This is a genomic window from Chryseobacterium shigense, assembly GCF_900156575.1.
Classification (GTDB): Bacteria; Bacteroidota; Bacteroidia; order Flavobacteriales; family Weeksellaceae; genus Chryseobacterium; species Chryseobacterium shigense.
In genome coordinates this window covers 633,613-691,283 of sequence record NZ_FTNY01000003.1, presented here as the reverse complement: position 1 = coordinate 691,283, position 57,671 = coordinate 633,613, and the positions used below count along the sequence as shown (strand labels likewise).

Below are 57,671 nucleotides of genomic sequence, written 5' to 3'. Positions count from 1 at the left end.
AGTGATGCCTATTGGAAAGAGCTTGGAACATCCGATGACACCCTTGTTTTTTATATGTCAAAAGGAAACCTGAATGGTCTGGTAGAAAAATTTTTAGCATTAGGTACCTCTGATGACAAAAAGATCGCTGTTATCGAGCAGGCGACCACACCATATCAAAAAGTATATACCTCTTCTTTTGAAGATTTTCATGAAAAATTGGGAAAGAAAGACTTTGTATCTCCTTCATTAGTGGTTATTGGAAAAGTGGTGAACCTGCATGATGAGTTTTCATGGCTGGAAACACCTATTCAGGAAGGGATTTATTTTAAATCTGTAATTAACGGAAGCTTAGTGTCCAACCCTCAAAATATATTAGAATATGCTGTCTGAAACTAAATTAAATGCCCTTAAAGAAATATCAGGTGGTTTTTCAAGAGACGAAGCGGTCTGGGCCAGCGGTTTTTTGGCGGGTCTTGCGGGATTTTCATCTTCAGCCGGATCTTTTTCTCCGGAAGTCAACGCACAAACGACTTCTCCAAAGAAAATTACGCTAGCCTATGGAACAGAAACCGGAAACAGCAAGAAACTCGCGGTAGAACTTGCCGGAATCATTAAGAAAAAAGGAGTGCAGGTGAAATTGGCAGACCTTTCCCAATACAAACCGAAAGATCTCGCTAAAGAAGATCTGTTCTTTCTCATTATCAGTACTCAGGGAGAAGGCGATCCGCCCATTCTTGCGAAGAAATTTTATGATCACATTCATGAAAATGACCTGAACATCAGCTATTTGAAATACGGAGTTCTTGCTCTCGGAGACAGCAGCTATCCATTGTTTTGTAAAACAGGAGAAGACCTCGACTTCCGTTTTGAAGTATTGGGGGCACAAAGAATCCTTCCGCTCAAAAAATGTGATATCGATTATGAACAGGAAGCTCATACCTGGGCAGAACATATTCTGGATGTCGTTAATAAAACCAAAGAAAGCAGCCAGAAAAGTACGGTGCCTCCAAAAATAGCGACAGGACGAAAAAAATATCAGGGAAAGATTTCAACAATCATCAACCTCAACGATAGAGATTCCGACAAAGAAACCTACCATATAGAAATAGAAACGGAAGAAACTCTTGTCTACAACCCTGGCGATGCATTGGGGGTGATCGCTTTCAATCCTAAAAAGGAAGTAGATGAAATTATTGAATTGACCGGAATTGATCCTGAAAAGCAGATTAAAACAACAAAAATTACATCCAGCGTAAAAGACTTGCTTCATAAACATCTTAACATCAGTTATCTGCTTAAAACGACAGTCGCTCAATATGCAGAAATGACAGGACATCCTATTCCTGAAGTAAGATTAAGCCTTCTGGAACTGCTGAGAATCTATCCGGTAAAAGATGCGGCTGAATTTGAGCAGATGATCCCCGTTCTGACAGGTCAGTCCCCACGTTTATATTCTGTTTCTTCATCACTTGAAGCTCACGGCGATACTGAAATTCATATTACTGTAGCCAAATCTGAGTTTTTCATTCATGATAAAAAACAAAATGGACTGTGCAGTGGTTTCCTGGCTGAATTTAAAGAAGGAGAAATTATTGAGTTTTATATTCAGGAAGCCAAACATTTCAGACTTCCCCAACCCGATAAAGATATCATTATGATTGGTCCCGGAACGGGTATTGCGCCTTTCAGATCTTTTCTTTACGAAAGAGATGCAGTAGGAGCAGAAGGCAGAAACTGGCTTTTCTTCGGTGACCGGACGTTTGTTTCGGACTTCCTTTATCAGGCCGAATTACAGGATTTTCTTAAAACCGGAACTCTGACCCATCTGGATCTTGCTTTTTCCAGAGATACCGCCGAAAAAATATATGTACAGCATAAACTGGAACAAAAGGCCCAGGAAGTCTATCACTGGCTGGAAAGCGGAGCATCACTGTACGTTTGCGGAGCCAGAGAACCCATGAGTAAAGATGTGGAGAAAACCATTCTGAACATTATTCAGGATAAAGGAAAACAAAGCCCTGAAGAAGCTCAAAACTACCTGGAAGAGCTGGAACTCAGCGGAAGATATGTAAAAGATGTGTATTAAATCATAAAAGGATACGATATGACAGATAAGAATAACCTTTCGCCGGTAGAAAGGATAAAAACCGGCAGCAACGGGCTCAGAGGAACTTTAAAAGAAAGCCTTTTAGATGATTTTACGGGAGCCATCAGAGAAGATGACCAAACCCTCATCAAGTTTCACGGAATGTACCAGCAGGATGACAGGGACAGACGCGAGGAAAGAGTGGCCAAAAAACTGGAATGGCTGTATTCCTACATGATCCGGTTGAGACTTCCGGGAGGATTTTTAACCTCCGCGCAATGGGCAGGGCTCCATGAAATTGCAGAAAATCATTCGACAGGAGTGATCAAAATTACCACGCGGCAGACCATTCAGCTGCATGGAATTTTGAAATCCCATGTAAAGCCTACCATCCAGAACTTCAATCTTCATCATCTGGATTCTATTGCGGCCTGCGGGGACGTGAACAGAAATGTCACCTGTACCTCAAATCCTTCCGAATCACCATTACATCAGGAGATCTATGAATTAGCCGGAAAAATCAGTGAAATGTGTCTTCCGAAAACAAAATCTTATTATGATCTGTGGATTGATGATGAACTGGTCATTGACAGAAAAACAGAGGAGGATCCTTTGTATCAGGATCGGTATCTCCCAAGAAAACTGAAAATAGGAATTGCGATTCCTCCCAATAATGATGTAGATGTTTTTATTAATGATATTGCTCTGATTGCCATCATTGAAAATAATCAAATTGTTGGTTACAATATCGCGGCAGGAGGAGGGCTTGGCGCCACTCATGGAAACGATGCAACGTATGCAAGGCTGGCTTCTCTTTTAGGTTTTGTAGACACAGAAGAAAAAGCGTTGAAAGCTGTATACGAGATTATCACCGTACAACGTGACTTCGGAAACAGAAGCGACAGAAAATTATCAAGATTAAAATATACCATAGACAAGCTCGGCATCGAAGGGTACAGGACTGAAGTCGAAAAAAGATGTGGTTTTGCCTTTGAACCTGCGCGGGAGTTTAAGTTTGAACAGCGAAAAGACCGCTACGGTTGGTTACAGAATCATGAAGGGAAGTGGTTTTATACTGTTTTTGTAGAGCATGGAAGAATCCTTGATATCGAAGGTTATCCTTTAAAATCAGGGCTTTTAAAAATTGCTGAAACTGGAAAAGTGAATTTCCGCTTTACCTGTAATCAAAATCTTATTCTTTCTGATATTCATGAACAGGATAAAGGTGAAATAGAGAAGATTCTTAAAGAGCATGGAATTTCCGGATATACAGATGAGGTCAGCGCACTGCGTAAAAACTCTGTCGCCTGTGTGGCATTAAATACCTGCTCACTGGCTTTGGCAGAAGGACAGAGATACCTGCCGGTTTTGGTCACCAAAATAGAACCTGTACTGGAAAAATACGGACTTCAGAACGAAGATATTACCATCAGAATGACCGGCTGCCCGAACGGCTGCGGAAGATCACCCAATGCCGAGATCGGACTGGTAGGCACAGCTTACGGAAAGTACAACCTGCATATCGGAGGTGACAGACTGGGAATGCGCCTCAATACAAAATTTAAAGAAAACATTGGCGAAGAAGAAATCCTTGAAACGCTGGATGAGCTTTTCGGAATCTATTCCGAAGGCAGATATTCCGAAGAAACCTTTGGTGATTTCTCCTATCGATATCTACAAACCATAAAATGAAAAATATGATCGACTCTCTTTACCGAAACAAAAAAAACACTCAATGTTTAGGAATGCGAATGTGGATGTGCTGTTCATTAATTGACGACGCATAAACCATTTTTCAATCCTAAAATTTTATACAAGTGAAAACAATACAACATCAATATTTTAAGCATAGAATACATTTTATAGTATTTACCCTTTTCTTTACCGGATTTATACAGGCTCAACAGCTTATTGAAGTAAGCGGAATCATCAAACATACAGATACTCATAAAGGCATTGACGGAGTACAGATTCAGGTAGAAAATACTCAGGATAGAGCCACAACCGATCAGGACGGGAATTTTAACCTGAGAACAAGGGTGAAAATACCTTTCAGAATTGTGATTGCCAAAGAAGGCTTTGCCCGCCAGACGGCCGAAATATTATCGCTGTCCAGTAAAGTTGCCATTGAATTAAATCCCCAGAACACCATCATTAATGAAGTGGTTATTTCGGCCTCCCGTGTTCCCGAAAAAATCATGAGATCGCCGATTGCTATTGAAAAAATTGATATTAAAACCATTCGGGAGAGTCCCGCTGCCTCATTCTACGAAACATTAGAGAATGTGAAGGGGTTACAGCTTTTAACTTCAAGTCTTACTTTAAAAGTTCCCAACTCAAGAGGATTCAATTCTCCGAATAACTTCCGATTCATGCAGCTGGTAGACGGTGTCGATGTACAATCTGCAACGCTTGGAGTTCCGCTTGGAAATGCCATAGGTCCCACAGAGCTGGATATTCAGTCCATGGAAATTACTCCTGGAGCGGCCTCTGCCCTGTATGGAATGAATGCCGTCAATGGATTGGCGAGCCTACAGACAAAAGATCCGTTTACCTCGGAAGGCGTCAGTCTATATTTCAGAGGTGGAGTGAATCATGTAGACCATATCAACCATAAAACAGCTGCTCTTGGAGAAAGTGCAGTAAGGATTGCAAAAGTACTGAACAAAAACCTGGCAGTAAAGATTAATGCTTCTTATTTCAGTGGAGTAGACTGGATCTCGGACAACCGTACAGATCAGAATCCCAATTCATTGATTACGGCCAATTCCAACTTTGCTTTAACCAATAATCCGGCTGAAGATCTCTGGAATAAATATGGTGATGAAAGAAACAACCGGACCTCTGTAAAAGTGAATTACAACGGAAAGCCAACCACTTTTAATGTTTCAAGGACCGGATATTATGAGAAAGACCTGATCAGCCCTGAAGTGAAAAATGTAAAATTTGATGTCGGGCTATATTATCGTTTTGGAGATCAGTGGAAAACCTCTTATGTATACCGCTACGGATTACTTGATGGTACTTTTCAGAGAGGAAATAAGATCCGTCTTCAGAATGCAACCGTTCAGAATCATAAAGTAGAATTAACAGGTAAGGAATTGACGTTCAGAGCCTATATGTCTATAGAGAATACCGGAGACTCTTATAATCTTAAGCCTTTGGCTGACAATCTGGATCTTACCCATCTTTCCAATACGAACTGGAGAAATATCTTTCAGAACACTTTGCAGGATAGGCTTAATTCAGGGGTGAATCTGAATGACGCTTTTATTTTGGCGCGACAGGAAGCCGATAAAAACAGAGTACTTCCGGGGACACCCGCCTTTGAACAGCTGAAAAATACGATTATCGGGATAAACAACTGGGATTCTGCCAACTCCGGAATTGCGGGAGCACCTGCTACTGGGGGAGCAAAGCTTGAACAGAAGTCCCGTTTTTATCAGACAGAGATGACTTATGATTTCACAAGATTTGTAAAGGTTTTCAATCTTCTTGTAGGGGCAGACTACCGTCTTTACAGCATCACCCCGGACGGAAATAATTTTGTTGATTTTGACAGACCGGTCAGCGAGAGAAATATACCTTTATCAGATGGAACTTTCGGGAACCATGTCATTTATCAGAAATATGGTGCCTTTGCCCAACTTACCAAGCTTTTTTTCCAGGATAAATTAAAGGTGAATCTGGCTCTTCGCGCAGACAGAAACCCTGAATTTGAAACTAAATTAAATCCAAGAGTAAGCGTTGTCTATTCTCCTGTGAACCAACATAATTTCAGGGTCTCTTTCCAAAATGGATACCGTTTCCCTTCTTTGTTTGAAGCGCTGTCATTCGTTAATAATGGAAATGTAAGAAGAGTGGGTGGGCTGTCAAAAGCCAATGAGGGCCTTGGATATCTCGAAAATTCATATACGCTGGCTTCTATTGACCAGTTTACCTCTGCTGTTAATAAAGATGTAGATGGAGGACTCAGTCAGAATCAGGCCGCGCTAAAAAACAGAAATCTTTTGACGGCTGCCAATCTACCCAAACTACAGCCTGAAAAGGTGACCTCTTTTGAAGTTGGGTATAAATCAGCTTTATTTAATAGCAGGCTGGTCATCGACTGGGATTTTTATTACAATGTCTATCAAGGTTTTCTTGGACAGGTTGAAGTGGCAGTTCCTAAAAATGAAAATATCGGAAGTGATAATGCTGTTTTAGCAATGCTGGACAGAAGCAAACAGGACCGGTACAGAGTGTATACCAATAGTAACAGTAAATATAAAAGCCTCGGAACATCTCTGGGAATCCGGTATAATCTGGTGAAAAATTACAATGTGAATGTTAATATTTCGTATAATGACCTTGTTTCAACCCATACTTCAGACCTTTTTATTACGGCTTTCAATACCCCAAAATGGGCAGTTAATCTAAGTATAGGAAACCAGGAAATTATTAAAAATATTGGATTTACCGTTACGGCCAGATGGCAGGACAGTTTCTTATGGGAAAGTCCGTTAGCATCCGGAAATATCCCTTCCTATTATACCATTGATGCACAGGCAACATGGAGAATTCCTGAAATAAAGGCAAGTGTGAAAATTGGAGCAACGAATCTGCTTAACCGTCGCTATTTTCAGTATGCAGCAGGACCTGAAGTGGGAGGACTGTATTATGTGGCATTCACCTATGATCTAAAACTTTAAATACAATGAGTAACTCTCTCTATCCCATATTTTTAAAGCTTGAAGAGTTGTCATTGCTCATCATTGGCGGCGGCAATATTGCTTTGAAAAAACTGGAATCCGTTTTGGCGAATTCTCCAGAAGCACGGATTAAACTGGTGGCCAAGGAAATCAGTGATCAGGTTAAAGAACTGAAACAAAACTATCCCAATCTTACCCTGCATGAAAGGTCGTATACGGATAATGATTTTAACAGTGCCGATATTGCGATTGTGGCAGTGAATGATATTTCTTTAGCAGAGCGGATCCGAAACAGGGCCCACCAGCATAACATCCTGGTGAATATTGCTGACAAACCGGGCTTGTGTGATTTCTATTTAGGCTCCATTGTTCGCAAAGGCAATCTTAAAATTGCAGTTTCAACCAATGGAAAATCTCCTACGGTAGCCAAAAGATTACGTGAAATTTTAACGGAAACGATTCCTGACGAGGATATGGACGGACTTCTCGATAACATGCAGAACATCCGCAATCAGTTAAAAGGTGATTTTACCTATAAAGTAAAAGAACTAAACAGGTTGACGACCCATTATCTGGATGAAAAAAACATTCCGCATGATGAGGTGAAACTGGAGATGGAAAAACTAATGAATATTACTAAAACAGTACGCCGGAGAGCTAATATTTATCTGGGAATCATAGGTGTTCTGATCCTTGTTGGGCTTTTGGCACTCATCATTTATCAGTTCAATCTGTCCGGAGATATTCAGCATTTTCTAAGCAAAGACGGGCATATTTTTTACTGGATGCTGCTGGCCGGCTTTCTGGCAGAGATTGTTGCCGGATCTATGGGAATGGGATATGGAGTGATCTGTACGACGATTCTGTTGCTTCTGAACGTTCCGCCTCCGGTGGTGAGTGCCAGTATTCATTCTGCAGAATCGTTTACGTCTGCTGCGGGGAGTATCAGTCATTATAAACTAGGGAATGTCAACAAAAAAATAGTCTGGGTTTTATTTCCTGTGGCGGCAGTGGGTGCTTTTATCGGAGCCTTTGCGCTGTCTCATTTCGGTGAGAAGTATGCCCATATTGTAAAGCCTGTCATTGCTTGTTACACTTTGTACTTAGGAATTAATATTCTGAGAAATGCTTTTAAAAGAAAAGACAAAAAATCAGGCAAAATCAGACCGAAAAAAAGAACTAATTTAAGAGTATTGGGATTGGTTGGTGGATTTATTGATTCTTTTGCCGGCGGAGGTTGGGGCCCTTTGGTTACCGGAACATTGATTAAGGAAGGGAGGACGCCCCGCTATGTGGTGGGAAGCTCCACGATGGCTAAGTTTTTACTGACGATTGTGAGTGCATTAACCTTCATTTTCACCATTGGAATCCATCATTGGAATATTGTCCTGGGACTTCTTCTGGGAGGTGTTTTTACGGCTCCTTTTTCGGCGATGTTTACTTCGAGGCTTCCTGCAAAGAAAATGTTTGCTGTAGTGGGAGTGGTGGTGATTATAATGAGCTTGATTACTATTGTAAAATCATTAACCTAACCATTTTTGAGGAATTCAAATTTGTTTTAAATAGGGCATTTCACGTTTTGCCGGGTTTATCAGGAGTCTCATATCAGTTATTGAAATTTTAAATCGGATATAAATATTTGAAAATCAAAATAATGTTAGATTTGTAGGTACCGTAGATAAACTTGTTTAGTTTTATTATATTTGAGAAAATCAAAAAGTAAAAATGTTTCTTACTGAATGTCCTAGAGATGCCATGCAGGGTTGGGGAGAATTTATCCCTACCAGCAAAAAAATAGATTACATCAACTCCCTCATGGAGGTTGGCTTTGATGTACTGGACTGTCTGAGTTTTGTTTCCCCGAAAGCAATTCCTCAGATGGCAGATTCTGATGAAGTGGCTGAAAACATCGATACCTCTTTATCCAACACCAAAGTTTCTGCGATCATCGGAAATTACAGAGGGGCTGAAAAAGCATTAAAACATAAGAGTGTAGATATTCTAGGCTTTCCGTTTTCTATTTCGGAAACATTCCAGCACAGGAATACCAACAAAAACCAGGAAGAAGCTTTTGATGAGATCATTAGAATGCTTGAACTGGCTACAAGTGAAGGAAAACAGCTGAATATTTATTTTTCTATGGCATTCGGAAACCCTTATGGAGAAATGTGGAAGTGGGAAGATGTAGATTTCTGGGCCAAAAGATTTTCAGAGATTGGAATTAAAGATGTTCTGCTTTCTGATACCACAGGCGTTGCCACTCCTGAAACCATTGCTCTCTTATTCGAAAAAATTCCGTCAAAATATCCTGAGATTAATTTCGGAGGACATTTTCACAACCGTTATGAAGATTCGTACTCAAAATTGAAAGCGGCTTACGATAAAGGGTGCAGAAGATTTGACAGTGCGATCAAAGGAATCGGTGGCTGTCCAATGGCTAAAGATGATCTGGTTGGAAATATGCCTACAGAACAGGTCATCAATTTTATGAGCGTAGAAAAAGTAGATCATAAATTAAATTTACTGAACTTCGAAAGTTCTTATAACAGAGCAAAAGATATCTTTCATTTTTAATAATGAACAGATAGCAAATTCCCTCAGATTTCACAGAATATATGGTAAAATAAAGAAGTTAGATACTATAATAATCTTTATCATCCGTGAAATCTGCGGGAACATAATGAAATAGGAGCGGGTTTAAACCCGCTCTCTTATATTAAAAACCCGCTCGGCTTAAACCAAAACTTAAAAAGTAACCCCAAAATCACCAACAATGTCACCTATCATCTCACCATCCGAATTAAAAAACCTTCCGTCAGAAAACCTCATCATCCTTGATGCAAGAGCAGGGAAGGACATCTATCCAACCTATCTTACGAAACATATTAAAGGAGCCCGTTTTATCGATCTTGATAAAGATTTGGCCGATATCGGTGAAGATGCCGCTTTTGGAGGAAGGCATCCGCTTCCGGCTGTTGAAAAATTTGCTGAAACACTTTCAGGTCTTGGAATCTCAGAAGGTGCGCATGTTTTGGTATATGATGATAAAAACGGAGCCAATGCTGCGGCAAGAGCATGGTGGATGTTGAAATCTTTTGGCTTTGAAAACGTTCAGGTTCTGGATGGGGGAATTCAATCTGCTGAGAAAGAAGGCGTAGAATTTTCATCCGGTGAAGAAATCTTTGAAAAATCTTCTGTCATTAAAAAAGAAGGTTGGCTTCTTCCTGTTAAAGAATTGGAAGATGTTGAAAATGAGATATCAAACGATTCTTCAACAGTTATTGATGTAAGAGATGCCTACCGATATAAAGGTGAATCTGAACCTATTGATCTGGTAGCCGGACATATTCCCGGAGCGATTAATATTCCTTTTTCTGAAAACCTGGATGAGAATGGAAACTTCCTGAAACCTGAAGTTTTAAAAGAAAAATACACAGAACTTTTAAAAGACCAACCTCAGCACCTCATCATTCATTGCGGATCTGGTGTTACAGCATGTCATACGATTCTGGCATTGGAGTATGCAGGCTTCCCGACTCCTGATCTCTATGTAGGTTCATGGAGTGAATGGAGCAGGAGAGAAGGAAAAGAGATCACGAAAGAGAGTTAAAAGGGAGGCTGGAAGTTACTGTTGGCCGTACTGTTTTCTCGAAATTAAACTCAGTAATTTTCTTTTTCAAACTTATCGTATTGAAAATAGAATATGAAAATAGAAAAACCCGGAAAATTTCCGGGTTTTGTATTGTTTTGATGTAGAAAAAGGAAGTTTTAGGTGGAAAGAGGGAGATTTTGTACGCTCCAAAAAGCTTCCATCTTCCCGCTTCTATCTTCCTTACTTTAATTTAAAGCATTCCCAATTCAAACTTTGCTTCTTCACTCATCATATCCTTGTTCCAGCTCGGTTCGAAAGTAAGTTCCAAGTCTACACTTTTTACTCCTTCTACTTCTGCTACTTTGTCTTTTACTTCCTGTGGGAGGGTTTCTGCCACCGGACAGTTTGGGGTAGTCAGGGTCATTATAATTTTTACATCGCCATCTTCGGAGATCTGTACATCATAGATGAGGCCTAATTCGTAAATATCTACCGGAATTTCTGGGTCGTATACGGATTTTAAGACCTTGATGATTTCCTCACCAATGTCAGCAATTTGATCGTCTGTAAATTTCATTTTTTAATCTAGATTGATATTCCTTTTCAACAAATCTTCCTGACGCATCCGCCGGAAAACATTTGCCAAAGTTAAGACATCTTTTTCACAATAGTCCACAATTCGCTGCAAGTCTTTTTCTATGTAGTAGATTGATGAAACCATTGAACCGTCGATATCATCTTTAGGCGTAGGAATTCCGAAGACATGAGCAAGCAATTCCAGGGAAACAAAACTTTTATAGTCTCCGAATTTCCAAAGCTCCATCGTATCAATATGCGGAATTTCCCATGGCTTTTTTCCGAACATCTGGAACGGAACCGGAGGCTGCATCCCATTGATCAGGAATCGTCTGGCAATCCACGGAAAGTCAAATTCTTTTCCATTGTGGGCACAGAGAATAATATTGTTTAGTCTCGGGCTGTTGAAAATTTCCCCGAATTCCTGAAGCATCTTTTTTTCATCGTGACCGTAAAAGCTTTTAATTTTTAAGGTATCATTCTTTTCTACCATTCCGATCGTGATGCAGATAATTTTTCCAAATTCGGCCATAATGCCTGCACGGTCATAAAACTCTGCTGCACTGACATCTTCTTTTCTCTGGAATCTTGTTTTCTTTTCCCAGAGTTTCTGTTCGGTTTCTGGTAAGTCTTCCCATGATCCGGATCCCGGAACGGTCTCAATATCAAGGAATAAAACTTTTTCTAATGGAATGTGTTGTATCATATGGGTTTGTGTTTTATCCTACCTGCATTCCGTTTTTCACGGGAAGGGATGGTGTCAAAAGAGTAACTTCTTTTTTGTCTTCCCCATAAACTCCAAGGATCAGACATTCGCTGAAGAAATTAGCGATCTGTTTTCTTGGGAAATTGACCACAGCCATGACCTGCTTTCCTACCAGTTCTTCCTTTTGATATAGGGAAGTGATCTGAGCAGAGGAATTTTTAATTCCGAGTTCCCCGAAATCAATTTGAAGTTGGTAAGAAGGGTTTCGTGCTTTCTCAAAATCATTCACGGAAACAATGGTTCCGCATCGGATATCTATTTTTTCAAAGTCTGTCCAGGATATTTCCGGCTTTATGGTCATGATAATGAATTGATTAAATGTTCTACTTCTGTTTTTTCTACGGCATATTTCTGTTGCAGTTCAGATCCTTCACCCATCCTTCTGTAATATTCCAGCGCCTGGCCTCCAAAGAATTTTTTATAATGATCCGATAGCTCAGGAATCTGTGGAAATACCTTGTGAAAAAGCATTTCAGAATAGGCCTGAAATTCTCTTTCATTTTTGTCTTCGATCACCTGTCCGGGTGCTTTCTGACGCACGTGAAGCATTTCGTGGGCGACCATATTCAGGGCGAGGGTCAGATCAAAATCAAATAAATTCTTTGGAATCATGACCGTCTGCGGACCTCCCAATATACCTTCTGCCGTTAAAAGCATAGAAGTAGGAGACAACTCTTCCCTGAATCCAAAACCTGCAAAGTTTTCATGTTCCAGATCAAAAGAATGGATTAAAAATTGCGCGGCATCCAGAATTTGGTCGTGTTTTTTGTAAGCCTCAAGGTGTAAGTTGATCTGCTCGAAATTCATTCAGAATATGTTTTAAACAAATGTATTAAAATATTTGGAGTGCGGCTTTCTCGAAAATAGAATTTTAGATAGGGTTTGCTTTTTCTATCGATTGTGAAAAGGCATCGTTTTTTGAGATTTATTTAGTTAGGAATTTGTTATAAATGATACAACTTTAAAGGATAATCATATTTTCAAAACCTATAAAACTAAATCTTTAAATACTTTTTTTAGGGCAATAGGTTTTGCTAATAAGAGCTTCTAGGTATTGATAATCTTTACAGGCAATTGTATCATTTGCGAGTAATAAATTATGTTTATTTATAAAATTTACTTCTTCTGAAGTTAACTTTTTAATTCCAGAACTATTAATGCCTTCGGGATGCTTTTCAGAATAAATGTGAAGATATATTTTACTACTTAAAGGTAAACTGATATATGAAATTTCTTCTATGTCAGGATTAGTATATTTATTTATTTTATTTCTATGTGTAGCCGCACCAAAATCTGGTAATATAAAATAGTCACTATCATCTTCTGGTATCTCGATTATAAAATAAAGTAATCCCATCTTTGAAATGATTTCATTGCCTATTTGAAGGTAGTCATCTCCGCCAAGATATTTAGAATCTCCTTTATTATTGAAAAAATTATAAAAGCTACTCTTTAAAGTTTCTGTTGCGTTATCCATCGATGGTTTAAGAGCATTAAAAAATAATTTTTCTAAACTATTTTTATAAACTGGAGTTCTAAAATTAGCTATTGCTCCATATCTTGCTAAATATACAATTGCCTTCTGTATTTCTACATCTATATTTTTTTCAATAGTTAATCTTACTATATTATTGTAGTAGTGGTCAAAGTCATTTTCATAAAATTGGTTTAATTGATGCTCAACTGTGGTATAATCATTTTTGCCATTTTCATATTTTGTATTTAAATCTTTTTCACTGAAAATTCTTTTAGAAGAGTTTTTTGTTTGAAATAATTTTGTTGACTTATTATACAAGAAAATTTCATTTTTCTCATTAAAGAATTTCTTAATATGAACTTGTGAAATGTAATGGTGGTTGCGTGGAATACTCATTAAAAAGAATGCGATTTTAGTTTATTTAAAAATATGATACTCATCTAATTAAATCGTTTTTTGAGATTAATTATTAAAATTTCTCTTACTTATACAATCCCATTTGAAATATCTTACCATGTTCTCTTTCATTTTGTGTAACATTACCATTATTTCCTACACTAAGCTATAATTGACTGTAGTCATTCCACTTAGATTGATATTAGTTAGGTGGCAATAGAATTCACTTCCATTTAAGGTATATTTATAATGCTTAGACATTAAGTCCAAGACTAATGTACGAGGAGACGAACAATTAACAGTATTTTCGAAAAAATTTTCTACTTCTTCAATTGTTTTAAGTGATAGAATTTTGGCTCCATTGGCATCTAAAAAGTTTACTTCAATCATATTATTTGTTAAGTTTAATATTGTTATTAATTATCGTTTTGTAAAACGTTCGATTTAAAACGCCCCATTTTTTATATCTTAAGCAATGTATGGTTCTAATTGAAGGTGCATTTCTCCATACTGAACCAAATATTGTCTTTTAATTACTTTAAACAGTGTTGTCTTGAACAATTCTTCCAATTCATCGCACATTTGATGATCGGAAAAGTCTAAATGATCGCCTACCAAAAGTTCTCTTTCGGAAAAAATTTCAATCGGGTAGGCAAATTCATTTTGATACATGTGTATGTATAAAAAATATTTTAATCCTTTTTCATACAATGGTACTTCTTTAGAAATTTTATTTCCTTTATTTTCTACAGTATAAGAACCGCTTTTTAGTTCTACTTTAGAAATATAATCATTCCATTTATGTAAAAAAAGAACTGAATTTTCTTCGTTTCTTAAAAGACTTAAGAAAGTATTTCCGACTTCCATTCTCATAGAAATATCATTTCCTAATTTTAAATATTTAATAAGGTTTATTATAACAGGCTTTAAAATAATTAATTCTGTTTCTTTACTAAATTCTTGAAGTGATTGAAATAGCTTCCTGTATTCATCGAAAACATCTTCTTCAGTACCAATTAATTCCACATAATTTGGTAAAACACTTAGAAAAAAATCTTTATAATTTTCTTGTATATTCTCTTCCATAATTATAATAATTCAATTGATAATATTAATTCTTCCAGTTCTTTGATTTCTTTTGTGTGCGACTGAATTTTATTATCTAAATCGGTTTGATTTGTTCCGTTCTGAGCTAATTCATCATCAGACTTCAACTTGATTTGTTTAGCCAGTTCCTTATCGACTTCTAAAAGTTGACGAAATTTGTTTAATTTTTCAAGTATTAATTCTTTATTCATAATATAATTTTTAAATCCATCCTTCCCCGTAGCTCCCTGTCTCATGCAACCATGTTTTAGGACAGGCATTGCATTTATAATAATATTCATCAACATTCCCAAATTGAGATTTGACCTCTTTAAAATTAGTCTGTACTAAATTTTTATGTGGAGGAGTATATCTACCTTTTCCTATAAGTTCTTTGCAATAAGCACAAAGTTCGTCGATTTTAACTTCTTTTTTTTTTTCTTTATTTTCCATAAGAAATATTTGATTTAATTATTTTTTAAGTTGATCGTTCCGTTTTCTGATTAACTTTTAATTATTTTATAAAATGTTGTTTTGCTTCCAATTTTGAAAGCCCTCATAATCTCTTCTACTGGAAGTTCTTTACTATTGTAAGAAGCTTTTACCAAAGGTGCAATTTTTTTGGATTTTTCGCTTAACCCTTTTGGCCTACCTCCATTTTTTCCCCTTGCCCTAGCTGACTTTAATCCTGCTTGAGTTCGTTCAATTAAAACGTTCCTCTCATGTTCAGCAAGAACACAAAAAATCTGGAAGATAAGTTTACCACTTGCAGAACTGGTGTCAATATTTTCTGATATTGATTTAAAATGGATTCCTTTTTCATTCAGCTTTATAACAAATTGTATTAATCCTACTGTTGTCCTTCCAATTCTATCCAATCTCCAAACTACTAAAGTATCTTCCTTTCGTATAAAGTTTATTAGATGATTGAGCTGTGGTTTTTCAGATTTTATACCGCTTACTTTATCAAAATAAATTTTTTCACATCCAATATTTTTCAAAGCATCAGTTTGTAAATCTAAATTTTGCTCATCTCTACTAACTCTCGCATATCCTATTAACATAGTACACATTACTCATTTAAAACAAATGTAGTGTAATTTGATTTTATGTACAACGAAAATGTACCTATGATTGAATAAAAAAGTCTTGATTATTAGAAGCCAATACGTGTACAGAAGACCGACCATTAAAAGAGCCCAACTAAAAGCCAGGCTCTTTCTATAAAGAAAAAAAAATTGGTTATGGATGCTCGTTTCGGGCTCTTATCACAAGATTAACGAGATCTGATCCGCCACTTGCAAAATTTTCACTTGGGTTATGGGCACTTTGGGTCGCTACAGCGTAAGGAGCGCCATCCCAGTATCCCCAGAACGGGCCACCGCTTTGTCCGGGCCAGATATCTGCTTTGTGGGTCATACTTTCATTATCATCGGCACTCCAGAAATCTCCATCGAGAGCAATGCCTGTCTGATAGGTTGGTCTTTGAGTTCCGGTTAAATCTCCCGGATAACCTGCGTGAGTCCAATAAGCACCACCATCCCATGAATCGGAATAGGATTTTGCCCCCAGCCATCCGGTACTGTTTCCGATAGGTCTGTCTAAGACAATCACAACATAATCATATTGAATTTCTGTAGAATCAATCGTAGGGCCTGCGACTTTATATTTGTAATAAGTCAAAGTTCCCCATGCACTTCCGTAAGGAGCACTTCCATTATAATACATTGGCGTGAATTTTAGCCAGCCCGTGCTGTTGTTAGGTTGCCAGTCTACGATATGGGCACAGGTAAGCAGATGTCTCGGACCGATCATCACTCCGCTTCCTGAACCTAACGCACTTTCTACTCTTCCCACACATCGCCATGGATACGCAGTAGAATTAAATACTTTTCTCTGATCTGGACCGAAGATCGTTTTTACCCCTTCTGCGGTTAGAAATGATTCTCTTTCAATGAATTTCGGTTTACGGTCTTTTCTAGCTTCCAATTTAGGTTGGTATTCAAAATCTGCATGGGTAGGATAGAAGTGATCCGTTTCAAGAACTTTTCCTTCTGCTTTTTCGTTTGCAGGCATTCCGATTGATTTCATTCCTTTTGGGAAAGACCTTCCATCAATGGTTTCCATGGCGGGTGCCTGGTGGGTTAGTTTTTCGACATTTGTCGGTTTTTCAGTTGATTTTGCTTTAACAGTTTTCAGTCTTGACACCTCTTCTGCCGTCATTGGTTTGTTGTTTTCAGTTGTAGACATGATTATTGAGTTTTTTAATCAGTTTTTCCTACTCTTTGGATGGCTTTTCGGATTCCGCCAGTACTTGTTTAAGAAAATATTTTTTGAGAAAATTCTGTTGTGATACTTTCTGTCTGATTGATTTGAGCCGCTCCCATGGCAGTAAGTGCCATTGCCGTCTGTTTGTCCAGTGTTTTTCTGACGATATTACCGTTGGTAGCACGTAATATCTTACAGAAATGATAAGTGAAATATCCTCTTATCTGCCCACTTATGTTCCCTTCCATCGATACTTGATTGTCTTTACAGGCCGCCCATAGGGTGTGATTCATTCCGGCTACCGGGACCAAAGCTTTTGTCATGGTCATCGCTTTTTTGGAATTTTTAGAGGTTTGCATTTCGCTGGCATATGTCATATAAAATTCATCTTCCAGCATTGGTGGAATGAAACGTGGTGCCTCATAGGAGAGCTCCAGGTCCAGTCCCAGATCCATTTTTCTCGTTCCTGTTCCCGAATGACAACAGTCGAAAATAACCTCCAGATTAACCCCCGCTTTCAGTTGTCTGAGTACCGCTTTAAAATCATCATCGCGGATCACTCCGGCACTTGCGTAATCGTGCGGGCAAATTGCTTCGTCCAGGCCATCTATTTCCAGATCAGTGCCAATGTTGGCTACTCTTGTTCCGTGTCCGGAATAATAAAACACCAATGAATCTCCTTTTACACTGCTGTTGACCAATGATTTAAGGTAAGTTAATATGTTCACCCTTGTTGCATTCTGATTGGTGAGAATTTTAATTTTTGCAGGATCAAAACCGCAGATAACCAGGGTGTTGGCCATATCTCTTGCATCATTGATGCAACCATTTAGATCCGGTCCACCTGATCCGATAGGAGCATAGTCATTGATTCCTACTACGAGTGCTTTTTTCATTTCGATTAGTTTTTAAATTGTCCCTACTCTGTTTCGGCTTTTCGGGTTTCGCCTTCATGGATTGGTTTTACAGGACAAAATTCCATTATTTAACAGGACAAAAACAGAGGGAAAGGACTGATTGTGTGGTAGGTAAAACCCCTTTTTTGAGGTTGATGGTATTTTTAACCCGGATTGTACAGATTTGCACGGATGATTGGGGGATTTGGAAGATAAATTCTTTTTTAACGCAAAGGTTTATTGAGGAAGCATATAATTTTGAGGAAGGCAAAGAGTTCGACTACGTCGCTGATGGAGTGAATGGATAAAACGTTTGCTTATTCGAATCAATTTCATTGATTCCTTCTTTGCTCTCCTAATCCTCCAGAGCATTAAAATCGACTTTGCGTTAAAATAATAAGCAATTTTTTTACAATAGGTATTAATTAAAGGCAATTGGAAAAATAAGGATCTTATTTTTAAAACTGAACTATTTTATGAACGATTAGAATGCAGGGAAAATGAAAAAATCCGATACATTGTAAAAATCTACCGGATGATTGATGAACTGTGAAATGTTTTGATATATAATGATTTAAGTAAAAAATTAAATCAGCAGAGATCATGTTTTAAGGCAAAAAGAACCAGACCCACCCTGTTTTTGATTTCCAGTTTGGTGAAAACAGAATCCCTGTAGCCATCAATGGTTTTGGGGCTGAGGAACATTTTATCGGCTATTTCTTTGTACGTAAGCTCGCTGCAGGCCCATTTTATAAATTCCTTTTCCCTGTCTTTCAATTCGGAAAGGAGGGAAGCTGTTTTGAGATCTTCTGTTTTTACTTTCAATAATTTCTGAGCGACAAAATCAGTATAAAAACTTCCCTTATCATATACCGTATCGATCGCCTGAAAAAGAATGGATGGCTGCATATCTTTCAGGAGATAACCTTTGGCACCTGCCTTCAGCATTTTGATGAGTATTTTTTCATCATCTTCCATGGTGAGGGCAATTACTTTGATGTTGGGATGATATTCGCTGAGCCATTCGGTGGTTTCTATACCGTTTTTATAAGGCATATTGATATCCATGAGTACAACAGCCGGAAGTTCCGAAGCTTTTTCTATGGCCGCTATAAAATCTTCTCCGTTCGGATGATTCATAATCACCCTGTATTGAGGATTTTCCATGATCATATTTTCCAGTGCTTTGGACATTAAAGTATGATCATCTACGATAGCTATGGGAATGGTTTTCATGTGATGTGTTTGTAATAGGTTATTGAAGTCTGTGTTCCTTTATCAAGTTCTGACTCTATGGAGAATTCTGCGTGAATCAGTTTTGCTCTGAGTTCCATATTTTTCAATCCTGAACCGTCCTGTATCTGGTGGGTATCAAATCCTTTTCCGTTATCTGAAATATTGATGCGTAAGGTTTCATGATCATCATCCAGCCGGATGGCTACATTTTTGGCTCTGGAATGCTTTAAGATATTATTAATGCTTTCCTGAATGATCCTGAAGAGAATCAGACCATGTTTGGGAGAAATATCAATATCCTGTTTCTGGGTGATGAATTCTATTTTTAATAATTTAAGTTTTTGTATTCTTTTTACCTCTCTTTCTATGGATTCTGTCAACCCAAAATGAATGATCTGTTCGGTAATCAGTGTTTTAGACAAATTTCTGATATCCTGAATGCATTCACCCAGCAATTCACTCAGCTCATTAAGTTCCTCTTTTTCTGAATGCTTCAGCTTGGAAATAAGCTGATTTTGGCGTAGACGAACCACTGAAAGTTTTTGTCCTACATCATCATGCAGTTCCTGACCGATATAATTCAGCGTTTGTTCCTTTATTTCAACCTGTGAGGTAGCCAGCTCTTTTTCAAAGCGCATGTCTTTTTCTTTTTGTGCGATCAGAAGAGTAGTTTTCTTTTTGATAAAAACCACATAGATGAAGATCATTGTCAAAACGACAATAAGTAAGGTAATCGTAAAGGTAATGACCAAATTATTTTCTTCCATATTTCAATAGGGTACTTATCTGAGCTTTTCCTGTTTATTCAAAACCAACCCCAGCAGGAGTATTCCGTTACTGATAAAGTTCAGCATAAACAGGATGAAAAAATAAATATGTTCTGAAACCGTAGTCCTGAAATAAAAGATCGGAATACTGCCTATAAAAAGAATCAGCAGGGCGACTGAGATCCAGAAAGGGAAATAGTTATTGAGATCCAGTATTTTATCTGAGTTAAAAGTCTGGTATAAAAATAAAATAATGGAAAACATCAGCAATAGAATATCCGTATACAGAATATTAAATGAAAAATGATGTAAAAGATCATCCTTTATATAAAACATTACAATAAGATTGATCAGAAAAATAACCAGCAGGAACCCTTGTATTTTTTTAAGAACAGGCAAATACAATAATTGAAAGTAATAGATTAAATACAGGAAAAAGACGATCACTAAAAGCCCGATCACATAAAATATTTCGGTAGACTGATGGGTTGCCTTGAAATAAAAATGGCAGAAAATATCTATTATTGAAAGCAATCCGTATCCTCCGATAAAAAATAAATTTTCTCTCCTGATTTTCCTGGATTTCATCATCATCAAGACCATCACGATAACAGGGATGGTCATGGATATCTGTTTCCCGGTTTCTATGTTCCAGTTCATGACATTTATTTTTTACGGCATATCTGCTGTGGATACTTTAGGGGGCGGGGCCAGATTCGTCATATTCATAACCTGCATTTCCGTTACATTGGTGTTTTCATCTGTAGTTAACTTCATTGTTTTGGATCTGGCGGTTGTGCTGTCTCTTTTTAGATTTTGAGCAGTGGGTACCAGAAATATCGTCTGATAGCCTGCGTATTCAGGTTTTGCCATTTTATTTTTAGGATGATTCATGGGATATTTTCCCATATAAATTCTGATCCCGGGGTTTTTAAGTTTTTGCTTTTTAGCGGTTTCTTTCACGTATTTGATATATCCCTCCAGATCTTCTACCGAAAACCAGTACCAGCGTGAATCCGGCTCTCCGTTTCTGGATCTGGTAAGGATGACATTGTTGGTTCTGGAATATTCATCATAAAGTATCCGCCCTTCACGGTAGCTGATGAGCTTCTTTTTATAACTGTCACTCACGGGTTCTTTGGGTGGTTCGGAACACCGTGTGCAGCTTAGCAGGCAAAAACTAGAAATAATAATGGCAAAGAGCCAGTTTGGATTTTTGAATAGTAAAGAAGTTTTCATTTTTATGGTTTTTAATTTTACAGAACAAAATTAGGGAACTGCTTAACTCTACAAAAGGGGGAAAACACTGTTTTTGTCCCTTAATAAATTTACAACATTTTGTTTTGACTTTCAGAGAGATAAAGCAATTTTTGATAATGCTTATCCAGTGCGGTTTTTAGAAGAATATCCTGATAATTATAGCTGATAAAGACTTTCTGCTGATCCTGTTTACAGCATCAGAGGACTCAATTAATTCACATTCTGTTCAAATATTTTTAATAGTCTATTGATTTAGTAGGCTTATATGATTTATCTCATACGCCCGTGTGATTTGATTCGTAAATAATTAAATACTTTTGACCCAGTTAAAAAAAGTTAAAATGTATTCTCATGAATAAGCATTCATTCAATTCTTTCCTATGCACCACTATAGCTTCTGTATCTGCTCAACAAGAAGGTTGTGCAGAAGCTTGCCTTTCACAACACCATCTTATCGTTCCTGATATGTGTTCTGGCTTTTGGATGTGCAGAATGATGCAGGCATAAACTTCTGAAAACACAGAGATAACTATAGGAATTCAATCACAATAATTCCAAAATCATTCTAAGGCAGATCTGTTTTCTGCCGGTCTCAAAATTCTTCTTTATGACAATCTTTCTGAAAAGGGAGAGGGGGATTCTTGTATCATAACCGGAGAGAATAAGGGTAATCTGCCATTCAAAAAAACAAAAATTAGTATAATGAGGAAACAGCAATGTAAAATGGGTGTATTGGCCATGATTCTATTGGCAGAATTGGGTTTTGCACAAAGCAGAGACAGTCTTTCCAGGGAACAGGCCATACAGGAAGTGGTAGTGGTCGCTTTTGGAAAGCAGAAAAAAGAGGAAATAACAGGTTCCGTACAATCCCTGAAAACGAAGGATTTAGCCAATCTTCAAAACGGAAATATACTTCAGGGAATTGGAGGGAAAGTGGCCGGAGTACAGGTGATCTCTTCCGGTCAGCCGGGATCCCAGCCTACCATCAGAATGAGGGGAATAGGATCCATTAATGCATCCAGTGATCCGCTTATTGTACTGGATGGTATACCTTACAACGGAAACCTGAACAGTATTCCGGGAACCGATATAGAAAGCATTTCCTTTCTTGAAGATGCTTCGTCTAATGCATTATATGGTTCAAGAGGTGCTAATGGCGTGATCATCGTTAATACCAAAAGAGGGAAATCGAAAGGTCTGCATATAGAGGCGGATATAAAAACAGGAGTGAACTTCAGATCTATTGAGGATTATTCGGTATATACTTCACCACAGGACTATTACACCGCATTTTATAACAGGGCGAGAATTGGGGAAGTGGCGAGATTGACACAGCCCGGAGCGGTTCCTTCCGGCGCGAGCCCTCACGATGTTGGTATCACGGCGCTGTCTAAGTTGGGATATAATGTCTATAACGTTCCTTTTAGTACATTGATCGCTAAAGATGGGGTCTTTAATCCTGATGCCAGACTATTGTATCAGGATAACTGGAAAAAGTTGATTTTTAAACCGGGATTACGAAGAGAAGCAAGTTTAGGAATTACGGCCAATAATGATCTGGTAAAATCGTACACATCATTAAATTACTTGGATGATCAGGGCTACCTCATCGGTTCCGGATTTAAAAGATTTGGAATAAGATCCAATCTGGACTACGCCATTACCCGAAAACTGAAACTCACCACTAATCTTTCCTATACTTACAGCAAACAGAATTTCGGTGAATCAGCTGGATTTTCCAATCCTTTTCAGTTCGCCAGAAACATAGCGCCTTTCTATCCTGTTTTTCTGAGAGATGACAATTACCAGATTCTATATGATAACAGCGGACAGGTATTATACGATTATGGTGACGGGCAGGGGCCCAACGGAGCCACGAGGTCTTATGCGGTTTTTGAAAATCCGGTAGGAAATCTGCAATACGACAAATCCCAGACAACCAATAATATAACAAACGCCAATTTGGGTCTGAATTATGAGATCATTAAAGGTTTAGACTTTACCTATAATTTCGGAGCGTATCTGGAAAATACAAAAAATCTTCAGTTTGGAAATACATTAGGAGGAACTTCTTCATCTGTAGGAGGAACAATCAATATGGGTTCTGTTTTCAAGTATACTTTAAACCATCAGCAATTGCTTACCTATCAGAAAAAACTGGGTCAACACAATTTCAACATTCTGATCGGGCATGAACTAAATAAAATAAAAAGCGATGGATTTTCAGGATCCAAACAGCAGCTTTTATTACCCAATTCACAGTCTTTCGACAACGCGGTAAGAATAACCGATCTCTCTGGAAACGGCTATGAATATGCAGTAGAAGGCTATTTCACACGATTACTTTATAACTATGACGGTAAATACTTCTTTAACGCAAACATCAGAAGAGATGGCTCTTCCGTATTCTCTCCCGAGAGCAGGTGGGGTAATTTTTATGGCTTAGGCGTGGCGTGGAATGTGGCTAAAGAGGATTTCCTTAAAGACAATACCGTCATCAATTCATTAAGATTAAAAGCGTCTTACGGACAGCAGGGAAATGATAATATTTTGCTGGATGGCTCCGCAAGAGACTATTACGCTTATCAGGATATCTATGGAATCAACAATTTTGGGGATGACAAACCGGTTCTGTCTCTGAAAAAACAGGGAAATAAAGATCTGAAATGGGAAACGTCAAAAAATCTGAATGCCGGTTTTGAAATCTCACTTTTCAAAAATAAAATCAATCTGAATGCGGATTATTTTGAAAGAAAAGTCTCAGATATGATCTATGCGCTTCCTTTGCCTCCTTCTAATGCAGGTTCTTATGTCAAATACGGTAATATCGGAGATATGATCAACAAAGGGGTTCAGGCGAATCTGAATGTGGAAATTCTTCGTTCAGGGCAATTCCATTGGAATGTATACGGAAACGCCACCCATTATAAAAACAAAATTACCAAACTGCCTGCGGAGCAAAGAAACACAGGTCTTGTCAGTGGTCTGTTTATTCTGAACGAAGGGGATGACAGATATACCTATTATCTGAAGAAATTTGCAGGAGTAAACCCCGCAAACGGCGATGCACAATGGTACAGAACAGCGGTCAATCCAACGACACAACAGGAAGAAACCACGATCACAGCCAATTACAAAGAAGCTACCGATTACAACACCGGAAAATCAGCTATTCCGAAAGTGTATGGTGGATTTGGAACAGATTTTACCTACAAAGGCTTCAGTCTGGCGGTTAATTTTGCCTACCAGTTTGGAGGATACGGCTATGATGATATTTACAGAAGTCTGTTCCATTCAGATACGTATGCGTCTAACTATTCCACAGATTTAAGTAAAACCTGGACACCGGAGAATCCAAATGCGGCTTTACCAAGAGTAGATCTGACTGCAACCAATCAGAACGGACACTCTACACTTTACCTGATCAAATCAGATTATATCAGCCTTCAGGATGTTACCGTGTCTTATCAGTTACCCGATGGTTTTGCCCAACAGGCAGGTTTATCAGGTCTGAAAATATATGTGACGGGAAACAACCTCTATTTGTGGTCCAAGAGAAAAGGATATGATCCCCGAACTTCTTTGACCGGAGTTTCGGATCCATACAGATACTCAACCCTGTCCAGCGTTTCTTTAGGATTTAAATTTAATTTTTAACAAAAGACAAATGAAAACAATAAAATACTTTATAGCAGCTCTTTCTATCAGTTTGATTGCGAGTAGTTGTGCCAATGATTTAAATACCCTTCCGGAAGGAGATATCTCCGGAGAACAGTTGAATAATGACCAGTCAAAACCTGAAAAAATCCTGGGTGGGATCTATCTTGATCTCAGAAGTAACGGTGCGGGCGGTTCCACAGCACATTCTGATTTTGGGATAATGGCCATCAAAGGAGGAGCTGATCTGATGTCCAATGATGTGATACAGTCCACCAATCAGCATTTGGGGATGTTTTATAATTATGAAGCGACCAATGCCAGTAATTCTGCTGCAGAATTTGTCTGGACTACTTTTTATGCAAGAATATTTGTCATTAATAAACTCCTTGATGATTTAAAAAACGATACAAAAACCAATAACACAGCCATCAAAGGACAGTTGCTGGCATTGAGAGCCTATTCTTATTTTTATCTGGTCCGTTTCTATGCAAAAAGTTACAAGGACAGCCCATCAGCGCCTGGGCTTCCGCTGGTTCTGACCAGCAGTAATCAAAGTCAGGGTCTCGCGAGGTCATCGGTATCCGATGTTTATCAGCAGATTACACGGGATATTGAAGAATCTATCGTCCTTCTTGATAGCTATGCACGTCCTTCCAGAGCCCAGATCGATCAAAGAACAGCGAAAGCTATTGCCGCTGAGGTATATCTGGAAACCGGAGATTACAGCAAAGCAGGCAAGTATGCTAATGAAAGTAAGCAGGGAATAGCGCTGATGACTGAAAATGATTATACGACAACCGGATTTTCAAATATCAATAATCCTGAAGTTCTGTGGGGTTTTCATAACACGGTGTCTACCATGAGTATCGGTAACTACTATGCTTCTTTCTTTTCTATGTTCGATAATACAAACGAAGGCTATGCAGGTGCCGCAAGGATCTATAAGCTGATCGATAAACGTCTTTATGAGGCAATTCCGGATACGGATTACCGTAAAAAAGTATTTAATGGAAGCCAGACTGCGGCGTATACTTTTAATGGAAAGAAGAAAAACTATCCTGCCTACGTGAACTGGAAATTTAAAGATCCTACTCTGTTTGAGGGAGACTATATCTACATCAGAGCATCTTCACTTTACTATATAGAAGCTGAAGCGCTGGCAAGACAGGGAAGAGAAACTGAAGCCAGACAGGTTTTGTATGAAATCACTTCAAAAAGAAACAGTGCTTATACACTGTCTTCCAACTCAGGAAATAACCTGATGAATGAAATTATGCTCCAAAAAAGAATCGAACTGTGGGGAGAGGGCTACGCCTGGTTTGATATGAAAAGACTGGGAACACCTCTGGAAAGAATCTATTCAGGAACAAATCATACGTTCGGAAGACTGAACCTTTCACCGGATAAATTTATATTCCAGATTCCAAATAAAGAGATCAATAACAATCCTCAGATTATACAGAATTAACAGAGCCATTTTTAAAATTCATTTTAGAATACATTGAGGATTGATCAAATCAAACCGGAGTTTTTTTATAGCTCCGGTTTTTTTGTAGCTAAACCCCTTTTAGACAGTTCGAAACGTATTATGAATAAATCCTTATGTATTTATTGTTGTGATTTTCAATTGGTTGAATCTTTTTGAAAAATAAAAGATTTAATTTTTTAATTAATGTCAAATAAGAGGTCAATGAATACCTTTTTGATAACTAGATTTGTCTCATGCATTTACAAAATGCGATTACAATTCATTTAATTAAAAATAAAATATTATGATTTCAGATTTTTTAACAATCCTTATTTTGGGGAGTATTGTAGCATTTTTTTCGGTTATCCAGTCGAAAAAAAAATTCAGCGTGTCATTAAAACTAACCAGGGTAAAACTCAAGGTGAGGTACAGGAAATAAGGAAGTTTATTTTTCAAACCCATCATTCATCAAAAGTATCATTACTGAAATCCAAAGGCCTTTTCAAAAAGACCATCATAGAATAAAATATTCTTTATATCTTAATTCAAAATTTCTTCAGAATTGAGTCCATAGATTTGCAAAATGAAGCTACTGATAATAGAAGACGAAACCGAGCTCGCCAAAAGTATCTCTGAATACCTTTCGGAAGAAAACTATTTGTGCGAATTTGCCTCTACATTCAGAGAGGGCATGCGCAAAATCGAAGCCTTTCAGTATGACTGTATTCTATTGGATATCACGCTGCCGGATGGAAACGGTCTTGCGATTTTAGAAGAACTTAAAAGGCAGAACAAAGAGGATGGCGTGATCATTATCTCCGCTAAAAATGCGTTGGACGATAAGATAAAAGGGCTGCAACTGGGAGCAGATGATTATCTCACCAAACCTTTTCACCTCTCAGAATTAATGGCCAGAATTTATTCTATTATCCGCAGAAAACAATTCAGCAATTCCAATATTGTCAAGCAGAATGAATTGCAGATAGATCTTTTGGCAAAAACCGTTTCGGTGAATGATCAGACCATTATCCTGACCAAAAAGGAATTTGATTTACTCATCTATTTTATCGGAAACAAAAACAGAGTAATTTCCAAAAGTACTTTAGCAGAGCATCTTTCAGGAGATTTTGCAGATATGCTGGACAATCATGATTTTGTATATGCCCATGTAAAAAATCTGAAGAAAAAATTATATGATGCTGGTTGTGATCATTATCTGAAAACAGTATACGGAACCGGATATAAATGGGAAGTCATCAAATAACTGATTCATGAAGCCCTTATTAAGTAAAATCACCAAACCATTTCTCATCTATGTCCTTTGCGTATTGGTCATCAGTATTCCGGTTTATTACTGGGTGGTAGATACCATATGGAAATCGGAGCTGGATGAACACAATAAAATCATTGCCGAAAAAACGGCTTATGAACTGAACCAGCTTCAACTTACCGATCAGAAGCTTGTAGAAAGTATACAACTCTGGAATAGTATTCAGCCGGGAACGGATATTCAGACCATAGAAAAGAATGATTCATTAAAAGACAGCATTTTCACGTCTGAAAAACAGAAATCTTATACCAAAGAACCCAATATCGACCGTTTCAGGTCACTTTCAACCGTTATTTATATCCATAACAAGCCCTTCCGCTTTACGGTGGAAACCAATATTGAAGAATCCCAGGAAACGATTGTGGTCATCGCAATAACAACCGTTTTTTTCTTTATTATAATTGTTTTAGGGCTGTTATTTATCAACAGAAAGCTCTCAGGTTCGGTATGGAAACCTTTCCGGGATACACTGGAACAATTGAAAAAATTTAATTTAAATAATCAGACTAAAATTGAATTTGATCACACTGATACCGTCGAATTTGAAGAATTAAATCAGTCCTTAAGTAAATTGATCGAGCATAATATTTCCGTGTTTAAAACACAGAAAGAATTTACAGAAAATGCATCACACGAGTTACAGACTCCTTTGGCTATTCTGAAGAATAAATTAGACATTTTATTGCAGAGTGAAGACCTTACCGAAAAACAGTATAGGATTGCTGAAGAGATGAATAAAGCTTTAACCAGAAGCTCCCGGATCAACAAAAATCTTTTACTCCTTGCCAAAATAGAAAACAACCAGTTTGATAATTCGGAAGTAATTCGGTTTGACACGATCCTCCAACAAAGTATGGAAGCCGTACAGGAACATTTTGAACAGAAAAATATTTCTGTACAGGAAGATATTATCTCTGACGTAAAAGTGAATGGAAACAGCAGTCTTACAGAAATCCTTATCCATAATTTAATCTTAAATGCCATTCGCCATACTTTGCCTGATGGTTCAATTTCAGTAAAACTAAACGGTAAGATCTTTGAAGTGTCCAACTCAGGAACAGAAGAACTGAATGCAGATCTTTTGTTTAAAAGATTTTCAAAACTGTCTTCGGAAAGCGGAGGCAGCGGTTTGGGCCTCTCTATTATTCAAGAAATATGTGCATTTCACGGATGGCGAGTCTCTTACAGATTTGAAAATCATCATCATGTTTTTTCTATAAACCTTTAAATTTTTGATTAGCCGTCATGTAGCGCTTCTAAATTTCTACAAAATCATCTCTGAAATTTGTAAGAAAAATATGAAACCGCTCAATAAAGTCGCTGCCATAACGCTTTTGTTCTGGCTAATGAAAATAACGGCAACCACGCTGGGGGAAACCCTGGGAGATTTTATTTCTATGAAGCTTGGCTTAGGCTATGCTGTGGGAATAGGAATTACCCTCTTATTTTTTATCATGATCCTTTCTTTACAGCTAACGGTGAAAAGATATATCCCGTTGATTTACTGGCTGGTAATTGCAGGAACAACAACATTCGGGACAGAAATTTCTGATTTTATAGACAGAACACTTCAAACAGGTTATCTCATAGGCAGTTTAATCCTGATAACCGGTCTTCTGACCACCCTTTTCTTATGGTACAGACAATATCATACTCTCGAAATATATCCCGTGTTTGAAAAAAAGAAAGAAATCTATTACTGGGTCGCTATTCTTTTTTCCAATAGTCTGGGAACCGCATTTGGAGATTTTCTGAGTGATAATCTGGGCTACAGTTATTTAGCCGGAGCGATCATCACGGGGATTATTATTTTAAGTGTTGTTTTTCTTCATTATTTCACCAGAATCAATCATGTGCTATTATTCTGGATTGCTTTTGTTTTTACAAGACCATTTGGAGCCACTTTTGGTGATTTTCTCACCAAACCGATGATAAAAGGGGGATTAAATCTGAGTACCCTTTATGCATCCCTGGTTTCATTATCCTTACTATTTCTAATGATTTTTATTTCACATCAAAAACAAAGAAAAGAATTCAATCAGCACAACTGAAAATTCTAAATTTCTTCTAAATCAGGTTGCAATTTTGTGTCATTAATTAATCTTAAAGACACTCATTCATGAAAAAAGGAGATTTAATTCTTTCACTATTTATTTTCCTGCTGTTTATTAACTTCTCGATGGCGCAGATTTCTTCTGTGACGGTCTCGGGTATTGTCACGAGTACCAATAAAGTCGTTTTACCTTATGCGGGGGTTGTTTTAAAGACGGCAAAAGAGCAGCGATTTGTGTCCGGAACCATTTCCAATGAAGAGGGGCGTTTTTCCCTTACCGGAGTACAACCGGATACCTACCAATTAGAAATTTCAATGACAGGCTATCAGACGATCACTCAATCTGTTTTTGTCGGAAGCCTTTCTGAGTTTCTGGAAATTCCTTCCATAGAACTTGAACAGGATCCGGGCGGGACAGAAACAAAAATAGAAGAAGTCGTTGTATCCGGCTCGAAAAAGAATGAAATAAGCAATCAGCTCGATAAAAAGATCTATTCGATTGCAGATAACATTAGCCAAAGCGGAGGGTCTGTTTTGCAAAGCATGCAGAATCTGCCGGGAATTACCGTTCAGGATGGTAAAGTACAGTTGCGTGGGAATGATAAGGTAACGGTTTTAATAGATGGTAAACAAACTGCACTGACAGGTTTCGGGAGCCAGACAGGGCTGGACAATATTCCATCTTCTGCGATTGATAAAATTGAGATAATCAACAATCCTTCCTCGAAATATGATGCCAACGGGAATGCCGGAATCATCAATATTATCATGAAGAAAAGCAAGCAAAACGGATGGAACGGGAAAGTAGGGTTTACTACCGGTCTGGGCGCGCTCTGGGTAAGAAAGGAGAATCTGCCGACCATCAGGCCACAATATACTTTAACTCCAAAAATCAATCCGTCGGTTTCTTTGAACTACAGAAAAGATAAGGTCAATATCTTTTTACAGGCAGATCATTTATATACCCATACCCTTAATAAAAATGAATTTGTAACCCGTAACTATGATGACGGAACGGTCATCCATTCCCAATTAAAAAGAAACAGAAATACCAATTATTTGACCACCAAGGCAGGAATAGACTGGACTATTGACTCACAGAATACATTAACGGTCTCGGGGCTTTATGGAAGTGAAAAAATCATAGACCGGGGAGATCAGCCTTTTTTCAATGGCGATCTTTCCCAGCGTCTTCGCCTTTGGCAGTTTTTGGAAGATGAATTGAAAACAACGGTAATGGCTACGGCCTCTTACCAGCATAAGTTTAAAGAAGCAGGACACCTGTTAAATGTGGGATTTAATTATACTTTCCACAGAGAAGATGAAAAATACTTTTATGACAATTTTCTGCCATTTTCAACAGGGACGGATGCTTTTAAATTATTATCCGATGAACAGGTTTATGATTTCAATGTTGATTATGTTAAGCCTTTAAAATATGGACGTATCGAGGCTGGGATTAAACTGAGAAACAGAAATATCCCTACGGATATGAATTTTATACCTGGAGCCAACTCTGTTTTAGATGCGGCGGCAGGAGGAAAAGCGACCTATAAAGAATTAATTCCGGCCGTTTACGGAAATTATATTTTTGAAAATGAAAAATGGGAAGCAGAGCTCGGAGTAAGGCTGGAATATGTGAATATTCAATATGATGTCAATCCCAATCATCCTACCTATAAAAGCGACAGTTACAATTATACACAGCCGTTCCCTAATCTGAGATTAGCCTATAAGATTAATGATCATCATAAATTGTCTGTATTCTATAACAGAAGAGTGGACCGTCCTAATGAAGTAGACATCAGGATTTTTCCAAAATATGATGATGCTGAAATTATTAAAGTAGGAAATCCGGGACTGAGACCTCAGTTTACCAACTCGATAGAGCTGGGGAATAAATACAATTGGGACAATGGCTATCTGTATTCTGCTTTATACCATCGTTTTGCCAATGGAACCATCACCAGAATTTCAAGTACGGTGCCTCAAAGTAATCTGATCTATGCCGTATTTCAAAATGCGGGCAAAAGCTATAATTCCGGTCTGGAAATGATCTGGAACCAGAAAGTGTCAAAAGTTTATTCCTTTAATCTCAATGGAAATCTCTACAGAAACCAGATCAATGCTTTTTCGGTAGACAACCGGTATCCGCAGCCTGTTGTTTTCTCGGCAGATCAGCAGACTGCAATTTCAGGAAACTTAAAATTCAACAATACGTTGAAATTATCTAAAGGATTGGATGCTCAATTGACCGCTGTCTACCTGGCTCCCGATATTATCCCACAAGGAAAAATAAAGTCAAGGTTTTCAATAGATATGGGTGTAAAAAAATCTGTTCAGAATGGCAAAGGTGAGCTATTCCTTAACGCTACGGACCTTCTGAATACCATGGTGATTCAAAAGCAGATTCAAGGCTCTGGGTTTAAATATACCAGTGATGATTATTATGAAACGCAAGTGATAAGACTAGGATACAGTTATAAATTTTAACAAAAAAATCAATCATACAATGTCAATATTTTCTCAAAAAATAACCGTCTGTTTTATGGTTTTAATTTCATTGTTTAGCAGATTAGCCGCACAGAGTGATACCGTTCAGGTTCAGCCATCTCAACCAGATAGCTTAGCATCATTTAACAGTCAGAAGCCCCATTTGAATTATAAAAGCTTAATTATTCCCGCCGCTTTTATAAGTTACGGAATTGCCAGTTTAACGATAAATGACCTCAAAAGGGTCAATTTTTCGACCAGAGAAGAAATCAATGAGCATCAGCCGGATCACATTAAATTAGATAATTATACACAATACGCACCCGCAGTCTTGGTTTATGGTTTAAATGCAGCAGGAATTGAAGGAAAGCATAATTTTAGAGACCGGACGATTATTTATGCAACGTCACAGATCATATCTGCAGCCTTTACACTTCCTTTGAAACATCTTGTAAAAGAAGAAAGACCCGACCAGTCCAATAATCTTTCTTTTCCATCAGGTCATACTGCGGCAGCTTTTTCTTCTGCTCAATTTATGTTCCGGGAATACAAGGATACTCATTTTTGGTTAAGTCTTTCCGGTTATCCCATTGCGGTTTTTACGGGAATATACAGAATGCTCAATGACAAACATTGGGTAGGGGATGTGGTAGCAGGGGCCGGTTTTGGGATTCTGTCCACCGAATTTGCCTACTGGCTTTTTCCAAAAATTAATTCGATGCTGGGCGGCAAAACTAAAAATAGATCTACTATGATCATGCCTTTTTATCAGGATAAAAGCTTAGGATTAGGTTGGGTCAAAACTTTTTAATCCCTATTTGAAATGTCTGTTCATTCAGTATTTGGAACACATGATAAAGAAAGAAGTTACATTGGGTAGCTTCTTTCTTTTTTGCGAATAAATAATTGAAAACTAAATGTTTAGTTATGGTCTGTAGATGCATGCAAAGATGATCTTACGACGTTCTTTAAACTGTCAGAAAATATAACCAATCCTGCGGCCATCATGATCATATCTTTTAAAACCAAACGTCCTGCTCCTGAAAGATAAGGAAATCCGTGCTGAGGAGTAGGAAGATCTCCGCCAAGATCAGGGACATACACCTCAGGTGTTGTAATAAGAAAAGAAAGAGTTACAAAAGACATGATGAAAGTTAATGCACCACCTAGAGCTCCTATTTTCGGAAACCATATTCCGAGCAACACCAGAATAGCTATACTAATGATTACCATTCCTAAACCATATGAAAATGTATAGGTTCCGTTGTTGGTGTGCCAGTCGATGTTTTTCTTAACTGTTTTTCCCTCCGGATTTTTATAGAGTGTGTATTCCGAAACCTGTTGGTGGTCTTGGTTAATGACTTTGCGATTTGCATCCTGATAAAAGAAGCTCATTAAGGGGCTGTTGGCTACAAAAGGCACAATTCCGTCAGCTTCGTATTGAAAAGCTTTGAGTCCTCCGATCCATGCCATCACGATGAATATGGAGATTCTTAAAAAATTAAGAAAATAAGAATCCAATATCATAAGACGGCTGAGTAATGTATTGTTCTGCATAAGATTTACTTTTTACAAAGGTATTCAGTGGCAGAGCTGCTAAAAATAGAGATATCAGGACATTACATGGACATTTTTGCGACAACAGAAATGCCTACTTTTTCCCGGTACATTTTAGGTGAACATCCCACAGATTTTTTAAAGTATCGACTGAAGTAAAATTCATCATGAAATCCCAGTTCCGAAGCAATTTCCTTTACGGAACGATAGGTTAAATGCAGAAGTTTTTTCGCTTCCAGAGTCGTTCTTTCATTAATGAGCTGGCTCGGTGTTTTGTCAAATTCTTTTTTGACAGTTTTGCTTAAGGTGCTGTTGGTAATATGAAGTAGTCCGCTGTAGAATGAGAGTTCCTTTTCGCTCTTAAAATGAAGTTCCAGCAATTTTTGGAATTCAGCAGCATTTTTATGGGAAGGTCGCCCACTGGAATGGTGCTCGTCCGGAATGCCACTCTTCTGTTTACTACAGATGGCCAGAATCAACTGGATATATGTTTTAATAATAGACTCTGAAAAAAGATGATTTTCAGAAAACTCGCGCTGAATACGGGTGAAAATGCCCAGAATATATTCATAGCTCTCCTGAGTCAGTGCTATGGCCGGATTTAAGTAAATATTATTGAACAGTAGACCATTGCAGGCTACTTCCTCTTTATGATATTCTATGCAGTAATAATCACCATGGAAAAAAAGGATTTCTATTTTTTCATCAGTTTCTGAAGCAAGTTTTAGTTTTTGGTAAGGTGTCAGGAAAAGAACAGTACAGCCTTCATAAGCATAATTAATCTGATCAACTGAAAACACACCGGAATCTTTCATTAAAACCACACAATAATTCTCAGTATTGAAGTCCGAAGGAAAAGAAGATGCATGATAAGATTGTATTTGTACTGACATGAAATAAATATAGCAATAAATATTTAATTATTAGCGAAGGGTGTTTTTAACTATCTGATTTAAAGCGTTTTATTTTAATGTTTAAACATATTCAAGAAAACTGGAAAATTATTTTGAACACGTCAAGTTCTGTCGCTTCCGGCTCTGATATTTGCCTCAGAAAACACACACAAATGAAAACAGACTTTAAAACAAAAGGTGGACATCCTTTGCCGGAAACCACCTGAAAAAATAAGGCTAAAATCTCAAGTTGCTCTACTAAAAAGAGACTTCAAAAATCTAAAAAAACAAAACAAATTCACAAAAAATGAAATCAAAACAAGAATTAAGTAAATTATTTGAAAATGGAGATAAACCCATCCAGGAAGATTTCTGGGAATGGTTGAATTCTTACTGGCATAAAGATGAGAAAATAGATATGTCAAAAATTGCTGGGCTGGAAAACGGCCTCCCTAATCCCAACTATATTTATGCAGAAACGGATGAAGATGGAAAAGCATCTTTAAAATCCCATTTGACAAAGAAGATATTGATTAAGGGGGCTGCTTTAAGTATTCCGCATTATTTTGCGCCCGATCTAAAATTAACAGATCTGGAAATACCAAGTTCAGTTACAACTATTGGAAATTATTCTTTTAATAATAATCTTCTTGAAAGTATTAAGTTATCAAATAATGTGGTCTCTATCGGAGAATGGGCGTTTTATAGTAATAAGTTGACTGCAATTCATATTCCGGAAGGTATTAATTATATTGGGGCCTCTGCATTTGGAGCCAATCTACTGAGCTCAATAAAAATCCCTCAAAGTATAAAAAATATCGAAGCTGGATCATTTTCCGGGAACCAACTGGTATCCGTAGAACTTCCAAGTGATATTAATAGTATTGGAGCAAATGCATTTTCCAGCAATCAATTACCTAAGGTTTTTCTGCCTGAGAATCTTATGAAGATTGGAGCTAATGCATTTGAAAATAATCAGCTTTCAATCGTTTCTATCCCCGGGACTGTAATAGAAATTGGTCAATTTGCATTCCGTAATAATCTTATAAAAGAAGTAACGCTAGCTTCAGGATTAAACAAAATAGGAGATTATGCATTTGCGGATAATCAACTTTCAAATGTCTCCATCCCAGATACTGTTACTGAAATCGGTCAATATGTATTCCTAAATAATCCTCTCAGGGAATTAGTATTGCCTGCCGGTTTAACGAAAATTGCAGCAAACGCTTTTACAAATGGTCAATTATCACAAATTACTATTCCTCACGAGGTTTCAGAAATTGGAAACAATGCCTTCTATAATAATCAATTATCAGAAATTGTTCTCTATGATAATCTTAGAAGTATTGGGTACAATGCATTTGGAATGAATAAACTTACTCATCTGGAACTTCCGGATGTGCCTCTTGTCATTGAAGAGATGGCCTTTGCATATAATCAACTAACCAGTGTTGTAATCCCTGAAAATGTTGTCTTAATCAAAGCAAATGCTTTTGTAAATAATAAACTGGAACGTGTAGTTCTGGGAGAGAGGACAAAGTATTCATCAGTTGCTTTCGATTTCACTGTAGAAGTAATCGGAGGAGAAATGGTAGCATAGAAGAGGCTGTCATATTAAACTTTCGAAAAGCTCAAATACCAAAATATTAAAATAATGTCAACAAATAATACATCAACAAAGACAACCGATTTTACTGTCGGAGAAACCTTCATAGGAGAAGGTATTATTAATAACAAATCAACAAATAATATGAATCCAGAAAATACACCAAGCCAGACACTGTTCAGATTCGCTACAATGCGTAATGCTGAGTTATCTGATCACGAAAACAAAGAAAGAAGATTTATTTTTAGAGATTATGCTACTCAGAAAGGAGTAATTGATCCGAGAGTTGAAGCCGGACAATCATTGAAGACAGTCTGTCGGGAAATTACAGGTTTAACAATAGAAACTGAAGCCTCCTTAAAAGCTCAGGATGTAGCATTCTACGAACTAGCCGTTTGGGTAGCTAGAAATAAAGCCAAAGCTACTAAAGAAGAATTTGATGCTAAAATCCGCCATTATAGAGAATACCAGCAACAAATTATTCGTATTGATTCTAAAATCTGGGATAACCTTGTTTATCAGGTGGTTATTCAGAAGGATTTTTATGCCAAGGAAACACTAATGCAGCTTTTACATCTGGATCATATCCTAAGATATTATGATGGTTTTAATCAGGCCAGATATGAATATGTCATAAAAGCAAAAGTAGTTCTTCCAAAAGAACTTTTTAAAGTGGAAACAGGTTCTCAGTCAGTAAACTTCTCCAGGAAGGCTGAGGTGATAAAAGAAAAGCTGGGTGAACCTTTCTACAACGAAAAAGACCAGAAATATACAGAAGCAGCAGGTAATCTGCGTCTGAACCAGGATTTGTCAACATCTCTGAATAAGCTGGAAAAAGTTTATCAGAAAGAATACCAGAAAGCCTATAATGTGGCCTATGAAAATTATCTGAAAGAAGTAAAACCCATTCAGACTGATTATCAGAAAAGATTATCAGAAACAGAGAACAGGAAAAAGGTTATTGAAAACAGAGTTAAATATCTTACTGAACTGAGCATTGCTAATCCTGAATTATATGTTAAAAATCCAGACTTAAAAGAAGAATTATACAAGTTGAATGAAGAACTTTTAAGCCTTCATGTATCTCCACCTGACTTACCGGAGTTTAGTCTTGAATTCAGACCAGAAATCAATCCCGAAGAAATAGGAAGAGTATTAACCGATGAAAATAGGTATGCATTAAACAGAATCTTCGGCGGGGCATCTGTCGGTGAGGCCTTAGAAGGGATTTCTACTTTTGCGGAAATTTCCGGAGCTCTTTCGCAGGACAGCCAATTACAGCAGCAACAAATCCTAAACAATACAGTGCTTAATCAACCTACATTTACCAATATTGGAGGCGTTTTAGTTCCTGTTACCAATTCACTGAATAATAATGGAGTTATTCCATTTTCCACAACGACTCGTAGGGTTCCGCTCATGCCAGGTATTGGACATTCAATAGTCGTGACGACGGATATAAATCAGCCCAAACATATTATTAGCGGAAATTATCAGGTTAAAGTAGGGGGGCAGACCATTGCGACCGGTTCCGGAACAGACCCCTGGAGTGGTGCTGCAAACGTAACTTCGCTTTTTCAAAATAATAAAATTCCCCATATTGATATTGAAAAGATAGAAGTTATAGAACTGGAAGGAGATGTTGTCTTAAGTGACGGATTATCTTATACGATGCAGGCGACATTAAACAGAACAAACAATGATACCAGTTTGTTTCAGGGACGTGGAATATTTACCCCTAAAGACAGGGTTGTAGACCCTACGGATCCTGGAAATCCTGGAAATCCGTCCAATCCCAATACCCCTGAAGGTACATTTATTCCCTCAGGTTTCGGGATGAAAAATATAGGTATTACTGATTATCGAAAAGTAGAGCAAAGTACCTATTGTTATGTGGAAGGAGATGTTGCACACATCGAAAACATCATGGCAAGGGAATATAAAGAAAGAGCGACCAGAAGATTAAAACGCAGTGAATCTCAGACTACAAAATCTACAGAATCTGAAAAAGAAAAGCTGACAGATACTACTTCTACTGAGAGAAATGAAATGCAAAGTGAAGTTTCAAAAATACTTCAGGAATCCAAAGATTTTGCAGCACAGGCCGGATTTAACGCATCATGGGGAGCGGGTGCTTCTCCAAAATATATGTTAAATACAGCAGCTAACTATGCTACCCACAACTCCAAAGAAGAAAGTAACCGTCAGGCTGTCACTGATGCCAAAGACATAACAGCAAGGGCACTGGACAGGATTGTTACCAAGGTGAAGGAAGAGCGTATTGATAAAATCCTGGAAGAATATGAAGAAAATAATAAACATGGATTTGACAATACCAAAGGAAGCAACCATGTTGTGGGCGTTTACCGATGGGTAGATAAAGTGGTAAAAAACCAGATTTACAACTATGGCAAGCGTATGATGTTTGAATTTATGGTTCCTGAGCCTGCCAAGTTACATACATTGGGAATGAAAGCCAGCAAAATCGCAGAAAACCTACTAATAAAGCCTATTGACCCCAGAACATCCATTGTGAACAAGATGGAAAATTTTGCATCTCTGGATGGGGCTTCAGGAGATATGATTTTAAAATACTGGTTAAGCAAATACAAGGTAGATATTAATAAAAAACCAGAAGAATTCATTTATGTAGGTAAAGCTTTTTCCAATACAGCGGCGGATTCAGATGGAAGATCAGAATATGATGAAGCTATCGCCGGAGGTGCAGAAATCCAAATCCCTGAAAACTATGTAACCGTTGCGGCTATAGGAGTAGTACAGACAGGAGGGGAAGGCGTATTAGGGCATTATTTAAGAATCGGCGGAGCCTATATGAATGGCTCTGAGCTCCCGATTAATAATTTTTATCAGGTAGTTCCTGTTTCTTTCTCCCTGATTGGATCCCATGCTATTGATGTCAATGCGAGTGTGAAATGTAAACTGACTACAGAAGCTAAAAATGAATGGCTCCAGACGACCTTCAATAAAATCGTTGAAGCGTATGAAATAGAATTAGGGAAATATGAAGCAGCTTTAGCAGATGCAAAAGCATTAGGGATTCAGATCAAAGGTTCCAATCCAGGCTTCTACAGAAAAATAGAAAATACCATCCTGAGAAGGAACTGTATTTCCTATATGTTGGATCAGAATCCAAATGCAGAATTAACATTCGGAAAAAATAAATATTACCAGACAGACAATTCTACAGAAAGTTTTACCAATACCGAAATAAAAGTAGATGGAACTCTGGATAGGTATGCAGCTTTTGTAAAATTTATGGAACAGGCTTTTGAATGGGAAATCATGAGCTACTATCTATACCCTTATTATTGGGGTAACAGAGCCAATTGGGCAGATTTATATCAGTTTGATGATAATGATCCTGTATTCAGAGCCTTTATGCAGTCCGGGATGGCAAGAGTTATCGTTACGGTAAGACCGGGATTTGAAGAATCGGTAAGACATTTCTTAGCAACAGGACAAATCTGGAACGGAGGAGAAGTTCCGGTAATCGATGATCCGTTATTCCTGTCTATTGTAGATGAGTTGCGCTCACCAAAAGCCACAAAAGAAGGAGAACCATGGAGAGAGAAAATTCCTACTTCGCTTACTATTCTTCAGGCAGATTCTATCGGCTTAAAAGTAGAAAAAGCACTACCATGCAACTGTGAACCAGGAGTGAAATTCGATGATAATCTGGGTGAAATGTGCGAAAGTAATTTTGAACTGAATAACAGTCAAATCGGACAGTCATCTGATAGATGGATTGAAATCAGTTTTAACCATATGGACTATTACCAGACTATTGGAGAAATGGAAGAGCATGCGCCATTCCCTAGAAAGTATGAATGTTTAGGAAATAGCATTACTGTGGAAAGAGATGCGAGTTGGTCAAAATTGGACAGTACTATTAAGTTCTATCAATCTTTAGCCGATGAACTTTCTCTAATAGAAGGCTTGGAAGCCTCTCCAACAAGTGAGTATGGAATTACATTTAAAATAAATGTGACTAAAATCAAGAATTTTAAATTTGTAAAGCCAGGCGGATCTAAAGAATTTGATACACTCCAGTTCCTAACGGACGGATTGTCTTATTTAAAAATGATTACCCCTGAATATTTAAATTCTGCGAGTTATAGAATTGCAGATAAGGATGGACAACAAATTCCGAATCAAGAGTATGTTGACAAAATTCCACTTTCTAAATTTTTAGTTTAATCATTTAATATTTTAATAGTATGAGCCGGGTAAAACCCGAGGCTATTTGGCAGCACGATAAAGTGCTGCCTTATATCCTCACGCGTCTGAAAGACAAGATTAGTGAGATTACTGCAGTAGAAAAGATTTTTCTTTTTGGAAGCAGAGGCCGGGTTCCTTTTGAACAATGGGAGGATCTGGAAGGAAAAGACTGGGACGTTTTGGTACAGGCAAAATGCAAGCTGAAAAATGCAGGGATCTTAGCTGATAAAGACTACCATTTGGATCTTTTGGTGATGGATGAAATTCAGGTTCAAAAGTTTACAGAAAATATGGTGATCAAACAGCTTTTTCCTGTGAACGAACTGGAATGTTTAATAGAAAAAGAAAAGTAAAATAAAATGGAAACATTAGAGATCAGAGACGTACTAAGTGGCGAATGGCGTACCGATGATTATATAAGAAAGCAGCTGCTATGTAACAAATTGAAATACAATAATGAGTTAAGCAGGCATTCTATGCTGGACTATAACATCAACGACTATGATGGAATTGCTGAAGAGACGTATGTAAAAGATAGTAAAGAAAATATCATCCGGCTAAAAACGTACCTTAATAAAAATAAGGAAATTGTAGATCTAGTACAGCAGCAATGCGAAATAAAATTTACGATCAATGCCTCAAAAGATGAAATCTCGGGCCAGCTTATTTATTTTTATCACAGAAATGCTGATAAAGAACAACTCAGGAGAAAGAAAGCTATTGTATTGGAAACATTTTCTTATGAGGAATTCAGAAATTTAGTAATGCATGTCGGCTATGATGATTTTGAGAACTATGGTGATTATAAAAATTACTTCACAGAAATTTATAAATCCAGTTTTCTTAAAGCCAAAAGTGCAGAGGAACTTAAATTCCTTTACACCCATATTCCTGAATTTATTCTTAACAGAATGGCTCTTGAGGATGAAACGGTATTTGGGCATTTGCTTGCTTTGACAAAACTTGATGATACAGGGATTTTCAGTGGATGGAAAGATGGAAGCTCTGCATTGGTAAATGTATTAAAAGTTTTTTCAGGTCATCATTTTCTGCTTGAAAAATTTAAATCTGATCCTCAGCTCTGTAACAGAATTTATTTTAATTTAGATGGATTCAGTGAAATGGAGGGCGAAATGAAATCTAACCGTATTATTTTTGCCACTTTTCTGATGGAAGGCTGCCTGCTTTCAGAGAACCGTCCAAAAATAGGGGTTCCTACTTTCAGGATAGGAAATGAATATAAAGTAAATACTGAGGTTTTTGGACTGTCGGGAGATATATTAGGTTTTGGAAAATCAGATGAAAAAACTTTTTTTCTCCAGCAGCAAAAGGAGGTGGTAAAGAGAACTTTAATTATACCCAAAGAAGGAGACCCTAATGCAACAGAGCTGACAACAGAAGATCTGGATGAAGGAGCCGAGTTTTTTCCTCTTGAAATGGTTTATTTTATAAAGGTGCATCAATCAGAAACAAATAAGGAAACAGAACAGGAAAGTACTATAATGATGGTTCCTGCTATTTATGTAAAGGCATGGGCTGATGCAGAAAAATGGGAAGATATTAATGAAACGATCCGGATTGTGGCCGATATGTTTGGAATTGTTTTTGGAATCGGAGCATTGGCATTATCCGGAAATCCTTATGTATTACTGGCAGCGGCTGCAGATCTAAGTTTGGCATTACCGGACCTTACCATACAAGCATTCCGGGATGAAATTGCTAAACTTCCGGGAGGAGAAGAATTTCTGCGGCAATGGGATCTTTTTTATAATGTGGTGGGAAGCGCAGTAGCGGTACCACAGCTCGCTGTTGGTGTTGCACAAATTGCTGTCGCCTTTTACAGAAGCTGCTTAAATCTGCTTAAATTACCTCAGACAGCAGAAAAAGTAAGACAAGGGTTGCGTGCAAGTGCGATTTCCGTATTTTTGGATCTGAATAGTGGAGCTTTTCAAAGGAAAGACCTTCGTCTGTTTAGTCCTTCAGAATGGGTAATCCCAAGCGCAGGGTTCTTTTCAAAAACTTCGGAATGCGATGCTTTAGTTCAGAATGGGGCATTCTTTATGGAACTTGATGCGGCTGCCATTATGGAGAGTATTGGAAGAAAAGGAGGAATTAATCCTGATGCTATTGGTTCAATAAGTAGCAACAGAAGATTTGCATTGGTTTACAAAGGGGAAATTGTTGCTCAGGGAAGTAGGTATGATAAGGCTTATAAAAAGATCTTAATGGATTTGAAGAGGGTAAGTTACAGTACTGAAAAGGTAGAAGAGATTCTAAATGAGATAATAAAGCAAATACGTATTAATACAATAATAGAAGAAGACGGCTGGGTTGTTGTTCGGGGATTGGAGCGTGAAAACGTTGCTAAAGCATGGTTAGACGGTGAAGGTGAATTTAATATTTCAATTACTACTAAGAATACTTCTTTAGAAAATAATGGTAGAAAGATTTTCAAAAACTTGTTTAATTTTATTAATATTGAATATGATGAAATTACTAGAATTAGGGGAACATGGAGGTCAAGTTCAAAAGTTGGAGATAATTTGAATACTTTTAATGAATTAATTAAAAAAGGAATGTCTCAAGAAGATGCCGCTAAAGGAACTTTTACTGGGAAAATGGCTAGTGAATTAGGTTTTAATGTTGCTAGATTAGAATCTACGTCCATTAAAAACTCCCAAGGTATCTACATTTCTGTTGATATAATATTCTTAAAAAAATAAAATAATATGACTATAGAAGAAAAATTAAACCTTATTGGTTTTAAAGGATTTGTCCATTTAAAAAAAGAACATAGAGACAACAAGAGACGAAAGTTTTTTAGTTCAAATTATAATGACAAGGAGTTCAATATTATGATTGTAGAAAAAGATAATAAATGGATGATAGAAAAATTGGAAGATGCAGGATTAATTTCTAATGTTTTGACTCTAAAGAATAGTGAAATTCATACTAGCGAATTAATACTCTTTTTTAAAAAATTTTACTATAAAAATGATGAAATATCACAATACTTATAGAGTTAAAATGCAAATATTTTGTAGAAATTAGCTTAATAAATTGTTTTGAATTGATTAGTAAAACCGCTCTTTTGGGCGGTTATATTTTTTCAATGACATTTCAATTTTCATAGTTTTGGATCTTAATAGTGGAGCTTTTCAAAAGAAAGACCTTCATCTGTTAGTCCTACAGAATGGGTAATACCAAGCGCAGGGTTCTTTTCAAAAACTTCGGAATGTGATGCTTTAGTTCAGAATGGTGCATTTTTTATGGAGCTGGATGCTGCTGCCATTATGGAGAGTATTGGAAGAAAAGGAGGAATTAATCCTGATGCTATTGGTTCCTTTAGAAATTGAAAATGAAGCAGCGGAAATTTTAGCCAAAAACGGGTTTGACATAGAGCAGAACCCTAAAAAATCAGGAACATTGAAAAACCCTGATTATAAAATTGAAGGAGAAGTTTTTGATTGCTATTCTCCTAGTAAAAGAACTCGTGTAAGAAATATTTGGTCAGAAGTTGGAGGGAAAATACTTAAAGAGCAATCTAACCGAGTGATTTTAAATCTTAAAATTTGGGAGGGAGATATAGTAAAGCTTCAACAACAGTTTTTAGAATGGGAAATAGAAGGATTAGAAGAAGTTATGTATATAACAAGAGAAGGGAAAATAAATCATTTAACAATTAAAAAATAAAAATATATGTCACTAACTTATAATTTAAAATTTAAAATAAAAATTGGAGAAAAGCAAGAACTTCAGAAATTAATTAAAAATCATGATAATAAAATTTTTATTATTTCTAATATACTTACGCCAAAATTTAATTTTATAGAAAGTAGCTTCGGGTCTGATTACATTAATCTAGAATTAAAAAATGCTTCTTATATTTCATTTGATATTATAAAAAAAGATATGGATTGTGTATTGTTAAGGAAATCAGTCTTGCAATTGGTTCATGCAATCACTAATGAAATTTATCCAGAAGAAGATTATTTTTTCGATTTTAACGGAGACTATATTCATGAAAAAAGGGAAAATGGTATTGTAAAAAGGAATAGTAACAGTGATTTTTATGAGGGTTTAGATTGAGTTACATAATAACTACATTATATGACGGCAACCAAAAGTTGCCGTATTTTGTTTCAAAAACTTCGGAATGTGATGCTTTAATTCAGAATGGTGCATTTTTTATGGAGCTGGATGCTGCTGCCACTATGGAGAGTATTGGAAGAAAAGGAGGAATTAATCCTGATGCTATTTGTTCAATAAGTAGCAACAGAAGATTTGCATTAGTTTACAAAGATGAAATTGTTGCTCAAGGGAGTAGGTATAATAAAGCGTACCAAAAGACCTTAATGGATTTGAGGAGGGTAAGTTACAATGCAGAGAAGGTAGGAGAATATTTGGAAACTATTATTAACAGAAGAAGAATTGTTTCTGTAGAAGATGCTTCACTTTTAAACACCCCAACCCAGCGTAAAACCCACGCTGGGTTTTCATTTCAAAAAATAAATCATAAAATTTTATTCGCAGTAAATCAGCGTGTTATAAGAATGTTTCGTCTTTTTTCAAAATCCCACGCAAGATTTCTCTAAAACCGGATTTTATAGAGGAGTACTCACTACAATTAATGTTTAATGTTAAAAAAATAATGAAATGAAGAATTTAATAGTACTTAAGCTGATTACCGCCGTTTTGATCCTATCCATCATCTTCTCCCTGTTCTCATGCATGAATGAGGACAGGATAGAAGGCCCACCTGTAAAACTGGAAGATATTAATGGTAGCTATAAAGGAAGGCTCATCACGGTGCAAGGAGACTTTAGGACTGAGAAAATTATTGACTTTAAAGTGAAAAAAGACACGCTGACATTTCCCGAGTTTCCCATCAAAGAAATTGTAATGGCTGTAGTAAAAGATCCTATAAAAACACAAAATGCTCTGACAGCAATGGGAAAAGTGAAATATAATCTCAAATATACATCGGTATTAAATGCAGATAAAAATTGGGTAGAACTCAATTTTATTTCCAAAGAACTGGAACTTCAGATTCCTGTGGACGGAGTAACCAAAAAAGCGATAGTTACACTCGTGGCAAAACAGAAAGGATATTTTGCAGGATTAGACCATACGTTGAGATTTGCTCTGGCCGCAGAAAAGATTACAGTAAACGGAACAGTACTGGATCCTTTTGAAATGGTTTATTATAATTTCCCATACTGTATAAAGAATTAATTGATAGATAATGGCAACAATAGATTGTGTTTTGGCCGGATGCAGTCTATTTTTGCTTTAAAATTTTAATGGGTTGCTAAACCGGACCTCATTCATGGAAGAAAACAAAGAGCAGATTTTGATAAGACGCCTTCTCACGAAGGATGAAGCTGCCTGGAAAGAACTTTTCGGAACGTATTCCGGAAACCTTGCCGGGGTCTGCAATCGTTATATTTCAGGGAAAGATGATGTTCATGATATTCTTCAAAATAGCTTTATCAAAATGTTCCGGTCTATAGAAACATTTGAATACCGAGGCAGCGGTTCTTTGAAAGCCTGGATGATCAGGATTACAGTCAACGAAGCCTTAAAACATATAAGACAGCATTCCGGAAGGATACAAGATACGGATCTTTCTGAATTTCCGGACATCCCCAATGATGAGGAACCCGATTTGGATGAAATTCCGCAGGCTACGATTATGAAACTGATACAGTCGCTGCCTGATGGGTACAGAACTGTTTTTAACCTCTTTGTATTTGAGCAAAAAAGCCACAAGGAGATTGCAGGGCTTTTAGGAATTGCAGAGAATTCTTCTGCCTCTCAGTTTCATAGGGCAAAAGGTCTGTTGATCCAGAAAATTAAAGAATTTAAAATGTCAAAAAAAGCACAATATGAATAATCAGTGGCTCAATGATCTTCACAGGAAAATGGAAGACCACGAAGAAGATATTCCGGATGGGCTGTGGGAAGATATTAAAGATGAACTTTTTTCTGAACAGGAAGAAAAAGCAATAACCGGTGGTGTTCTGATACCTGAAATTGAGACTGAAAATGAAATTAAAACAGGTCCGGCAGGAAAGGGAAGATCTCTGCTGTACCAGATAGGAGGAATGGCAGCGGCTTTAGTTATACTGTTTTTTACCGGAAAACTCCTTCTGGATATGAATGGAGAGAAGATAGTCACACTAATAGCAAAGAAAGCTCAAAATATCAGTGAGGGTACATTGAAAGTAACAAAAAGTACAAGATTTGTAAATATAGAAACCCGTGATAAAATAAATGCCAAAGGAACTGAACAATATAGCGGTCTGGACAATATATTACCGCATACAACAAACATTGATGAAGTTTTTGAAAAAGAAATCAGCAAAGCCATCAATGGTAATCACCTGTTATTGGCACCTGTGGGAAAACAAAACGTTTTAGCTCCTTTAACAGCAGAAAATCTACCGGATTACATTTCTTCTTCTCTTAATGAACATCATGTATTGAAAGAGAAAAAAGAAGTTGATGAAATCTTAAATGATAATGAAAATGAGCTTCCGGAAAAATATGCAGATAATGACAAACATACACTTCCCGGCCGTCAGCAAAAAAAATGGATGTTGAGCATGCTAACAGGAAATGTTTCCTCAAATTCTTCCGAACAGAAATTTCCGGGGTACACCTCTATCAGTGGAAGTCCTATGGCTTTCAGTGATGTATGGGTATCAGGCACAGAAATCAATCCGCTGACAGAATTGCTATTGGCTAATCAGAGCAAAGAAGTGGAAGCCAGAATAAGGCATAAAATTCCTGTTACCCTTGGACTCTCCATGTATTATAATCTCGGAAAAAGATGGGGAATAGGAACGGGGATAAGCTATACAAAACTTACATCAGAACTTCACTCCGGCAGCAATTCAAACTATATAAAAGGGGAGCAAAATGTGCATTATGTAGGGATTCCGGTACAGCTTAACTATAATATTATTCAAAAGGGGCGCTTTACAGGATATGTGACCGGGGGAGTACTCGCTGAGAAAGCAGTAAGTGGAAAACTTAAGACAAAATATATTGTCAATGATGAGGTACAGGAAACTCAGGAAGAACGTATTGATGTTAAACCGGTACAGTTTTCCGTCAATTCTGCCGTTGGTTTACAGGTGAAAATTATCGATAAGATAGGAATATACGCAGAACCGGGAATCGGATACCACTTCAGGAATGATAGCCAACTCAATACCCTTTATAAAGAAAAACCTTTAAACTTTAATATGAAATTCGGAATCAGGGTGCTGTTGGACTAACAGACCTGCACAAGACTAAACCAAACTCAAATATATTAATATGAAAACCAAACTGATTTTTTTGGCTGTTCTATTCATGACTATTCTGAATATAAAAGCACAGTGTAATCCTACCATAACAAGCCCCAGGTTAGGAGTGAAATTTCCGGATAAAATCCTGTTCTGCAATACCGAAACAGAGATACTTTCTACACAGGCATTCGGAAGTTACCAATGGTACAAGCAGGAATGGACCTGGCAGACGCCTAATACCAATCCATGGACCGCTATTCCTGGGGCAATTTCACAAACGTTGACCATCAACGGAAATGATGACCAGCTTTATTATTTTAAAGTTGAGGTTACACAAGGCGACTGTACTGCAGAAAGTCCCGCCGTGATGGCAGACGGATTTGTTTATGGACTTCCTTCGATGCTCAGCACCTTTACCCCCGGAACTTTCCAGGAAGTGGGAGAAGGAGAATATAATATCTGTGCAGGAGCATCTGTAAAATTTGATGATGTATTTCCAGATCTTTATGGAAACCATGTATGGTATAGATGTATTCCCGGAAGTCCGCCTCCATCCGTTGGAGATCCGTGCGTGATTAATGGAGCTGCCGGAGACACGTATATCGCTACAGAATCCGGGGTATATGGATTTTATGCCTGCACCGAGTACTGTCCGGATCAGTGTGAATTTTTAGGAAGTGGAAATTTTGTGAAACTGAATTTCGGAAACTTTGAATTCTGTACTCTGGCAACAGATGAAGCCCAACGTAAAGAAAATACCCTGAAATTGTATCCGAACCCTACATCGCAATTTCTTTACATCGGAAAAGAATCGGATAAAACGTACAAAGAAATTTCGATCATCGATATATCCGGAAAAGTAGTCCTGCAAAAGAGCAGTCACCGCTTCAATGAACCTATTGATGTAAGCAGGCTGGCTGTTGGAAATTATATCATCTTGTCCAAAGACGCTGAGGGCAATACCTATAAGAATAAATTCATAAAAAAATAAATAGTACACATCCTGAGTTAGTTTTTTTTAATCGCTGATAAGCCGGTACAGAGACAATCTGTATCGGCTTGTCTTTTTATAGAATATTTTCTTTAAAACCTCTCAGAAATATAATACTATTAATTTCTAATACGATTCTTGGAAATAATATATTATTTATTTTTACAAAAACACACATCATGCTGGTAAAAATTTATGGAAGCGCCATCCATGGAGTTGCGGCACAGACCATCACTATTGAGGTAAACGTAGACACCGGAGGGGTTGGCTATCACCTGGTTGGGCTTCCTGATAATGCGATCAAAGAAAGCAGTTACAGGATCTCTGCTGCACTGAAAAATGTAGGATACAAAATTCCGGGTAAGAAAATTACGATCAATATGGCTCCTGCGGATCTTCGGAAGGAAGGGGCAGCGTATGACCTCAGTATTGCCATTGGTATTCTGGCTGCCTCAGATCAGATTCTTGCCGAAAATATTCATAATTATATCATTATGGGTGAGCTTTCACTCGATGGAACCCTGCAACCTATAAAAGGAGTTTTGCCCATCGCAATTCAGGCGAGGGAAGAAGGCTTCAAAGGGATTATACTTCCCATGCAGAATACCCGAGAAGCAGCCATTGTAGATAATCTTGAAGTGTATGGAGTTGAAAATATTATTGAAGTCATTGATTTTTTTAACGAAGGAAAACCCATAGAAAGAGTGGTCCTGGATACCAGAAAGGAATTTCAGGAAAAGATCAATGATTTTCCATTTGACTTTTCAGAAGTTAAAGGGCAGGAAACCGCCAAAAGAGCAATGGAAGTAGCTGCAGCCGGCGGGCACAATATCATCCTCATCGGTCCACCGGGAAGCGGTAAAACCATGCTGGCCAAAAGAGTTCCGGGCATTTTACCTCCTTTGACGTTGAAAGAAGCACTGGAAACCACAAAAATACATTCTGTAGCCGGTAAAATGGGTGCTGAAACGTCTCTTATGACTGTTCGGCCCTTCAGATCACCACACCATACCATATCAGATGTTGCATTAGTTGGAGGCGGAAGCTATCCCCAGCCCGGAGAAATCTCACTTGCCCATAATGGCGTTTTGTTTCTGGATGAGATGCCTGAATTTAAAAGAACCGTTTTAGAAGTGATGAGACAGCCTCTTGAAGACCGGGAAGTAACAATATCCAGAGTCAGATTTACCGTAAATTACCCTGCAAGCTTCATGTTGGTCGCTTCTATGAATCCCAGCCCCAGCGGTTTCTTTCCGGATGATCCTGGAAATACCTCATCCGTTTATGAAATGCAGCGCTATATGAATAAACTTTCCGGACCATTACTAGACAGAATTGACATACATATTGAAGTGCAAAAAGTAGAATTTGAACAGCTGGCTGAAAAAAGAAAAGGCGAGAAAAGCTCGGATATCAGGGAACGTGTTCTGAAGGCACGCAGTATTCAGAATGAAAGGTATAGAAATCTTGCCATCAGCTATAATGCGCAAATGGGGCCTAAAGAAATTGAAAAATTTTGCAGCCTTGATGAAAAGTCTTTTAATCTGATCAGGCAGGCCATGGAGAAGTTAAACCTTTCTGCCAGAGCATACGACCGAATTTTAAAAGTGGCAAGAACAGCCGCTGATTTAGAAGGATCTGAAAGTATAGGGTCTCATCATATCTCGGAGGCTATACAATACAGAAGCTTAGACCGTGGTTTTTGGAATGTGTAGTTCAGAAACTAAAAAAAATCTTAGTAAAACGATTTAACTTCTTTCCGAAGGGCATCACTTTCAGAGCTTTTCATCGAAAAAATAAAAAAACCGTGAACGGATGTTCACGGTTTTAAAAATATCTTAGAGAAGATTATTTTTTGCTTTTTGTCTTCTTAGGAAGTTCAGTTGTTCCTGAATTTTTTGTCTTTGTATCAGGAGGTGTATTTTCTCCTCTTACAAGCTTTAATTCGTCGATCAATCTTCTTGCTCCTGCATATTTGTCAATCGTCCAAAGAACGAAACGTACATCTACGTTGATTGTTTTCTGCCATTCCTGTTCAAATACGATATCACCGCTTAATGCTTCACTGTTTCCGTCGAATGCAATCCCGATAAGGTTTCCGTCTCCGTCAATTACAGGAGAACCAGAGTTACCACCGGTAATATCATTGTTAGAAAGGAAGTTGACAGGCATGTATCCGGCAGCATCAGCATACTGTCCGAAATCTTTAAGGTTATAAAGGTCGATCACTCTTTGTGGAAGGTCGAATTCTTCATCTCCTTTCTTGTACTTTCCTACAAGACCAGTCATATCAGTATAATAGTTATCCGTAACACCGAAGTAGTTTCTATCTTGTCTAACAGGAAGTTTATCTACAGTCCCGTAGGTTAGCCTCATCGTAGAGTTAGCATCCGGATAGAATTTTTTCTCAGGCATAGCTTTCATTAATCCAGCTAAAAACATACGGTTGTTTTTGTTGAAGTTATCATCAACTTTCGCATATTTCTCAGTACTCATTTTCTGATCGGCAACAATTCCATTAGCAATTTTCCAAAGAGGATCAGCATCAAGTTTCAATGCATCAGGGTTCAATAAGAAATTCGTTGCAGAAGTCTTATTGGCGAAGATTGAAGAATAAGCTACATTAGAAAGTGTCTTAGCATCCAATCCTAAAATAGTAGCAGATGCCACTTCTTTATTCGTTACTCTTGTCTGATAAAGATTGGCCATTGAAGCAAGCATTTCTCCTTCAAGAGATGGGTTGAAGTTTTCGTAAGCGGCTTTAAGAGCAGCTTCAGTTTTTGCTTTCATAGCAAGTCTTCCCTGCATATCCTGAGCCGAGTAAGCCTTAAGGACAGATCCAACCTGTAAAGCAAGGGTAATATATTTCGCATTTCTTGAGAACTGGGAAGCATAGTTTCTTTCAACATTTCTTTCAGAAACCTGCTTGTAATAAACCTCAATATCTTCTAAAACACCATCATAAGCAGTATTACCCGGCATTACAGACCATTTTCTGTAGGTATCCTCGATCTTTTGTTTATCAGAGATTGTTCCGTTTTTTTCTACCGCATCGATAGTTCCCTGTCTGTTTTTCCAGTAGTTCGCTACAGAAGCATATTGAGAAGCATAGTTAAGCTGAGTCGCTTTATCCTTGTCCATATACTTTTTCATTACGTCCATAGCAAGTTTGGAAGCTTCTACCCAGGCCGGATAGTCTTTGTTCACCATCTGCTGAATACCGTAAGAAGTAAGGTAACGGTTGGTTCTTCCAGGATATCCTAAGATCATAGAGAAATCTCCAGGTTTGATCCCTTTAAGAGAAACCGGAAGGAAGTGCTTAGGCTTCAATGGAACGTTGCTTGGAGCAAATTCTGCAGGGTTTCCTGCTGCATCTCCATATACTCTGAATACAGTGAAGTCAGCCGTATGTCTTGGCCATTCCCAGTTGTCTGTATCACCTCCGAATTTACCTAATGATGAAGGCGGTGCACCTACCAATCTGATATCTTTGTAATCTTGATACACGAAATAGTAAAATTCATTTCCATTGAAGAAATCTCTTACCACTACCGTATATTTTCCGTTTTCAGAGTTTTCAGTCTGGATTGCCTTTGTTTCGGCATCAATGACTGCTTTTCTCTCTGCTCCGGTCATATTGTTATTAAGTTTAGAATTGATTCTCTGCGTAGCGTCATCCATTCTAACTAAAAATCTTACATAAAGATCTTTCGCATTAAATTCATCTTTCTGCTTCATAGCCCAGAATCCGTTCTTCAGATAATCTTTTTCCGGAGTAGAAGCGGCAGCCACAGCACCATAACCACAGTGGTGGTTCGTGAAAATCAGTCCTTTGTCAGAAACAATTTCCCCGGTACAGAAACCTCCGAAGCTTACGATAGCATCCTTTAAACTTGAATTGTTTACCGAATAAATTTCTTCAGGCGTCAAATGCAGTCCTTCTTTTTGCATGTCGACCCCGTTAAGTCTTTTGATGAGCATTAACAGCCACATCCCCTCATCCGCCCTCATCTGAGCAAAGCCCAATAAGAAAGTGAACAGTAGAAATAGTCTTTTCATTTTATAAAATAATTTTTGTGTCGCTAATTTACTAATTTTTACGATATTCTGTCCCGGAATGGTACGAAAATGGGAGGATAATGCGCATGAAAAAAATACTCCTGTCTTTTTTGGCCATTTTGCTTTTAGGAGCTGTGGTCAGCTGCTCTTCAGTTCCGGAAAAAAATCCAGCCCTTCAAAGGCAGTGGATGCTCATTTCTTTTGGAAATTTTTCCAAAGAAGAGTTGGTTAAAAATAAAGCAGAAATCAACCTCACAGCGACTATTGAAAAGGGGAAGATTCGGGGCGGAGCGAATATGGGATGCAACACGATCTTCTTTACTTCCGAATTCAAAAGCGGGGGAAAAGTAAAAATATCCGGGGTAGGCAGTACATTGAAAGCCTGCCAGAATATGGAACTTGAGACTGCTTTCAGTCAGAAATTCGATCAAATGACCAATTATTCCATTCAAGGACATTTTCTTACCCTATCGGACGACAGCGGAAATTCTATGAAATTTGTTGCTGCAGATTGGGATTGATTTCCAGGCATTCAGGTCTGAATAGATAAATAGATAAAAAGTCCGCACTTGGCGGACTTTCTTTTTGAAATCAGATGAGGTGATCAGTTTTTTGGGATTGTTTTTTTTATTTCTTCCAAAGTTGCAGTGTTGGGCAAACCTTGTATGCTGTTGTTTGTGTTCTTAGAAATTGATTGAGATGCCTGTCTGTTAGGAATAGAAGCTTTGATTTCTGCAATAGTTGCAGTATTGGGCAGCAATTTTCCCGAATTATTACTTGATGGGGAAGCCGCCGTTGTATTGTCCTGTTTTTTCACCTCAAGACCCTGATCTGAAGCTAAGGGGGTTGCTGATTGCTTTTTGGGAGTATTTTCCTGAGATACTTTAGCCAACTGAGCTTCATGTTCTCTCAGCTGCCTTACAACTTGCGCCTGATCTTCAGGTTGTGGTGCGTTCTTATTTTCCTGGGCATAAATACTTATGCTTACTGCTAAAAATATAATGGTATATAATGATTTCATGATCGTTTATTTAATGTTTACCAATACTTTAATTTTGCCAATCGAGTTTTGGTCATAATCCTGAAGGGCTTTTCCAATCACTTGTCCTATTTTTATTTTTTTAGGATTCGCTTTCATGGCTGTTCCTGATTTTGAAGAAGTTACCAAAAGATCTCCTCTTTTAATTTTTCCACCTTCCAGGCAAACCTTTGTAGGAATCACTCCAATCACGCCCATCGGCACTTTTCCTGTTAATTCAGAATCAATATTTTCTTCCGTTAAAAGAACACCCGGTTTTGTGGCATATACTCCGGCTACAAGAGTAGAATATGGTTTTGATGATTTTTCTACCGTGCGGTCAGAATCCGTTGAAATAATTAAAATATCTCCCGGCTCATATTCTGAAGTATTACCTTCTACATCAAATGCTTCCGCAACGTCGGCCCCACTGTTCTGAGTTCCTCCATTGAAGAATCCGGTTCCCGTCTTATTAATTCTGGCTACATTCGCTCCTGCACTTTGAAGGACTGCAATATTACCTGAAGGACCTGTATGATTCACAAACACTCCCGTTCCGGTCCCAGCATTGGTCACAGAAAGTACTGGAGTTGAATTGGCTGCGTTGAAATTTCTGAAATAACCTGCGCGTCCCGTCCCGAAGTTGGGAACCCAGCCATACACAGCACTTCCACTTCCGTTGACAGAACTTTCTATACCATCTCCCAGATTATCAGCATTCGTGGTAATCCCATTTCCGTTACCCTCTGCTATAGCTAATAATGCCGGGCCATTTCCTGCAGGATTACTCGCATAGAATAACCCTCCAAAGCCACCTGTTCCTGATGAGAGACCATAAACACCTGCTGTTCCGAAATTCGCAAACTGAGAAGTAACCTCACCTTTTACAGCAGGAGAAGTACCTGTAACTTTGTCTACTTTAAAGTTTCCGGCTATACCATTACCTACCGTGGTAGACGTTATAACATCGCTGGTATTAGCATCATTAAAATTGTTAAACTTTCCAGCACGTCCCGTTGAAAAAGAAGGAACCCATGCGTACAATGCATTGCCGGTTCCATCAATATTCGCTTCTACAGCATTTCCGTTCTTGCCGGCATTAGCCGTAATTGCATTTCCGTTTCCGTCAGTTAAAGCGACCAGGGCAGCACCGTTTCCATTGGTATTGGATGCGAAAAAGAGTCCACCAAAACCACCGGTTCCGGAAGAAACGCCAAAAACCCCTGCAGCACCAAAGTTTCCGAAAATCGTTTTCACTTCTCCTCTTACTGCAGCTCCTACACTGTTTGTATTGTTAACAAGAAATGAGGAAGCGTTGCCTTGGGTATTGTCCGGGATATTTCCTGTTCCGTTGGTTTCTACTTCAAAAGCATTTCTGTCATTATTCGAATTTAAATTTTCAAATCTTCCTGCTCTTCCTTTTCCGCTACTAAGGCCAACCTGTCCGAAAACGCCTACCGAGGTGCCGGTAGTATTGGTGGCCACAAAACCTCTTACACCATATCCACCACCATCATTTCTGCCGACAACAGCTCCCGCGATATCACTCGTATTTCTGCCGACTACGGCTTCACCGCCTCCATTGTTATCACCTATAACTCCTGCAGAAGTCTGTGCACTGGTAATCCCCTGTACTGCGAAACCGCTTCCCGTTGAACTGAGTACACCGGCACCGCTTCCTGAAGAGGAAACATTAATAACGGTTCCGTTTCCAAGGGTATTGGCATTAAGAACATTGCTATTGTTGGCATTGTTAAAAATAGAAAGACTTGCTGCGATACCATTAGTACTGGTAGCAGTAAGGCCCGTTCCAGAATTACTGTTCGCATAAACCCCTGTTCCGGCACCCGATGAATTTCCATAAACACCAAGTCCGCTAGGGGTGACTCCATAAACGCCCCATCCACTTCCTGCCTGGCTTCCCCAGATACCTATCCCCAGACCGCCGGTGCCATTATTGATGCCTCGGATCCCACTTGAAAATCCTCCGGGGGCTACATTGCTTACAATTCCTCTTACGGCAGCAATGCTTGAGCTGGTGGTATTGTTGACACCCTCTACAGAAGTTCCGTCTCCGTCATTAATTAATGAAAACAAGGTTGAGGCATTGTTAACTGTATTGGTATAGGGAATAGTGAAACTTCCACCTGTTCCGCCAGCAGATTTAGCATAGAGAGCATAAGGAACACTTAATAATTGGCTAGTTCCCGCAATTGTATAATTAGTTCCCCCTGCCGGATCCGTTTCAGTTTTTAAATAATAGCTTCCCGAAGGCCAGTTGATCGTAGAAAAAGTTCCGGAAAGCACTGTTCCTGTCCCTATTTCCATGCTGATGAGTCCATTGGCATTCGTATTTCCGGTCAATCTTTCAGAATAGACCAGTGTTCCGGCAGGAGAGCCCTGTAATACACTTACCTTGACTGCGATACTTTGATTGGTTAAAAGCTGACCGGAGCCATTTCTCATGATGGCCTGATAGCTCATTTTTTCCGGAGCCTGTGCATGCCCCATAAAGAAGCCTAGCATGATCCCCAGCGTTAGTAATATTTTTTTCATGGCGTTATTTTTTTATGACTTTAAATGTTTTCAGGTTTTCTCCATTCTGGTTAATCCGGATAATATAAACAGAGGAAGGAAGGGAGGAAAGGTCCAGTTCAGACTTTGATTGTGAAATCCTATCCTTTTTGATGAGTTTCCCCTGAGCATCGAACAGCTGGTATTCTGATCCTTTGAATGGGGAAGAAGTGAAATCGATGTACAGATAATCTCTGACAGGATTAGGATAGAGTAAAATGCCTTCTTGCTTTGATACGGTTTCGCTGGCAGAAAGTGTTGTGATTTCGTAGGCCTGCTGTACACCTTCCAGTACCTGGGAATTTGCTCCCTTATATAGATAAGCAGTCTGGCCGACACTGTAAGAAACCGAGCCGTTGCTTCCTGATGCATTTGTTCCCGAAGCCAGAACCGCCGACTGAGCGTTCAGAATACTGACGGAAAAGGTGAACAGAATGAGAAAGAAGCAGTGAATAGATGTTCTTTTCATGTAAAATAGTTTTGTGGTTATTAATGGGTTATACAAGTTTTCAGAGAAAATTTGTAGACACTAAATTACCACATCTCACAACCGGATGGCAGGAAAATAGACTAACGGTAAAAAAAATCGACCAACGGCATTTTTTGCCCAAAATGTTGGTACTCAATATTTTTTAAGGATCAAGGAAAGACAGGCTCTCTTTGTAGGTTCTGCCTATAGGAAGTTTGATCTGATGGATCAGTTCGATCTCGTGACTGTTTTTTCCACGGATGAAATGACGGGGAACCGCATAACTGCGGTGTATCCTTACAAAGGAATCGAAAAAGCTTTTATGAAGAAGATTGCCCAGTGAATCCAGAATACAGTGTTTCTTATCATAAGTGACAAGCCGGGTATAATCTTTGAGAGCTTCAAGATAAAGAATATCGGTAAGCTTAATCTGAGAAACATGACCACCTTCTTTTATTTTAATGCAGTTTTCACCAAGCATTGCATCGAAGCAATCACATTTCTCTTTCATTTCAAAAAAATTAAAGACTTTCTGTATAGAGTCGTGAAAACGCTCTGTTTTAAGCGGCTTTGAGATGAAATCCAGTGTATCCATCTCAAAGACTTCTGCTGCCAACTCCGGATGGGAACTTACGAATATACAGGCAGGGATTTTATGAGCCAGTTTTCTGAATTCCAGACCACTCATTCCAATAAGTTTCGTCTCACAGATCAGAAGGTCAATTGGAAATTCAAGGTAGGGAACTGCCTTTTCTGCCGAATTAAAAGACGCAACAATTTCTATATTATCATATTGTCTGACATGATGCTGAAGAACCAGCCTGTCCAGTTCATCATCATCAATGATCATACATTTAATACGGGTAATCATGATCTGTGGATTA

The 57,671-nt window shown here is 38.0% G+C and carries 50 protein-coding genes (1 of these 50 running past the window's edge); 28 read left to right on the top strand and 22 right to left on the bottom strand.

The window, feature by feature from the left end; translation table 11 throughout:
- The 7 genes from cobA to BW964_RS12545 all read left to right on the top strand — a co-directional run.
- Positions 1-372, top strand: partial view of a uroporphyrinogen-III C-methyltransferase gene (gene cobA / locus BW964_RS12575; protein ID WP_076507630.1) — the 3' end only. Its footprint begins 474 nt before the window's first position; 372 of the gene's 846 nt are visible here — the last part of the coding sequence; its start codon lies beyond the left edge, outside the window; its stop codon occupies positions 370-372.
- Complete coding sequence (locus tag BW964_RS12570; protein ID WP_076507628.1) at positions 362-2,068, top strand: diflavin oxidoreductase; 1,707 nt, start codon at positions 362-364, stop codon at positions 2,066-2,068. Before cobA ends, BW964_RS12570 begins: the two co-directional genes overlap by 11 nt.
- Before the next feature lie 18 nt (positions 2,069-2,086).
- Entirely contained in the window at positions 2,087-3,760 is a 1,674-nt protein-coding gene (locus BW964_RS12565; protein WP_076507627.1) for an NADPH-dependent assimilatory sulfite reductase hemoprotein subunit, read from the top strand.
- A 134-nt stretch (positions 3,761-3,894) separates the two neighbouring features.
- Positions 3,895-6,759 carry a TonB-dependent receptor gene (locus tag BW964_RS12560; RefSeq protein WP_076507936.1) on the top strand — a complete coding sequence of 955 codons (2,865 nt, stop codon included), beginning with the start codon at positions 3,895-3,897 and terminating at the stop codon, positions 6,757-6,759.
- Between the two features lie 5 nt (positions 6,760-6,764).
- Positions 6,765-8,291, top strand: a complete 1,527-nt coding sequence (locus tag BW964_RS12555) for a TSUP family transporter (protein WP_076507625.1) — start codon at positions 6,765-6,767, stop codon at positions 8,289-8,291.
- 193 nt (positions 8,292-8,484) lie between these two features.
- Complete coding sequence (locus BW964_RS12550; RefSeq protein WP_076507624.1) at positions 8,485-9,333, top strand: hydroxymethylglutaryl-CoA lyase; 849 nt, start codon at positions 8,485-8,487, stop codon at positions 9,331-9,333.
- Between the two features lie 199 nt (positions 9,334-9,532).
- A complete protein-coding gene (locus BW964_RS12545; protein WP_076507622.1) occupies positions 9,533-10,369 on the top strand; it encodes a sulfurtransferase in 837 nt (278 codons plus the stop codon).
- A 232-nt stretch (positions 10,370-10,601) separates the two neighbouring features.
- On the opposite strand, the gene BW964_RS12540 is transcribed toward BW964_RS12545, so the two are convergent.
- The 15 genes from BW964_RS12540 to BW964_RS12470 form a co-directional block, all read right to left on the bottom strand.
- Positions 10,602-10,928, bottom strand: coding sequence for an SUF system Fe-S cluster assembly protein (locus BW964_RS12540; RefSeq protein ID WP_076507621.1), 327 nt, complete (start codon positions 10,926-10,928; stop codon positions 10,602-10,604).
- A gap of 3 nt (positions 10,929-10,931) precedes the next feature.
- Positions 10,932-11,633, bottom strand: coding sequence for a 3'-5' exonuclease (locus BW964_RS12535; protein WP_076507619.1), 702 nt, complete (start codon positions 11,631-11,633; stop codon positions 10,932-10,934).
- Between the two features lie 13 nt (positions 11,634-11,646).
- The gene (locus BW964_RS12530; RefSeq protein ID WP_076507618.1) at positions 11,647-11,994 is read right to left on the bottom strand and encodes a tRNA-binding protein; all 348 of its coding nucleotides are present in this window, start codon (positions 11,992-11,994) and stop codon (positions 11,647-11,649) included.
- On the bottom strand, positions 11,991-12,500 hold the full coding sequence (locus BW964_RS12525; RefSeq protein WP_076507616.1) for a hypothetical protein: 510 nt from the start codon (positions 12,498-12,500) through the stop codon (positions 11,991-11,993). The genes BW964_RS12530 and BW964_RS12525 overlap by 4 nt, the downstream gene beginning before the upstream one ends.
- A 196-nt stretch (positions 12,501-12,696) precedes the next feature.
- Complete coding sequence (locus BW964_RS12520) at positions 12,697-13,566, bottom strand: DUF4238 domain-containing protein (RefSeq protein WP_076507615.1); 870 nt, start codon at positions 13,564-13,566, stop codon at positions 12,697-12,699.
- Positions 13,567-14,034: 468 nt separating this feature from the next.
- Positions 14,035-14,652, bottom strand: coding sequence for a hypothetical protein (locus tag BW964_RS12515; RefSeq protein WP_076507613.1), 618 nt, complete (start codon positions 14,650-14,652; stop codon positions 14,035-14,037).
- Positions 14,653-14,654: 2 nt separating this feature from the next.
- Positions 14,655-14,864 (bottom strand): hypothetical protein, encoded by a 210-nt coding sequence (locus tag BW964_RS12510; RefSeq protein WP_123838413.1) that lies wholly within the window; start codon positions 14,862-14,864, stop codon positions 14,655-14,657.
- 10 nt (positions 14,865-14,874) lie between these two features.
- Positions 14,875-15,105: a hypothetical protein gene (locus BW964_RS22365; protein WP_123911952.1), complete on the bottom strand. Its 231-nt coding sequence runs from the start codon at positions 15,103-15,105 to the stop codon at positions 14,875-14,877.
- Positions 15,106-15,155: 50 nt separating this feature from the next.
- Positions 15,156-15,716 carry a recombinase family protein gene (locus BW964_RS12505; RefSeq protein ID WP_076507610.1) on the bottom strand — a complete coding sequence of 187 codons (561 nt, stop codon included), beginning with the start codon at positions 15,714-15,716 and terminating at the stop codon, positions 15,156-15,158.
- A gap of 178 nt (positions 15,717-15,894) precedes the next feature.
- Complete coding sequence (locus BW964_RS12500; RefSeq protein ID WP_076507608.1) at positions 15,895-16,902, bottom strand: trypsin-like serine peptidase; 1,008 nt, start codon at positions 16,900-16,902, stop codon at positions 15,895-15,897.
- Positions 16,903-16,970: 68 nt separating this feature from the next.
- Entirely contained in the window at positions 16,971-17,816 is an 846-nt protein-coding gene (locus tag BW964_RS12495; RefSeq protein WP_076507607.1) for a caspase family protein, read from the bottom strand.
- Between the two features lie 591 nt (positions 17,817-18,407).
- Entirely contained in the window at positions 18,408-19,052 is a 645-nt protein-coding gene (locus tag BW964_RS12485) for a response regulator transcription factor (protein WP_076507604.1), read from the bottom strand.
- On the bottom strand, positions 19,049-19,819 hold the full coding sequence (locus tag BW964_RS12480) for a sensor histidine kinase (RefSeq protein ID WP_076507602.1): 771 nt from the start codon (positions 19,817-19,819) through the stop codon (positions 19,049-19,051). Before BW964_RS12480 ends, BW964_RS12485 begins: the two co-directional genes overlap by 4 nt.
- A gap of 15 nt (positions 19,820-19,834) precedes the next feature.
- Entirely contained in the window at positions 19,835-20,479 is a 645-nt protein-coding gene (locus BW964_RS12475) for a hypothetical protein (protein ID WP_076507601.1), read from the bottom strand.
- Between the two features lie 12 nt (positions 20,480-20,491).
- On the bottom strand, positions 20,492-21,058 hold the full coding sequence (locus tag BW964_RS12470) for a hypothetical protein (RefSeq protein ID WP_076507599.1): 567 nt from the start codon (positions 21,056-21,058) through the stop codon (positions 20,492-20,494).
- 723 nt (positions 21,059-21,781) lie between these two features.
- Between BW964_RS12470 and BW964_RS12465 the strand changes: the two genes are divergently transcribed.
- The 7 genes from BW964_RS12465 (at position 21,782) to BW964_RS12435 (ending at position 32,894) form a co-directional block, all read left to right on the top strand.
- Complete coding sequence (locus BW964_RS12465) at positions 21,782-24,736, top strand: SusC/RagA family TonB-linked outer membrane protein (RefSeq protein ID WP_076507598.1); 2,955 nt, start codon at positions 21,782-21,784, stop codon at positions 24,734-24,736.
- A gap of 10 nt (positions 24,737-24,746) precedes the next feature.
- Positions 24,747-26,207 (top strand): RagB/SusD family nutrient uptake outer membrane protein, encoded by a 1,461-nt coding sequence (locus BW964_RS12460; protein WP_076507596.1) that lies wholly within the window; start codon positions 24,747-24,749, stop codon positions 26,205-26,207.
- Between the two features lie 583 nt (positions 26,208-26,790).
- Complete coding sequence (locus BW964_RS12455; RefSeq protein WP_076507595.1) at positions 26,791-27,471, top strand: response regulator transcription factor; 681 nt, start codon at positions 26,791-26,793, stop codon at positions 27,469-27,471.
- 7 nt (positions 27,472-27,478) lie between these two features.
- Positions 27,479-28,765, top strand: coding sequence for a sensor histidine kinase (locus tag BW964_RS12450; RefSeq protein WP_076507593.1), 1,287 nt, complete (start codon positions 27,479-27,481; stop codon positions 28,763-28,765).
- A 70-nt stretch (positions 28,766-28,835) separates the two neighbouring features.
- Positions 28,836-29,588, top strand: a complete 753-nt coding sequence (locus BW964_RS12445; protein WP_076507591.1) for a COG4705 family protein — start codon at positions 28,836-28,838, stop codon at positions 29,586-29,588.
- 68 nt (positions 29,589-29,656) lie between these two features.
- Positions 29,657-32,083: a TonB-dependent receptor domain-containing protein gene (locus BW964_RS12440; protein ID WP_076507589.1), complete on the top strand. Its 2,427-nt coding sequence runs from the start codon at positions 29,657-29,659 to the stop codon at positions 32,081-32,083.
- 55 nt (positions 32,084-32,138) lie between these two features.
- Positions 32,139-32,894: a phosphatase PAP2 family protein gene (locus BW964_RS12435; protein ID WP_228432010.1), complete on the top strand. Its 756-nt coding sequence runs from the start codon at positions 32,139-32,141 to the stop codon at positions 32,892-32,894.
- Between the two features lie 110 nt (positions 32,895-33,004).
- Here the strand turns inward: BW964_RS12435 and BW964_RS12430 are convergent, their stop codons facing one another.
- Positions 33,005-33,640, bottom strand: coding sequence for a DUF417 family protein (locus tag BW964_RS12430; protein WP_084175836.1), 636 nt, complete (start codon positions 33,638-33,640; stop codon positions 33,005-33,007).
- 62 nt (positions 33,641-33,702) lie between these two features.
- Entirely contained in the window at positions 33,703-34,533 is an 831-nt protein-coding gene (locus tag BW964_RS12425) for an AraC family transcriptional regulator (protein ID WP_076507586.1), read from the bottom strand.
- Positions 34,534-34,840: 307 nt separating this feature from the next.
- Here BW964_RS12425 and BW964_RS12420 point away from each other — a divergent pair, with 307 nt between their 5' ends.
- From BW964_RS12420 to BW964_RS12360, 13 genes are all read left to right on the top strand, one after another.
- The gene (locus tag BW964_RS12420; RefSeq protein ID WP_076507585.1) at positions 34,841-36,133 is read left to right on the top strand and encodes a leucine-rich repeat domain-containing protein; all 1,293 of its coding nucleotides are present in this window, start codon (positions 34,841-34,843) and stop codon (positions 36,131-36,133) included.
- Positions 36,134-36,187: 54 nt separating this feature from the next.
- Positions 36,188-40,357 (top strand): hypothetical protein, encoded by a 4,170-nt coding sequence (locus BW964_RS22360; RefSeq protein ID WP_076507583.1) that lies wholly within the window; start codon positions 36,188-36,190, stop codon positions 40,355-40,357.
- A 20-nt stretch (positions 40,358-40,377) separates the two neighbouring features.
- A complete protein-coding gene (locus tag BW964_RS12410; protein ID WP_076507582.1) occupies positions 40,378-40,731 on the top strand; it encodes a hypothetical protein in 354 nt (117 codons plus the stop codon).
- A 6-nt stretch (positions 40,732-40,737) separates the two neighbouring features.
- Positions 40,738-43,101 (top strand): hypothetical protein, encoded by a 2,364-nt coding sequence (locus BW964_RS12405; RefSeq protein ID WP_123911951.1) that lies wholly within the window; start codon positions 40,738-40,740, stop codon positions 43,099-43,101.
- Positions 43,102-43,107: 6 nt separating this feature from the next.
- Positions 43,108-43,398 carry a hypothetical protein gene (locus tag BW964_RS12400; protein ID WP_076507578.1) on the top strand — a complete coding sequence of 97 codons (291 nt, stop codon included), beginning with the start codon at positions 43,108-43,110 and terminating at the stop codon, positions 43,396-43,398.
- Between the two features lie 283 nt (positions 43,399-43,681).
- A complete protein-coding gene (locus tag BW964_RS12395; RefSeq protein ID WP_228432008.1) occupies positions 43,682-44,071 on the top strand; it encodes a CdiA C-terminal domain-containing protein in 390 nt (129 codons plus the stop codon).
- A gap of 6 nt (positions 44,072-44,077) precedes the next feature.
- Positions 44,078-44,467: a hypothetical protein gene (locus tag BW964_RS12390; protein WP_076507577.1), complete on the top strand. Its 390-nt coding sequence runs from the start codon at positions 44,078-44,080 to the stop codon at positions 44,465-44,467.
- Between the two features lie 38 nt (positions 44,468-44,505).
- The gene (locus BW964_RS12385) at positions 44,506-44,973 is read left to right on the top strand and encodes a hypothetical protein (RefSeq protein ID WP_104669445.1); all 468 of its coding nucleotides are present in this window, start codon (positions 44,506-44,508) and stop codon (positions 44,971-44,973) included.
- 61 nt (positions 44,974-45,034) lie between these two features.
- Positions 45,035-45,613 carry a DUF4840 domain-containing protein gene (locus tag BW964_RS12380; protein WP_076507574.1) on the top strand — a complete coding sequence of 193 codons (579 nt, stop codon included), beginning with the start codon at positions 45,035-45,037 and terminating at the stop codon, positions 45,611-45,613.
- 94 nt (positions 45,614-45,707) lie between these two features.
- Positions 45,708-46,274: an RNA polymerase sigma factor gene (locus BW964_RS12375; protein ID WP_076507572.1), complete on the top strand. Its 567-nt coding sequence runs from the start codon at positions 45,708-45,710 to the stop codon at positions 46,272-46,274.
- Positions 46,267-47,664, top strand: a complete 1,398-nt coding sequence (locus tag BW964_RS12370; protein WP_076507570.1) for an outer membrane beta-barrel protein — start codon at positions 46,267-46,269, stop codon at positions 47,662-47,664. Before BW964_RS12375 ends, BW964_RS12370 begins: the two co-directional genes overlap by 8 nt.
- Positions 47,665-47,704: 40 nt before the next feature.
- Positions 47,705-48,667, top strand: coding sequence for a T9SS type A sorting domain-containing protein (locus BW964_RS12365; protein ID WP_076507569.1), 963 nt, complete (start codon positions 47,705-47,707; stop codon positions 48,665-48,667).
- 179 nt (positions 48,668-48,846) lie between these two features.
- Complete coding sequence (locus BW964_RS12360; protein WP_076507567.1) at positions 48,847-50,382, top strand: YifB family Mg chelatase-like AAA ATPase; 1,536 nt, start codon at positions 48,847-48,849, stop codon at positions 50,380-50,382.
- A 133-nt stretch (positions 50,383-50,515) separates the two neighbouring features.
- Here the strand turns inward: BW964_RS12360 and BW964_RS12355 are convergent, their stop codons facing one another.
- Positions 50,516-52,726 carry a S46 family peptidase gene (locus BW964_RS12355; RefSeq protein WP_076507566.1) on the bottom strand — a complete coding sequence of 737 codons (2,211 nt, stop codon included), beginning with the start codon at positions 52,724-52,726 and terminating at the stop codon, positions 50,516-50,518.
- An 86-nt stretch (positions 52,727-52,812) separates the two neighbouring features.
- On the opposite strand from BW964_RS12355, the gene BW964_RS12350 reads away from it, so the two are divergent.
- A complete protein-coding gene (locus BW964_RS12350; protein ID WP_076507564.1) occupies positions 52,813-53,247 on the top strand; it encodes an META domain-containing protein in 435 nt (144 codons plus the stop codon).
- A gap of 83 nt (positions 53,248-53,330) precedes the next feature.
- Here the strand turns inward: BW964_RS12350 and BW964_RS12345 are convergent, their stop codons facing one another.
- The 4 genes from BW964_RS12345 to BW964_RS12330 form a co-directional block, all read right to left on the bottom strand.
- Positions 53,331-53,747 (bottom strand): hypothetical protein, encoded by a 417-nt coding sequence (locus tag BW964_RS12345; protein WP_076507562.1) that lies wholly within the window; start codon positions 53,745-53,747, stop codon positions 53,331-53,333.
- Between the two features lie 6 nt (positions 53,748-53,753).
- A complete protein-coding gene (locus BW964_RS12340) occupies positions 53,754-56,300 on the bottom strand; it encodes a beta strand repeat-containing protein (protein WP_076507561.1) in 2,547 nt (848 codons plus the stop codon).
- 4 nt (positions 56,301-56,304) lie between these two features.
- On the bottom strand, positions 56,305-56,787 hold the full coding sequence (locus tag BW964_RS12335) for a T9SS type A sorting domain-containing protein (protein ID WP_076507559.1): 483 nt from the start codon (positions 56,785-56,787) through the stop codon (positions 56,305-56,307).
- A gap of 163 nt (positions 56,788-56,950) precedes the next feature.
- Positions 56,951-57,658: a LytR/AlgR family response regulator transcription factor gene (locus tag BW964_RS12330; RefSeq protein WP_076507558.1), complete on the bottom strand. Its 708-nt coding sequence runs from the start codon at positions 57,656-57,658 to the stop codon at positions 56,951-56,953.
- Positions 57,659-57,671 lie beyond the last annotated feature (13 nt).

Excerpts from the sequence above, each read along its gene's own strand:
- BW964_RS12375 (WP_076507572.1), top strand. The coding sequence starts at position 45,708 with ATGGAAGAAAACAAAGAGCAGATTTTGATAAGACGCCTTCTCACGAAG.
- BW964_RS12365 (WP_076507569.1), top strand. The coding sequence starts at position 47,705 with ATGAAAACCAAACTGATTTTTTTGGCTGTTCTATTCATGACTATTCTG.
- BW964_RS12335 (WP_076507559.1), bottom strand. The coding sequence starts at position 56,787 with ATGAAAAGAACATCTATTCACTGCTTCTTTCTCATTCTGTTCACCTTT.
- BW964_RS12530 (WP_076507618.1), bottom strand. The coding sequence starts at position 11,994 with ATGACCATAAAGCCGGAAATATCCTGGACAGACTTTGAAAAAATAGAT.
- BW964_RS22365 (WP_123911952.1), bottom strand. The coding sequence starts at position 15,105 with ATGGAAAATAAAGAAAAAAAAAAAGAAGTTAAAATCGACGAACTTTGT.
- BW964_RS12380 (WP_076507574.1), top strand. The coding sequence starts at position 45,035 with ATGAAGAATTTAATAGTACTTAAGCTGATTACCGCCGTTTTGATCCTA.
- BW964_RS12370 (WP_076507570.1), top strand. The coding sequence starts at position 46,267 with ATGAATAATCAGTGGCTCAATGATCTTCACAGGAAAATGGAAGACCAC.
- BW964_RS12510 (WP_123838413.1), bottom strand. The coding sequence starts at position 14,864 with ATGAATAAAGAATTAATACTTGAAAAATTAAACAAATTTCGTCAACTT.
- BW964_RS12520 (WP_076507615.1), bottom strand. The coding sequence starts at position 13,566 with ATGAGTATTCCACGCAACCACCATTACATTTCACAAGTTCATATTAAG.
- BW964_RS12355 (WP_076507566.1), bottom strand. The coding sequence starts at position 52,726 with ATGAAAAGACTATTTCTACTGTTCACTTTCTTATTGGGCTTTGCTCAG.
- BW964_RS22360 (WP_076507583.1), top strand. The coding sequence starts at position 36,188 with ATGTCAACAAATAATACATCAACAAAGACAACCGATTTTACTGTCGGA.
- BW964_RS12465 (WP_076507598.1), top strand. The coding sequence starts at position 21,782 with ATGAGGAAACAGCAATGTAAAATGGGTGTATTGGCCATGATTCTATTG.
- BW964_RS12440 (WP_076507589.1), top strand. The coding sequence starts at position 29,657 with ATGAAAAAAGGAGATTTAATTCTTTCACTATTTATTTTCCTGCTGTTT.
- BW964_RS12500 (WP_076507608.1), bottom strand. The coding sequence starts at position 16,902 with ATGTCTACAACTGAAAACAACAAACCAATGACGGCAGAAGAGGTGTCA.
- BW964_RS12435 (WP_228432010.1), top strand. The coding sequence starts at position 32,139 with ATGGTTTTAATTTCATTGTTTAGCAGATTAGCCGCACAGAGTGATACC.
- BW964_RS12420 (WP_076507585.1), top strand. The coding sequence starts at position 34,841 with ATGAAATCAAAACAAGAATTAAGTAAATTATTTGAAAATGGAGATAAA.
- BW964_RS12390 (WP_076507577.1), top strand. The coding sequence starts at position 44,078 with ATGTCACTAACTTATAATTTAAAATTTAAAATAAAAATTGGAGAAAAG.
- BW964_RS12450 (WP_076507593.1), top strand. The coding sequence starts at position 27,479 with ATGAAGCCCTTATTAAGTAAAATCACCAAACCATTTCTCATCTATGTC.
- BW964_RS12535 (WP_076507619.1), bottom strand. The coding sequence starts at position 11,633 with ATGATACAACACATTCCATTAGAAAAAGTTTTATTCCTTGATATTGAG.
- BW964_RS12425 (WP_076507586.1), bottom strand. The coding sequence starts at position 34,533 with ATGTCAGTACAAATACAATCTTATCATGCATCTTCTTTTCCTTCGGAC.
- BW964_RS12350 (WP_076507564.1), top strand. The coding sequence starts at position 52,813 with ATGAAAAAAATACTCCTGTCTTTTTTGGCCATTTTGCTTTTAGGAGCT.
- BW964_RS12430 (WP_084175836.1), bottom strand. The coding sequence starts at position 33,640 with ATGCAGAACAATACATTACTCAGCCGTCTTATGATATTGGATTCTTAT.
- BW964_RS12505 (WP_076507610.1), bottom strand. The coding sequence starts at position 15,716 with ATGTTAATAGGATATGCGAGAGTTAGTAGAGATGAGCAAAATTTAGAT.
- BW964_RS12495 (WP_076507607.1), bottom strand. The coding sequence starts at position 17,816 with ATGAAAAAAGCACTCGTAGTAGGAATCAATGACTATGCTCCTATCGGA.
- BW964_RS12485 (WP_076507604.1), bottom strand. The coding sequence starts at position 19,052 with ATGAAAACCATTCCCATAGCTATCGTAGATGATCATACTTTAATGTCC.
- BW964_RS12405 (WP_123911951.1), top strand. The coding sequence starts at position 40,738 with ATGGAAACATTAGAGATCAGAGACGTACTAAGTGGCGAATGGCGTACC.
- BW964_RS12340 (WP_076507561.1), bottom strand. The coding sequence starts at position 56,300 with ATGAAAAAAATATTACTAACGCTGGGGATCATGCTAGGCTTCTTTATG.
- BW964_RS12515 (WP_076507613.1), bottom strand. The coding sequence starts at position 14,652 with ATGGAAGAGAATATACAAGAAAATTATAAAGATTTTTTTCTAAGTGTT.
- BW964_RS12480 (WP_076507602.1), bottom strand. The coding sequence starts at position 19,819 with ATGGAAGAAAATAATTTGGTCATTACCTTTACGATTACCTTACTTATT.
- BW964_RS12345 (WP_076507562.1), bottom strand. The coding sequence starts at position 53,747 with ATGAAATCATTATATACCATTATATTTTTAGCAGTAAGCATAAGTATT.
- BW964_RS12470 (WP_076507599.1), bottom strand. The coding sequence starts at position 21,058 with ATGAAAACTTCTTTACTATTCAAAAATCCAAACTGGCTCTTTGCCATT.
- BW964_RS12360 (WP_076507567.1), top strand. The coding sequence starts at position 48,847 with ATGCTGGTAAAAATTTATGGAAGCGCCATCCATGGAGTTGCGGCACAG.
- BW964_RS12540 (WP_076507621.1), bottom strand. The coding sequence starts at position 10,928 with ATGAAATTTACAGACGATCAAATTGCTGACATTGGTGAGGAAATCATC.
- BW964_RS12475 (WP_076507601.1), bottom strand. The coding sequence starts at position 20,479 with ATGAACTGGAACATAGAAACCGGGAAACAGATATCCATGACCATCCCT.
- BW964_RS12550 (WP_076507624.1), top strand. The coding sequence starts at position 8,485 with ATGTTTCTTACTGAATGTCCTAGAGATGCCATGCAGGGTTGGGGAGAA.
- BW964_RS12445 (WP_076507591.1), top strand. The coding sequence starts at position 28,836 with ATGAAACCGCTCAATAAAGTCGCTGCCATAACGCTTTTGTTCTGGCTA.
- BW964_RS12400 (WP_076507578.1), top strand. The coding sequence starts at position 43,108 with ATGACTATAGAAGAAAAATTAAACCTTATTGGTTTTAAAGGATTTGTC.
- BW964_RS12410 (WP_076507582.1), top strand. The coding sequence starts at position 40,378 with ATGAGCCGGGTAAAACCCGAGGCTATTTGGCAGCACGATAAAGTGCTG.
- BW964_RS12460 (WP_076507596.1), top strand. The coding sequence starts at position 24,747 with ATGAAAACAATAAAATACTTTATAGCAGCTCTTTCTATCAGTTTGATT.
- BW964_RS12525 (WP_076507616.1), bottom strand. The coding sequence starts at position 12,500 with ATGAATTTCGAGCAGATCAACTTACACCTTGAGGCTTACAAAAAACAC.
- BW964_RS12330 (WP_076507558.1), bottom strand. The coding sequence starts at position 57,658 with ATGATTACCCGTATTAAATGTATGATCATTGATGATGATGAACTGGAC.
- BW964_RS12570 (WP_076507628.1), top strand. The coding sequence starts at position 362 with ATGCTGTCTGAAACTAAATTAAATGCCCTTAAAGAAATATCAGGTGGT.
- BW964_RS12545 (WP_076507622.1), top strand. The coding sequence starts at position 9,533 with ATGTCACCTATCATCTCACCATCCGAATTAAAAAACCTTCCGTCAGAA.
- BW964_RS12565 (WP_076507627.1), top strand. The coding sequence starts at position 2,087 with ATGACAGATAAGAATAACCTTTCGCCGGTAGAAAGGATAAAAACCGGC.
- BW964_RS12555 (WP_076507625.1), top strand. The coding sequence starts at position 6,765 with ATGAGTAACTCTCTCTATCCCATATTTTTAAAGCTTGAAGAGTTGTCA.
- BW964_RS12455 (WP_076507595.1), top strand. The coding sequence starts at position 26,791 with ATGAAGCTACTGATAATAGAAGACGAAACCGAGCTCGCCAAAAGTATC.